At 71.2% G+C, this 56,695-nt stretch carries 49 protein-coding genes and 2 pseudogenes (1 of these 51 cut by a window edge); 34 read left to right on the forward strand and 17 right to left on the reverse strand.

The window, feature by feature from the left end; all coding sequences use genetic code 11:
• Positions 1 to 96: 96 nt before the first annotated feature.
• From ACFZB9_RS33110 to ACFZB9_RS33120, 3 genes are all read right to left on the reverse strand, one after another.
• A complete protein-coding gene (locus tag ACFZB9_RS33110; RefSeq protein WP_391453408.1) occupies positions 97 to 267 on the reverse strand; it encodes an FDLD family class I lanthipeptide in 171 nt (56 codons plus the stop codon).
• 264 nt (positions 268 to 531) lie between these two features.
• Positions 532 to 951 (reverse strand): VOC family protein, encoded by a 420-nt coding sequence (locus ACFZB9_RS33115; protein ID WP_391453410.1) that lies wholly within the window; start codon positions 949 to 951, stop codon positions 532 to 534.
• Between the two features lie 83 nt (positions 952 to 1,034).
• A complete protein-coding gene (locus tag ACFZB9_RS33120; protein ID WP_391453411.1) occupies positions 1,035 to 1,475 on the reverse strand; it encodes a helix-turn-helix transcriptional regulator in 441 nt (146 codons plus the stop codon).
• Between the two features lie 37 nt (positions 1,476 to 1,512).
• Here ACFZB9_RS33120 and ACFZB9_RS33125 point away from each other — a divergent pair, with 37 nt between their 5' ends.
• The 7 genes and pseudogenes from ACFZB9_RS33125 (at position 1,513) to ACFZB9_RS33155 (ending at position 7,164) form a co-directional block, all read left to right on the forward strand.
• On the forward strand, positions 1,513 to 1,845 hold the full coding sequence (locus ACFZB9_RS33125) for a hypothetical protein (protein WP_391453549.1): 333 nt from the start codon (positions 1,513 to 1,515) through the stop codon (positions 1,843 to 1,845).
• 179 nt (positions 1,846 to 2,024) lie between these two features.
• Positions 2,025 to 2,222, forward strand: a pseudogene (locus ACFZB9_RS33130) (GNAT family N-acetyltransferase); the annotation flags it as partial.
• Positions 2,223 to 2,433: 211 nt separating this feature from the next.
• Positions 2,434 to 3,065 (forward strand): annotated as a pseudogene (locus ACFZB9_RS33135) (alanine racemase); the annotation flags it as partial.
• Positions 3,066 to 3,489: 424 nt separating this feature from the next.
• Positions 3,490 to 4,443: an SGNH/GDSL hydrolase family protein gene (locus tag ACFZB9_RS33140; protein ID WP_391453412.1), complete on the forward strand. Its 954-nt coding sequence runs from the start codon at positions 3,490 to 3,492 to the stop codon at positions 4,441 to 4,443.
• Positions 4,444 to 4,579: 136 nt separating this feature from the next.
• Positions 4,580 to 5,380: an aldose 1-epimerase gene (locus ACFZB9_RS33145; protein ID WP_391453414.1), complete on the forward strand. Its 801-nt coding sequence runs from the start codon at positions 4,580 to 4,582 to the stop codon at positions 5,378 to 5,380.
• Positions 5,381 to 5,509: 129 nt separating this feature from the next.
• Complete coding sequence (locus tag ACFZB9_RS33150) at positions 5,510 to 6,136, forward strand: maleylpyruvate isomerase N-terminal domain-containing protein (RefSeq protein WP_391453416.1); 627 nt, start codon at positions 5,510 to 5,512, stop codon at positions 6,134 to 6,136.
• Positions 6,137 to 6,150: 14 nt separating this feature from the next.
• Positions 6,151 to 7,164: a phosphotransferase family protein gene (locus tag ACFZB9_RS33155; RefSeq protein WP_391453418.1), complete on the forward strand. Its 1,014-nt coding sequence runs from the start codon at positions 6,151 to 6,153 to the stop codon at positions 7,162 to 7,164.
• Positions 7,165 to 7,171: 7 nt separating this feature from the next.
• Here the strand turns inward: ACFZB9_RS33155 and ACFZB9_RS33160 are convergent, their stop codons facing one another.
• The gene (locus ACFZB9_RS33160; protein ID WP_391453419.1) at positions 7,172 to 8,095 is read right to left on the reverse strand and encodes a LysR family transcriptional regulator; all 924 of its coding nucleotides are present in this window, start codon (positions 8,093 to 8,095) and stop codon (positions 7,172 to 7,174) included.
• 88 nt (positions 8,096 to 8,183) lie between these two features.
• Here ACFZB9_RS33160 and ACFZB9_RS33165 point away from each other — a divergent pair, with 88 nt between their 5' ends.
• Both ACFZB9_RS33165 and ACFZB9_RS33170 read left to right on the forward strand, forming a co-directional pair.
• Positions 8,184 to 9,104 carry a zinc-binding dehydrogenase gene (locus tag ACFZB9_RS33165; protein WP_391453421.1) on the forward strand — a complete coding sequence of 307 codons (921 nt, stop codon included), beginning with the start codon at positions 8,184 to 8,186 and terminating at the stop codon, positions 9,102 to 9,104.
• Positions 9,101 to 10,117, forward strand: coding sequence for an alpha/beta hydrolase family protein (locus ACFZB9_RS33170; protein ID WP_391453423.1), 1,017 nt, complete (start codon positions 9,101 to 9,103; stop codon positions 10,115 to 10,117). Before ACFZB9_RS33165 ends, ACFZB9_RS33170 begins: the two co-directional genes overlap by 4 nt.
• Before the next feature lie 12 nt (positions 10,118 to 10,129).
• Here the strand turns inward: ACFZB9_RS33170 and ACFZB9_RS33175 are convergent, their stop codons facing one another.
• Entirely contained in the window at positions 10,130 to 11,095 is a 966-nt protein-coding gene (locus ACFZB9_RS33175; protein ID WP_391453425.1) for a helix-turn-helix domain-containing protein, read from the reverse strand.
• A gap of 110 nt (positions 11,096 to 11,205) precedes the next feature.
• Between ACFZB9_RS33175 and ACFZB9_RS33180 the strand changes: the two genes are divergently transcribed.
• Positions 11,206 to 12,258 carry a saccharopine dehydrogenase family protein gene (locus tag ACFZB9_RS33180; RefSeq protein ID WP_391453427.1) on the forward strand — a complete coding sequence of 351 codons (1,053 nt, stop codon included), beginning with the start codon at positions 11,206 to 11,208 and terminating at the stop codon, positions 12,256 to 12,258.
• Positions 12,259 to 12,288: 30 nt separating this feature from the next.
• Here the strand turns inward: ACFZB9_RS33180 and ACFZB9_RS33185 are convergent, their stop codons facing one another.
• Positions 12,289 to 13,992, reverse strand: a complete 1,704-nt coding sequence (locus tag ACFZB9_RS33185; RefSeq protein ID WP_391453428.1) for an FAD-binding oxidoreductase — start codon at positions 13,990 to 13,992, stop codon at positions 12,289 to 12,291.
• A 207-nt stretch (positions 13,993 to 14,199) separates the two neighbouring features.
• Here ACFZB9_RS33185 and ACFZB9_RS33190 point away from each other — a divergent pair, with 207 nt between their 5' ends.
• The 5 genes from ACFZB9_RS33190 to ACFZB9_RS33210 all read left to right on the forward strand — a co-directional run bounded on the left by ACFZB9_RS33190 (position 14,200) and on the right by ACFZB9_RS33210 (position 20,471).
• Positions 14,200 to 15,057, forward strand: coding sequence for a carbon-nitrogen hydrolase family protein (locus ACFZB9_RS33190; protein WP_391453430.1), 858 nt, complete (start codon positions 14,200 to 14,202; stop codon positions 15,055 to 15,057).
• A gap of 347 nt (positions 15,058 to 15,404) precedes the next feature.
• Positions 15,405 to 15,791, forward strand: coding sequence for a DUF485 domain-containing protein (locus ACFZB9_RS33195; protein ID WP_391453432.1), 387 nt, complete (start codon positions 15,405 to 15,407; stop codon positions 15,789 to 15,791).
• On the forward strand, positions 15,788 to 17,518 hold the full coding sequence (locus ACFZB9_RS33200; protein WP_391453434.1) for a cation acetate symporter: 1,731 nt from the start codon (positions 15,788 to 15,790) through the stop codon (positions 17,516 to 17,518). The genes ACFZB9_RS33195 and ACFZB9_RS33200 overlap by 4 nt, the downstream gene beginning before the upstream one ends.
• A gap of 3 nt (positions 17,519 to 17,521) precedes the next feature.
• Positions 17,522 to 18,109: a cysteine dioxygenase gene (locus ACFZB9_RS33205; protein WP_391453435.1), complete on the forward strand. Its 588-nt coding sequence runs from the start codon at positions 17,522 to 17,524 to the stop codon at positions 18,107 to 18,109.
• A gap of 310 nt (positions 18,110 to 18,419) precedes the next feature.
• A complete protein-coding gene (locus ACFZB9_RS33210; RefSeq protein ID WP_391453437.1) occupies positions 18,420 to 20,471 on the forward strand; it encodes a BTAD domain-containing putative transcriptional regulator in 2,052 nt (683 codons plus the stop codon).
• A gap of 104 nt (positions 20,472 to 20,575) precedes the next feature.
• Here ACFZB9_RS33210 and ACFZB9_RS33215 read toward each other — a convergent pair whose 3' ends face one another.
• Positions 20,576 to 21,178, reverse strand: coding sequence for a hypothetical protein (locus ACFZB9_RS33215; protein WP_391453439.1), 603 nt, complete (start codon positions 21,176 to 21,178; stop codon positions 20,576 to 20,578).
• A gap of 278 nt (positions 21,179 to 21,456) precedes the next feature.
• Between ACFZB9_RS33215 and ACFZB9_RS33220 the strand changes: the two genes are divergently transcribed.
• The 4 genes from ACFZB9_RS33220 (at position 21,457) to ACFZB9_RS33235 (ending at position 26,001) form a co-directional block, all read left to right on the forward strand.
• Positions 21,457 to 22,803: a hypothetical protein gene (locus tag ACFZB9_RS33220; protein WP_391453440.1), complete on the forward strand. Its 1,347-nt coding sequence runs from the start codon at positions 21,457 to 21,459 to the stop codon at positions 22,801 to 22,803.
• A gap of 333 nt (positions 22,804 to 23,136) precedes the next feature.
• The gene (locus ACFZB9_RS33225; RefSeq protein ID WP_391453441.1) at positions 23,137 to 23,886 is read left to right on the forward strand and encodes a MerR family transcriptional regulator; all 750 of its coding nucleotides are present in this window, start codon (positions 23,137 to 23,139) and stop codon (positions 23,884 to 23,886) included.
• Between the two features lie 247 nt (positions 23,887 to 24,133).
• Positions 24,134 to 25,576 (forward strand): SagB family peptide dehydrogenase, encoded by a 1,443-nt coding sequence (locus tag ACFZB9_RS33230; RefSeq protein ID WP_391453442.1) that lies wholly within the window; start codon positions 24,134 to 24,136, stop codon positions 25,574 to 25,576.
• 71 nt (positions 25,577 to 25,647) lie between these two features.
• Positions 25,648 to 26,001, forward strand: a complete 354-nt coding sequence (locus tag ACFZB9_RS33235) for a hypothetical protein (protein ID WP_391453443.1) — start codon at positions 25,648 to 25,650, stop codon at positions 25,999 to 26,001.
• A 64-nt stretch (positions 26,002 to 26,065) separates the two neighbouring features.
• Here the strand turns inward: ACFZB9_RS33235 and ACFZB9_RS33240 are convergent, their stop codons facing one another.
• Positions 26,066 to 26,986, reverse strand: a complete 921-nt coding sequence (locus ACFZB9_RS33240) for a JmjC domain-containing protein (protein WP_391453445.1) — start codon at positions 26,984 to 26,986, stop codon at positions 26,066 to 26,068.
• A 562-nt stretch (positions 26,987 to 27,548) separates the two neighbouring features.
• Between ACFZB9_RS33240 and ACFZB9_RS33245 the strand changes: the two genes are divergently transcribed.
• From ACFZB9_RS33245 to ACFZB9_RS33295, 11 genes are all read left to right on the forward strand, one after another.
• Positions 27,549 to 28,499 (forward strand): LLM class flavin-dependent oxidoreductase, encoded by a 951-nt coding sequence (locus ACFZB9_RS33245; protein ID WP_391453446.1) that lies wholly within the window; start codon positions 27,549 to 27,551, stop codon positions 28,497 to 28,499.
• Positions 28,496 to 29,848, forward strand: a complete 1,353-nt coding sequence (locus ACFZB9_RS33250) for an NtaA/DmoA family FMN-dependent monooxygenase (RefSeq protein ID WP_391453447.1) — start codon at positions 28,496 to 28,498, stop codon at positions 29,846 to 29,848. Before ACFZB9_RS33245 ends, ACFZB9_RS33250 begins: the two co-directional genes overlap by 4 nt.
• Positions 29,849 to 29,920: 72 nt before the next feature.
• Positions 29,921 to 30,961, forward strand: coding sequence for an LLM class flavin-dependent oxidoreductase (locus tag ACFZB9_RS33255; RefSeq protein WP_391453448.1), 1,041 nt, complete (start codon positions 29,921 to 29,923; stop codon positions 30,959 to 30,961).
• Between the two features lie 23 nt (positions 30,962 to 30,984).
• The gene (locus ACFZB9_RS33260) at positions 30,985 to 32,292 is read left to right on the forward strand and encodes an LLM class flavin-dependent oxidoreductase (RefSeq protein ID WP_391453449.1); all 1,308 of its coding nucleotides are present in this window, start codon (positions 30,985 to 30,987) and stop codon (positions 32,290 to 32,292) included.
• Between the two features lie 411 nt (positions 32,293 to 32,703).
• A complete protein-coding gene (locus ACFZB9_RS33265; protein WP_391453450.1) occupies positions 32,704 to 34,083 on the forward strand; it encodes a hypothetical protein in 1,380 nt (459 codons plus the stop codon).
• A 13-nt stretch (positions 34,084 to 34,096) separates the two neighbouring features.
• Positions 34,097 to 34,645, forward strand: a complete 549-nt coding sequence (locus ACFZB9_RS33270) for a nucleoside 2-deoxyribosyltransferase domain-containing protein (RefSeq protein ID WP_391453452.1) — start codon at positions 34,097 to 34,099, stop codon at positions 34,643 to 34,645.
• Positions 34,646 to 34,685: 40 nt separating this feature from the next.
• Positions 34,686 to 35,492 (forward strand): HlyD family efflux transporter periplasmic adaptor subunit, encoded by an 807-nt coding sequence (locus ACFZB9_RS33275; RefSeq protein ID WP_391453453.1) that lies wholly within the window; start codon positions 34,686 to 34,688, stop codon positions 35,490 to 35,492.
• Positions 35,493 to 37,700 carry an NHLP family bacteriocin export ABC transporter peptidase/permease/ATPase subunit gene (locus tag ACFZB9_RS33280; RefSeq protein ID WP_391453454.1) on the forward strand — a complete coding sequence of 736 codons (2,208 nt, stop codon included), beginning with the start codon at positions 35,493 to 35,495 and terminating at the stop codon, positions 37,698 to 37,700.
• Between the two features lie 3 nt (positions 37,701 to 37,703).
• Positions 37,704 to 40,646 carry an NHLP bacteriocin export ABC transporter permease/ATPase subunit gene (locus ACFZB9_RS33285; protein WP_391453456.1) on the forward strand — a complete coding sequence of 981 codons (2,943 nt, stop codon included), beginning with the start codon at positions 37,704 to 37,706 and terminating at the stop codon, positions 40,644 to 40,646.
• A gap of 4 nt (positions 40,647 to 40,650) precedes the next feature.
• Positions 40,651 to 41,661 (forward strand): hypothetical protein, encoded by a 1,011-nt coding sequence (locus ACFZB9_RS33290; RefSeq protein WP_391453457.1) that lies wholly within the window; start codon positions 40,651 to 40,653, stop codon positions 41,659 to 41,661.
• A 52-nt stretch (positions 41,662 to 41,713) separates the two neighbouring features.
• On the forward strand, positions 41,714 to 41,860 hold the full coding sequence (locus ACFZB9_RS33295; protein WP_391453459.1) for a hypothetical protein: 147 nt from the start codon (positions 41,714 to 41,716) through the stop codon (positions 41,858 to 41,860).
• Positions 41,861 to 42,282: 422 nt separating this feature from the next.
• Here the strand turns inward: ACFZB9_RS33295 and ACFZB9_RS33300 are convergent, their stop codons facing one another.
• Positions 42,283 to 43,470 (reverse strand): sulfotransferase family protein, encoded by a 1,188-nt coding sequence (locus ACFZB9_RS33300; protein ID WP_391453461.1) that lies wholly within the window; start codon positions 43,468 to 43,470, stop codon positions 42,283 to 42,285.
• 876 nt (positions 43,471 to 44,346) lie between these two features.
• Here ACFZB9_RS33300 and cysC point away from each other — a divergent pair.
• Genes cysC through ACFZB9_RS33315 form a run of 3 tightly spaced genes read left to right on the forward strand, consistent with a single transcriptional unit; the run spans position 44,347 to position 47,242 of the window.
• Positions 44,347 to 44,931: an adenylyl-sulfate kinase gene (cysC, locus tag ACFZB9_RS33305; protein ID WP_391453546.1), complete on the forward strand. Its 585-nt coding sequence runs from the start codon at positions 44,347 to 44,349 to the stop codon at positions 44,929 to 44,931.
• Positions 44,928 to 45,866: a sulfate adenylyltransferase subunit CysD gene (gene cysD, locus ACFZB9_RS33310; RefSeq protein ID WP_391453462.1), complete on the forward strand. Its 939-nt coding sequence runs from the start codon at positions 44,928 to 44,930 to the stop codon at positions 45,864 to 45,866. The genes cysC and cysD overlap by 4 nt, the downstream gene beginning before the upstream one ends.
• Entirely contained in the window at positions 45,866 to 47,242 is a 1,377-nt protein-coding gene (locus tag ACFZB9_RS33315; protein WP_391453463.1) for a sulfate adenylyltransferase subunit 1, read from the forward strand. The genes cysD and ACFZB9_RS33315 overlap by 1 nt, the downstream gene beginning before the upstream one ends.
• A 96-nt stretch (positions 47,243 to 47,338) precedes the next feature.
• Here ACFZB9_RS33315 and ACFZB9_RS33320 read toward each other — a convergent pair whose 3' ends face one another.
• Complete coding sequence (locus tag ACFZB9_RS33320) at positions 47,339 to 50,053, reverse strand: glycoside hydrolase N-terminal domain-containing protein (RefSeq protein ID WP_391453548.1); 2,715 nt, start codon at positions 50,051 to 50,053, stop codon at positions 47,339 to 47,341.
• Between the two features lie 317 nt (positions 50,054 to 50,370).
• Between ACFZB9_RS33320 and ACFZB9_RS33325 the strand changes: the two genes are divergently transcribed.
• Positions 50,371 to 51,045 carry a FadR/GntR family transcriptional regulator gene (locus ACFZB9_RS33325; protein ID WP_391453465.1) on the forward strand — a complete coding sequence of 225 codons (675 nt, stop codon included), beginning with the start codon at positions 50,371 to 50,373 and terminating at the stop codon, positions 51,043 to 51,045.
• Positions 51,046 to 51,108: 63 nt separating this feature from the next.
• On the opposite strand, the gene ACFZB9_RS33330 is transcribed toward ACFZB9_RS33325, so the two are convergent.
• The 7 genes in view from ACFZB9_RS33330 to ACFZB9_RS33360 are tightly spaced (each overlapping or abutting the next) and all read right to left on the reverse strand, a layout consistent with a single transcriptional unit that may run on beyond the window.
• Positions 51,109 to 51,969 carry an amidohydrolase family protein gene (locus tag ACFZB9_RS33330; protein WP_391453466.1) on the reverse strand — a complete coding sequence of 287 codons (861 nt, stop codon included), beginning with the start codon at positions 51,967 to 51,969 and terminating at the stop codon, positions 51,109 to 51,111.
• The gene (locus ACFZB9_RS33335) at positions 51,966 to 52,277 is read right to left on the reverse strand and encodes an L-rhamnose mutarotase (RefSeq protein ID WP_391453468.1); all 312 of its coding nucleotides are present in this window, start codon (positions 52,275 to 52,277) and stop codon (positions 51,966 to 51,968) included. The genes ACFZB9_RS33330 and ACFZB9_RS33335 overlap by 4 nt, the downstream gene beginning before the upstream one ends.
• Positions 52,274 to 52,951: a lactate utilization protein C gene (locus ACFZB9_RS33340; protein ID WP_391453470.1), complete on the reverse strand. Its 678-nt coding sequence runs from the start codon at positions 52,949 to 52,951 to the stop codon at positions 52,274 to 52,276. Before ACFZB9_RS33340 ends, ACFZB9_RS33335 begins: the two co-directional genes overlap by 4 nt.
• The gene (locus tag ACFZB9_RS33345; protein ID WP_391453472.1) at positions 52,948 to 54,396 is read right to left on the reverse strand and encodes a LutB/LldF family L-lactate oxidation iron-sulfur protein; all 1,449 of its coding nucleotides are present in this window, start codon (positions 54,394 to 54,396) and stop codon (positions 52,948 to 52,950) included. The genes ACFZB9_RS33340 and ACFZB9_RS33345 overlap by 4 nt, the downstream gene beginning before the upstream one ends.
• The gene (locus ACFZB9_RS33350; protein WP_391453473.1) at positions 54,393 to 55,133 is read right to left on the reverse strand and encodes a (Fe-S)-binding protein; all 741 of its coding nucleotides are present in this window, start codon (positions 55,131 to 55,133) and stop codon (positions 54,393 to 54,395) included. The genes ACFZB9_RS33345 and ACFZB9_RS33350 overlap by 4 nt, the downstream gene beginning before the upstream one ends.
• Positions 55,134 to 56,117, reverse strand: coding sequence for an aldo/keto reductase (locus tag ACFZB9_RS33355; protein ID WP_391453474.1), 984 nt, complete (start codon positions 56,115 to 56,117; stop codon positions 55,134 to 55,136).
• Positions 56,114 to 56,695, reverse strand: the 3' portion of a protein-coding gene (locus tag ACFZB9_RS33360) for an SDR family NAD(P)-dependent oxidoreductase (RefSeq protein ID WP_391453476.1). Its footprint extends 180 nt past the window's final position; the window shows 582 of its 762 coding nt (coding positions 181-762); its start codon lies off the right edge, out of view; its stop codon occupies positions 56,114 to 56,116. The genes ACFZB9_RS33355 and ACFZB9_RS33360 overlap by 4 nt, the downstream gene beginning before the upstream one ends.

Below are 56,695 nucleotides of genomic sequence, written 5' to 3' on the forward strand. Positions count from 1 at the left end.
CGGTCGGCAGGCGGGGCGTGCTGGGGAACGGGCGAGGGGCCGGCGGCACCGGCCGCCGACCCCTCAGGTCCGGGCCAGGTCAGCCCTGACCGGTCATCAGCAGACGCACTGGCTGATGCCGAGGCACGAGCTACAGGTGATGCTGCAGCCGAAGCTGGTCCAGCCTGCCTCGGCGTCGGTGTCGGTCACCTCGATGCGGACATCCAGGTCGAAGAGGTCGTCCAGCTCGATCTCGGTGCCGCGGGCCGGAAGTGTTGCAGTGGTCATGGGAATCTCCTTACAGGGTGGTATGGATGGAGAAGCCGGGACGTGCGCACGACAGCATAGGGGCGCCGAGCTGAGTGCTGCTCGGGTTTTGCGGAATTCGCATCCACGGATCAGCCGGCGGAGCTCAGCCGCAGGTGGCAAGGGGTGGAACAGGGCGGGCCGACCGCGCACCCGGGGGTGCCGGCCGGCCTTCGGGGTCGCCATAGGTGATGCTGTGGCGGGAAATGCTCATATTTTCGGGCATCGCTGTGGGTGTCGCTGCGGTCACAGTTCCGCGAGCTGGGTGAGCCGGATGTTGTTGCCGGACGGATCGCGGAATCCGCAGTCACGGCCGTACGGGCGGTCGGTCGGCTCCTCGTTGAACTCCACGCCCCGATCGGAGAGTTCCTGGTAGGCGGCGTCGCAGTCGTCGGTGCTGAGGAAGACGGTGCCGGTCGCGCCCTTGGCGGTCAGCTCGCGCACCTGGGACTGGGTCTCGGCGTCCAGCACCGGCGGGCCCGGGATCGCCATCAGCACGATGGCCACGTCCTCCTGCCCGGCCGGACCGACGGTGAGCCAGCGGAAGTTCCCCATCTCGGGGAGGGTGACATCGGCCCGGACCTCCAGGCCCACCTTCTTGGTGTAGAAGGCGAGGGCCTCCTCCTGGTCGTGCACCCAGAGCTGCGCGGTGGCGATTCTGATCATCGGAAGCCTCCTGGTATATCGGCTGGTCATCGGCTCGTACGCACATCCGTGGACGGGGTGACCGCGGTGCGTCGGCGATACCCTCACGCTAGGGCGGGACCCTGCGGGCCGTCTTCTCGAAACGTGCGGTGTTGCGGCCGGCCGTAAGCGCGCTGCACGCAGCCGGGGATGATCGCGTGCGCGGCGGCCGGCGGGAACGCGGCGCGGTAGGCCGCCGGCGTGCGGCCGAACATCCGGGTGAAGCTGGTGGTGAACGACCCCAGACTGTTCAGCCCGACGTCGAGGCAGACGGTGGCGATCGGTCGGTCGGTGGTGCGCAGCAGGGTGGCCGCGCGCTCCAGCCGCCGGGTCAGCAGGTACACGTGCGGTGACTCCCCGAAGGCGCGCCGGAACTCACGGCTGAAGTGCGCGGGGGACAGCCCGGCGGCCGCCGCGAGTCCGGCCACCGTGAGCGGCTCGGCGTAGCGCGCGTCGGCGAGGTCCTTGGCGCGCAGCAGATGGCGGGCGGCGGGGTGGGCGGTCACGGAATTCAGCCTAGTCAGCGAGGGTGACAAGCCCACCGTGCCGACAGCCGTCGCCTCTGACTACGCCTCCGGCGACTACGGGGACGGCGCGTCCGGAGATGACGCGGGCTCCCCGCGCATGGTGAGCTTCCCCGCCTCCGACCAGTGGGCGACCTCCGTCGGTGGCACCACGCTGGAGATCGGCGAGAAGGGCCAGGTGCTCGGCGAACTCGGCTGGGGCCGCAGCGTGGCACAGGTCAACCCGCAGGGCACCGGGTACCTGACCCGGTTCGACCGGGACGGCAGGCTGAAGGCCGCACCCGGCTACGACGACGTCACCGGCGTCGGCTCGGCGACCGCGGACTTCGCGCGCTTCTTCGCCCGTCACTGACGCTGGCCGCGCCGCGGACTCGTCGCGGCTCCACCACGGCTCGCTCGGCCGGCCCGTGCCCGGGATCCGACACCTCGGGCACGGGCGCGACCCACCGTCGCCCCCGCGCTGCTCCGCCTGTCGGCAAGCCCCCCCGCCAGGCTCGGAAGGGCCACCTGACGAGGGGCGATGAAAAATATCTCACCTACTTCCAGCGGATGTGGACGGCGCTGACCGCCGAGGACCCCGACCGGATGCGGCTGTACGTCGCCCGGCACGAGGGCGAGCCGCTGGCCGCCGCCACGATGCTCACCGTCGGGGAGCACGCCTGGTACTCCTGCGGTGCCTCCGCCGATCACCGGCGCGAGGTCAGGCCCTCCAACGCCATCAAGTGGCGCTCGGCCGCTACCTGAAGCGCCGCTGATCCCCAGCTGACAGCCCTCTGCTGACGCCCCTTGCTGAACACATGCGGACCGGCGCCCGCCGCGGCGCCGGCCCGGTGATCCGTCGCGCCCGTACGCCGGTTCGCCCGTACGCCGGTTTGCTCGTACGCCGGTTCGCTCGTTCAGCCGCACAATCCGTACCTACGAATCACCCTGGGAGAGCCCGATGGCCCTTTCGCTCTACATGGACACCGACCGCTGGCGGGCCCATCAGCGCGCGGTGCTGGCCGAGATCCCGGGTCTGGTCCCGGTCGCCAAGGGCAACGGCTACGGCCTGGGAAACCGCCTGCTCGCCGAGGAGGCCGCCCGCCTGGGGGTCCCGCTGCTGGCGGTGGGCACGGTGGCCGAGGCGGTCTGCTGGTTCGACGGCGAGGTGCTGGTGCTCACCCCGTACCGGCTGGGGGAGGAGACGGTGCCGCAGCTGCGGCAGGTGATCCGCACCGCCGGCAGCCTGGAGGTGGTTCGGGCGCTGGCCGGCACGAAGGTGGTGGTCGAGTGCATGACCAGCATGAGCCGCCACGGCATCGCCAGGACCGACCTGGCCCACCTCGCGGGCCTCGCCGCGGTGTCCCTGGAGGGCTTCGCCCTGCACCTGCCGCTGGACCGGCCCGACCGCACGGCATCGGGCTGGAGGCACCCAAGTACCTCCGCGGGCTGATGCCCCGGATCAGGGGCATCGTCCGTGCGGGCCTGGCCACCCTCAACCGCACCCTGTCGCCCTACCACTGGCAGGGCCGCCAACTCTGGTTCGCCGAACCGCCGCACATGCAGGTCAGCATCGTCTTCCTGCCCGCCGGAAAGGCCGCCGGAAAGCCCGATGGCAGGCCCGATGGCAGGCCCGATGGCAGGCCCGCTGGAAGGCCCACCGGCAGGCTCGACGGCACCGCCCCGTTGAACGGCGCCGCCGAGCCCCCGGTGGTCGGCGACGAACTGCCGCTGCGGATCCGGTCCACCACCACGCACTTCGACCGGGTGGCCCAGGTCTGAGCCGGCTTTTCGCTCCAGGGCGGATCGATATTAATTTCACTCCACGGTGGAGCGAAATTCGGAATTTCCCTTTCGCGCAGCCGCGGAAAAATTCGACACGATTCTGTGGACGGCCAGGAAACCTGACGGTAACTTACCTGCCAGTAGAAGCTGCGTCAGGCAGCCCCCCCACGCACATGCCCCGCACGACCCACGCGCCCCCACCCGCCGTCGTTCCGCGCCCCCAGGAGACACCGTGCCGAGCCCTGCCCGAAAGCTTGCCGCCGCCCTCTGCGGTGGCCTCGCCCTGGCCACCTCGCTGGTCGCGGCCACCGCGACCTCGGCCAGTGCCACCACCGCGCCGCGCACCACCGCGAGCTACAACTCCTATGTCGCGCTCGGCGACTCCTATGCGGCCGGAGCCGGAGTCCTCGACCAGTCGGCCGGACTCTGCCTTCGTTCGGACCACAACTACGGTCACCTGGTGGCCGCCGCGCTGAATGTCGGCTCGTATACGGATGTCACCTGTGCGGCCGCCAAGGTGAAGGACATCACCAGCGCCCAGCACGACCTGTTCATCAAGGTCAACGACCCGCAGATCAATGCCGTCTCGGCCCGGACCCAGCTGATCACGCTCGGCATCGGCGGCAACGAGCTCGGCACCTCCGACCTCGGGATCGGCGATGTGATCGCCACCTGCATCGCGGGCGCCGTGGTCAACCCGAGCGGCACGCCCTGCCACGACGTCTACGCCCACGGCCACTGGGCGTTCGACTGGAGCACGCTCGGCTGGAGTTGGCAGTACGGCGACGACACCCTGGTCGACCGGATCAACAGCGCCGCACCCGCGCTCGCCGCGACCCTCCAGCAGATCCACGCCAAGGCTCCCGGCGCCAAGGTGATGCTGGTCGGCTACCCGTCCGTGCTGCCCAAGGACGCCGCCGGCTGCGCCGGCCGCCAGCCCGTCACCGTCGGCGACGTGGCCTACCTGCGTGGGATCCTCGACCAGCTGAACGGCATGCTGGCGAGCACGGCCGCGGCCAACGGCGCCACCTACGTCGACACCGCCACGCCCACCGCGGGCCACGACGTCTGCTCCGACGACCGCTGGATCGAGGGCGCGCTGCCCGGCTCGCCGGCCGTGCCCTTCCACCCCAACGCCACCGGCGAGCAGGTGATGGCCGGCGCGGTCCTCGCGGCGCTGAAGTAGCCGACCGCGACGCCAGTCCCCATGCCCGGCCGTCACGAGATTCCTCGTGGCGGCCGGAGCTGTTTCCCGGTGGCGTCGACCTCGTTCCGATAGCCTCGCGTGCACAAGGCTCGCGTGCACAAAGGGAGGGACACCCATGGCCGACAATGACACCACCGTCCTGCTGAAAGCCCCGAACGCAGAGCTGACCGTCGACCCGCACAACGGCTGCCGGATCACCGGCCTGCGCGTCGGCGGTGTCGAACTGCTGCGCCAGGGCGCCAGGTTCGGCTGCTTCCCGATGGTGCCGTGGTGCGGCCGCACCGAGCTCGGCCAGTTCCGCAACGGCGCGGAGAGCTTCCAACTGCCTGTCAACGCGGCACCGCACGCCATCCACGGCACCGGCCGCGACACCGCCTGGCGCACCGTCCGCAGTGACGAGAGTTCCGCCGCCTTCGTCTACGACCTCGTCGAGCCCTGGCCCTACCGCGGCCGCGTCACCCAGCTGATCGAACTCGCCGAGGACCACGTCACCCTGACGATGGGCATCGAGACCCACGAGGACAGCTTCCCCGCGCAGGTGGGCTGGCACCCCTGGTTCCTGCGGGACCTCGGCACCGGCGGCCCGCTCCACCTGGCCTTCGAGCCCGAGTGGCAGGAGGAGCGCGGCGAGGACCACCTGCCGACCGGCCGGCGGATCGCCCCGCAGCCCGGTCCTTGGGACGACTGCTTCGGCATGCCCGACGGCGTGGACGTCACCCTCACCTGGCCCGGCGCCCTGGAGCTGAAGGTCACCAGCCGCGAGGAGTGGGTGGTCGTCTACGACGAGCAGGACGAGGCCGTCGCCGTCGAGCCGCAGACCGGCCCGCCGAACGGCCTCAACACCCTCCCGCGCCTGGTCACCCTCATCGACCCGCTGGAGGCGTCCACGACCTGGACCTGGCGCACCCTCGACTGAAGCCCGCCAGCCCGCCAGCCCCAGCCCCCAGCTGTCCGGCGTCGTCCGCCCGCAAAACAGGTACCCGGACGCCTCCCTGCCGCCGATAATGTCGGGGAATCGGATCACGGGGGGCTTCAATTGAGCGTCATGGACGGCTACCTGGCCGCCGCGAGCCAGGCAGTGGAGCTGCTGGGGAGCACGGAAGTCGACGCCGCGTGGGAGGAGCCCAGCGCGCTCCCCAGGATGACGGTCGGCGGCCTGGCCGGCCATCTCGCCTACCAGATCTTCAGCGTCGGCACCTCCTTGGCGGAGCCCGAGCCGCAGCAGGAACCCATCCCGCTGCTGGAGCACTACGCACGTGCCGCCTGGATCGACGCGCCACTCGACGGCGAGGTCAACGCCGGAATCCGGGCGAAGGGCGCGAGCATCGCGGCCGAGGGCGCCCGGGCCCTGGCCGAGCGCGCCCGCCGCTCCCTCGCCGAGCAGCGGGCGCTGCTCGCCGGGCGTTGCGGCAAGCAGGCGGTGTTCCTGTCGCCGACCGGATGGGCGCTGCGGCTGGACGACTTCCTCACCACGCGGCTGCTGGAGCTGGCCGTTCACCTGGACGACCTCGCCGTCAGCGTGGGAACCGCCGCCCCCCAGCTCCCCGACGCCGCCTTCGACCCGGTACTGACCCTGCTGGCCCGACTCGCCGCCCGACGCCACGGCCAGGCCGCGCTGCTACGGGCCCTGGCCCGCACCGAGCGCGCGCCCGCGGCGATCAACGCCCTGTGACCGGGGTGACCGGCGTGACCGGCAGGGAGCAGGCGCGCGGCGTGCCGACACCCGAGCAGCTGTCGGGCGTCGCACGCGCAGCCCTGGGCGCCCGGCACCGCCTCGTCGGCGTGGCACGGCTGCGTGGCGGCAGCAAGAAGGGCGTGTACCGGCTGACCTTCGACGACGACTCGACCGCGATCCTCTACAGCTGGCACGACGCCGAGAACTACTGGCCCACCGCGCTCGCCGACGCCGCCCAGGACCATGCGGACCCCTTCTCGCCCGCCTCCGGCCTCGACCTCTTTCTGGCCGCCCACCGGCGCCTTGAGGCCCTGGGCATCCGCACACCCCGCCTCCACCTGGCCGATCGGAGCGGGGCCCACCACCCGGCCGACCTCGCGGTGGTCGAGGACGTGCCCGGCGAGAACCTGGAGACGCTGCTGGACCGCGATCCCCGCCGAGCGGACGCTACGCTGGACCAACTGGCCGCGCTGCTCGATGTGTTGAGGAGCGAGACCGCGCCGCACTTCGGCAAGGTCGCGCTGATCGACGGCGGCGGCGTCTCCCGCGGGGAGTCGTGCGAGGGGATCGTCCTCGGCCGGGCGCTCGACGACCTCGCCGAGGCCGCCTCGCGTGACCCGCGCATCGCGGGTGCCCGTGACCGGCTGGAGGAGAGGCTTCGGACCCTGGCCGCCCGGGTGCGCCCGCGCACGGAGTACGTCCTCGTCCACGGTGAACTCGGCCCGGACCACGTGCTCGTGGACCGGCTCGGGCAGCCGGTCCTGATCGACATCGAGGGTCTGATGTTCTTCGACGCCGAATGGGAGCACGCCTTCCTGCGGATCCGCTTCGGCGCCCACTACCAGCGGCTCGACTCTCGCGGCCTGGACGAACAGCGCCTGGCCTGCTACCTGTTGGCGATGCGCCTGTCCCTGGTCGCCGGTCCGCTGCGCCTGTTGGACGGCGACTTCCCCGACCGCGACTTCATGCGGGGGATCGCGGAGCACAACCTCCGACAGGCGCTGGCGTTCCTGCGCGACGAGTGACTGCCGGTCACTGCGCAGGCGGCTCGGGCAGCCAGTCGCGGGCCGGGTCGTACTCCAGCCACCGGCGTTGCGCCGCCTGGGCGGCGCAGGCGGCGGTGAGGTCGTTCAGCCCCGGGTGTCCGTTGCCGGTGAGCCAGAGCAGCGACCAGGCGTACAGCGGGGTGGGGTCGACCAGCGGGACCGAGCGAAGCCCCGGTACCTCCGGCAGCGGCACGTCGGCGGGCAGCAGCGAGAAGCGGTGCGGGTCCTGCACCACCTCGGTGAGGAAGTGGGTGAGCCCCAGGTTGACGCTCGCGGCCCGCTGCCGGATGCCGAACCGCTCGGCGAACTGGTGGAGGAAGTCGAGCCGGTCCAGCGCGCCCGGCGCCCACAGCACGCAGTCGCGCAACTGGTCCGGCCGCAGGGCCGGTTGTGCCGCGAGCGGATGGTCCGCGCTCAGCACGGCGTCCACCGGTTCGAGGCGGACCAGGCGGTGCGTGAGACCGGTGTGCAGTGGCGGGTGCACCCGGCCGAACGCCGCGTCGATGTCGCCGTGCAGCAGCGCCGTCGTCACCGACGGCAGATCGCGCCCGTGCCCCAGCGTCAACTCGCCGGCGCTTCCGGCGACCTGGGCCAGCGTCCGGATGGGCGCGTACAGGTGCCCCCAGACGTCCACGCGCAGCGGGCGGTCCGGCCCGACCACCGCCGCGACCGCGGCGTCGGCGGCGGCCAGGGTCTGCCGGGCCGGCGGCAGGAACCGCGCTCCGGCCTCGGTGAGGTGTACTCCGGTGGTGCCGCGTTCGAGCAGCCTCGTGCCGAGCAGGGACTCCAGCCGCGCGATCCTCTTGGACAGCGCCTGCTGGGTTATGGCGAGGGCCGCGGCGGCCCGGCCGAAGTGCAGCTCCTCGGCGGTGCGCACGAAGGCACGTACCTGCGCCACGTCGAGATCCATGCCCCCACCTTAGGCGACAACCAGAAGTTGTCGGATTCTCCCGCCTGTTGTTGGCCCTCGGGGCGGCCCAAGCGGTTGCATCCTCGGCATGCAGAGACTCATTCCCACGGGGCAGGCGGCGCGTCCGGTCGTCTTCGCCGAGGTCCCCCAGCCCGTCCCGGAGCCCGGTGAGGCACTGGTCAAGGTCGAGGCGTTCGCGCCGAACCGGGGCGAGACCTTCCTCCTCGAACGCCCCCGGCCGGGGGCGCTGCCGGGCAAGGACATCGCGGGGCTCGTCGTGCAGGCCGCCGCGGACGGCACCGGCCCCGGCATCGGCACCCGCGTGGTGGGGCATCCGGCGCAGGGCGGCTGGGCCGAGTACGCCGCCGTGCCCACGCACTCGCTCGCGGTGCTCCCGGACGGCATCGACAGCGTACGGGCGGCGGCCCTGCCGCTGGCCGGGATCACCGCCCTGCGGCTGCTGCGTACGGCCGGCTCACCGGCCGGTCGGCGGGTGCTGCTGACCGGCGCCTCGGGAGGCGTCGGCCACTACGTCACCGAACTGGCCGTCGGGGCCGGCGCCGAACTGACCGCGGTGACGGCCACACCGGCGCGTGGCGAGCGACTCGCGGAGCTGGGCGCCATGGTGGTGCACGACGTCGCGGCGGCGCGGGGACCGTTCGACATCGTGCTGGAGTCCACCGGCGGGCCGGATCTGCCGGTCGCCCTCTCCAAGGTCCGCCCGGGCGGCCTGCTCGTCTGGTTCGGCCAGGCGAGCCGCACCCCGGCGACCCTCGATTTCTTCCAGCTCCTGGGCGGACCCGAGCGCGTCACGATCCAGCACTTCCACTACGCCGGTGCCCCGTACGACTCCGACCTCAAGGCCCTGGTGAGCCTGGTGGAGAGCGGCCGGCTGCACCCGGAGATCGACCGGATCGCCGACTGGGCGCAGACCGCCGACGCACTGGTCGACCTGCGCGAGCGCCGCATCCGCGGCAAGGCCGTGCTGCTGACGGGAGGAGCACGATGAGCGCCCGGGATCTCGCCGCCGAGCTCGCCGCCGAGTTCGTCGCCGCGCTGTGGACACGCGCCACCGGCACAGGCGTCGACCCGCACGAGTACCGGCGCGTGACCGACGGCCTCGGCTCGGTCGCCGACTGTGGACCGGCCTTCGCGCGCACCGGACACGGCTACCTCCAGCGTGCGCGGGACGCGGGATCGTCCCGCTCGGCAGGGGAGTGCCTGCTGATGGCGGCCCGGTGGTTCCACCTCGCCACCCTGGCGCCGTACCCGGAGGCGAACCGAGCCGCCACCGAGGCGGACCACGCCCTGGGCGGAGCGCTCGCCCTGCTGGAGCCCGGTGCGCGGCGGGTGAGCGGTGAGGGGTTCACCGGCTGGCTGCGCGGCCCGGGCGATGCGCGCGGCACGGTGGTCGTCGTCCCCGGCCTGGACTCGGCCAAGGAGGAGTTCCTCGACCTGGCGTCCGCGCTGCTGGCCAGGGGGCTGGCGGTGTTCGCGATGGACGGCCCCGGGCAGGGCGTGCTCGCGGCCACCACGACCCTGCGGCCGGAGTACGAGCAGGTGGTCGGCCGGGTCGTCGACGCCCTCGGTGTCGATCGCATCGGGCTCGTCGGCCTCAGTCTGGGCGGCTACTTCGCGGCCCGGACCGCGGCGTTGGAGCCGCGCGTGGTGGCCGCCGCGACCGTCAGCGGCCCCTTCCGGCTCGACTGGGACGAACTGCCCGCGCCGGTACGGGAGATCATGGCCACGCGGGCCGGAGGGCCTGACGCGGCCCGGGAGTTCGCCGGCCAGGTGGACCTCGCCGCTCTGGCACCGCGGATCGCGGCCCCGCTGCTGGTCGTGGACGGAGAGCGGGACGTCATTCCCGGCGTGACGAACGGTGAGCCGCTGGCCCGGCTGGCGCCGCACGGCAGTTACCTGTCCGTCCCGCACGGTGACCACCTGCTCGGCAACGCGCGGCCCGACTGGCTGCCTCGTGTGGCGGACCGGATGGCGCAGGCGCTGACGGGAGCCGGCGGCTGAACCACCGCACCGTCACGTCCAGTTCTGCGCGGCGGGTGAGGAGCGCGAGCGGAAGGTGCGGCGGTAGGTGTCCGGCGGCACGCCGACCGTGCGGTTGAAGTTGCGGCGCAGTGTGGTGGCCGTGCCCATGCCGGTGGCTGCCGCGACGGCGTCGATGCTGTCGTCGGTGGCTTCCAGCAACTCCTGGGCGTGGCGGATGCGTTGGACCAGCAGCCACTGCAGCGGGGTGGTTCCGGTCACCGCTCTGAAGTGGCGGCCCAGGTTGCGCGAGCTCATGTTCGCCCGGCGGGCCAGGTCCTGGACGGTGAGTGGCTGGTCCAATCGTTCGACGGCCCAGGGCAGGAGGTCGGCCAGCGGGTGGTTGTCCGGTGCGGGCACGGGGGTGGTCACGAACTGGGCCTGGCCGCCGTCACGGTGCGGGGGCACCACCAGGCGGCGGGCGAGGGTGTTGGCGATCGACGATCCGTGGTCCAGGCGCACCAGGTGCAGGCACAGGTCCATGGCGGCGGCCTTGCCGGCGGAGGTGAGCACGCTGCCGTTGTCCACGTAGAGCACGTCCGGGTCCACCGTCACCCGGGGGTAGCGGGCGGCCAGGGCCCGGGTGTGCGCCCAGTGGGTGGTGGCGCACCGGTCGTCCAGTAGTCCGGCGGCGGCCAGCACGAACGCGCCCGTGCAGAGCGAGGCCACGCGTGCGCCCGCCTGGTGGGCCGCGCGCACCGCGTCGACCAGGTCGGCGGGCGGATCCTCGTCGACGTCGGCCCAGCCCGGGACGATCACGGTGTCCGCGTCCGCGAGCCCGTCGAGTCCGCGGTCGGGCTCCAGCCGGAACCGGCCGACCCGCACGGGGCTCGGCCCGCAGAGGGCGAGGCGGTACCAGGGGTCCGCCAGGCCGATCGGGTTGGCGCCGAAGACTTCGCAGGCCAGGGCCAGCTCGAAGTGCAGCATCCCGTCGGTGACGGCCAGTGCGACAGTTCCCATGTCCGGAATTGTACGGGTGATGGCGTTCCGGACAGTCGTGCCGGGGTGGGCGCCCCTGCCAGGATGTCCGTGACAGAGCGCGGAGATCATTCGAGCACGGGGGAGAACCCATGGGATCAGCACGCACGGTAACGGTGTTCGGCGCGTACGGGCACACCGGACGCTTCGTGGTGGCGGAGCTGCTGGAGCGCGGATTCGTCCCCGTCCTGGCCGGCCGCGATGCCGACCGACTGCACGCACTGGCAAGCGAGTTCGGATCGGCGATCCGGCCGGACGCGGTACGCCCGGCGTCGGTCGACGACCCGGCCTCGCTCGATCGCGCTCTGGCCGGCGCGGCGGCCGTGATCAACTGCGCCGGGCCGTTCGCCACGACGGCCGCCCCCGTGATCGAGGCGGCCCTGCGCGCCCGGATCCCGTACCTGGACGTGGCGGCCGAGATCGAGGCCAACGCCGACACCTTCGCGCACTTCGCCGACCGTGCTCGCGCAGCGGGCGTGGTGGTCGTCCCGGCGATGGCCTTCTACGGCGGCCTCGGTGACCTCCTGGTCACCGCCGCGATGGGTGATTGGACGGCGGCCGACGAGGCCCACGTCGCCTACGGGCTGAGCGGCTGGCACCCCACCGCCGGGACCCGGACGGCGGGCGCGGTCTCCCGGCAGCGACGGGGCGGTGGGCGCGTCGTGTACGCCAACGGGCGCCTGGAGCGCCGCCATGACGACCCGCCGGCCCTGGAGTGGACCTTCCCCGCCCCGATGGGACCGCGGGCCGTCATCGGGGAGTTCACGATGGCCGACGTGGTGACCGTCCCCAGCCACCTGGCCATCCCCGAGGTGCGCACCTATATGACCACCGAGGCGGCCGGCCAGATCGCGGACCCGGACACCCCGGCGCCCACCGCGGTGGACGCGAGCGGGCGATCCGCCCAGACCTTCCTCGTCGACGTCCTCGTGTGCCGTGGCGAGGAGCGACGGCGGGCGGTGGCCACGGGCCAGGACATCTACGCGGTCACTGCTCCCCTGGTGGTGGAGGCCGTCGACCGGGTCCTCACCGGGCGGACGGCGACGACGGGAGTCGCCTCCGCCGGCGAGATCTTCGACGCGCCGGACTTCCTGCGCGCGCTGTCGCCGCACATCACCGTGGAGCTCGGTGTGGCCGCCGCCTGAGGTCGGGCAGGTTTGTGACGTCGGGCGCGGTCAGGCGGAGGGCGCCTCGATCCCGAGGGCGTGCCGGAAGACGCCGCGCGGGTCCCAGCGGGCCTTGACCTGCTGCAGGCGCGGGTAGTTGTCCTTGTAGTAGAGGGTGTGCCAGGGGGTGCCGGAGGTGTTCCAGGCGGGGTCGGCGAGGTCCACGTCGGGGTAGTTGATGTAGGAGCCGTCACTGACCTCGCCGGGGACGGGGACGCCTCCGGTGTCGCGGTAGACGTCGCGGTAGAGGTCGCGGACCCAGGCCAGGTTGGCCGCGTCCTGCGACTCGTCGGCCCAGATGGTGTGGTAGACGGCCTTCATGATCGAGTCGCGCTGGGCGACGGCGGTGGCCTGCGGGGCGACGGTGTTGACCTGGCCGCCGTAGCCGACCAGGAGCATGCCGCTGGTCGTACCGCCGGTGCTGTTCGTCAGGTGGCGGTAGATGGTGGAGAGCTGGGTGTCGGTCAGGCGGCGGCGCAGGTAGCCGGCCTTCTCCTTGTAGCGGCGGGTGATCATGTCGCCGGGTTCGCCGTTGCCGGGCCAGGTCATGGGGTGCAGCCAGGGCAGGGTGCGCCGGCCGTTGAGGAGCTCGGTGACGTCCGTGCCGGCGGTCAGGGCGGTCACGAAGTCGGTGACGAGAGCGTCGGCGCCCGGGATGCCCGCGTCGATCTGCACGACCAGCTGGAAGCTGCCGGCGCTGCAGTGCGCGGGTTCGAGGACGGCGTACAGGCCCGCCGCGGGGGAGCCGGGGGTGCTGTTGTTCTCGTGCCAGGTACCGAAATTGCGCAGGATGGTGGTAAATGCCTGTTCATTCATTTTCGTGTCCCAGGCCCAGACGACCAGGCACTCCAGCAGCTCGCCCGGCGCGGGCGGCAGCAGCTTCGCCGGGTCGGTGGCGCCGGTGCGGGGGGCATCCGGTGAGCGCAGCCAGTAGCGGGTGACGACGCCGAAGTTGCCGCCACCGCCGCCGGTGTGCGCCCACCACAGGTCGTGGTTCGGGTCGTCGGGGTCGCGGGTGGCGACCACCGCGCGGGCGGTCCCGTCCCGGTCGACGACGACCACTTCGACGGCGTGCAGATGGTCCACCACCGAGCCGTACCGGCGCGACAGCGGCCCGTACCCGCCGCCGACCAGGTGCCCGCCGGCGCCCACCTCGGGGCAGCCGCCCGCCGGGATCGTCACGCCCCAGCCCTTGAACAGGGTCCGGTACACGTGCCCGAGCGTCGCCCCCGGCTGCACCGCGAAGGCGCCCATCACGGGGTCGAAGCCGACGGCGTCCATCGCGGACAGGTCCAGCAGCATCCGCACCGCGGGGTCGGCGGTGAAGTTCTCGAAGCAGTGGCCGCCACTGCGCACCGCGATCCGCCGCCCGGAGCGGACGGCGTCCCCGACGGCCCGCACCACCTGCGCGGTGGAGCCGACCGCGCGGATCTCCTCCGGCCGGCCGACGAAGCGCCAGTTGTCGCCGCGCAGCAGACTGTCGTACCGGGGGTCGCCCGGGTGGACGGTCACCGGCCCGAACGGCGTCGCCTCCGGCGCCCCGCCACGATCCGCCTGGCCCGGCTCCGGCTCCGGCTCCCCGGTCCCCGCGCCCCCGCCTGCCGCCCGGGCGGTCCCGCCGGCCAGCCCCGCCACCGCGCCGCCGACCGCCACCGCACCGGCCCGGGTGAGCAGGTGGCGGCGTCCCAGCCGCTCGTTCGTCGATCGCTCCATCACGTTCTCCCGTCCGCTGTGGCCAGGTCGCTATGTCCCGTGCCCGCTCGCGAACGCTACACGCGCTGGTCGTCCGAATCAGCTTGCCGCGCGCGATGATTGATGATCAGTCAGACCCACAGTCACCCTGCCGAGGGGCGCCCCCTCATGGCCCTCCAGTCACCCTGGCCGGATGGGCTCCCGCGCACCGGGCTATCCTGGCCCTCCATGGATGATCTTCACCCCCTGCCCGCCTCCCCCCTCACGATCGCGGCCGGCCAGGCCGCCTGCGCCGCGCTGGACATCCCCGCGAACGTCGCCGCAGCCGCCGACCTGCTGCGTCGCGCGGCTGCCGAGGGGGCGGAGCTGCTGGTCCTGCCGGAACTCTTCCTCACCGGCTACGAGCTCGCGGGCATCGCCGCCGATCCCGACAGCCACACCCTTGACGCGGCCGACCCCCGCCTGGACCCCCTCGCCGCGGCCTGCGCCGACACGCGCACCGCGGTGGTGGCCGGAGCCCCGGCCCGCGACCCCGCCACCGGGCGCCTGCACATCTCCGCCCTGGTCCTCGATCGCGACGGCCGGTTCGCCGTCCAGTACGACAAGCAGCACGCCACACCGACCGAGCGTGCCGCCGGTTTCAGCTCCGGCACCAGCGGCTGCACCCTCACCCTCGACGGCTGGCGCCTGGGCCTGGGCATCTGCTGGGACTCCGGCTTCCCCGAACACGCCCGCGCCGCCGCCCTCGACGGCTGCCACGCCTACCTCGTCGGCGCCATGTTCGGCCAGGGCACCGGCGTCCACCAGCGCGCCGTCGTCTTCCCGGCCCGTGCCCTGGACAACACCAGCTATACCCTGCTCGCCAACCACTGCGCCCCCAGCGGCCCCTTCCACGGCTGCGGCGGCAGCGCCGTCTGGAACCCGGACGGCACCCTCCTCACCGACGCGGGTCCCACCGCCCCCGCCGTAGCCGTCGCCCGTCTCAACCCCCACCACCTCGCCGCCGCCCGCACCGCCGAGCCCGTCCTCCTCGACCCCTCCCTCACCACCCCGCCCCACCCCCGCCTCACGACCCCCCTCGCCTGACACCCACCCCACGACCACGAATGGCGACGTCACACGTGGGGGTTCGGGCCTCCCGAGGCTACTGGGGCCCCAGGCGCCCAGGCTATGGCTCGTATGCGGACCACCCCGCTCGCGCGGGGGTCAGCCGGTCCATTCGTCCCTCCACGTTTTGGTTGATGCTGTCCTCCCGGCGCGAGCGGGGGTCAGCCGCACCGCCCGCTCCGTAGTCATGGCAGGCCGCCGAGTTCGACGTCTGAGAGCCCCTTGAGAGGGCCGTGGCCGGCGCTGACCGCTTGTTGATCGCTCGTAGACCATGGACTTCTACGGTCGGTCCATCGGCAAGTTCCGCACTGCTCAGAAGGACTCACATGATCGACCCGGCCGCGTCGTCGCGCCGTGACACACCCTGGATCGGCGACGATCCGCGATTCACCGAGTTGCGTGCCGCCTACCGCAGGTTCGTATTCCCGGTGACGGCGGCGTTCCTGCTCTGGTTCCTGGCGTACGTACTCTGCTCGGCCTATGCCCGCGGCTTCATGGCGACCAAGGTCGTCGGGAACGTCAACGTCGCCCTGGTCTTCGGACTGTTGCAGTTCGTGTCGACCTTCGGCATCGCCCTCGCCTACGGCCGGTTCGCCGCTCGGCGGCTGGACCCGCTGGCTGATGTCCTGCGGAGCGTGGCGGTGTCCCATCCGATCGCCCCGGCCCCGGCCGGCCGCGGCGGCGACCAGGAACTGACGGAGAACCAGGCATGACACAGTACCTTCCGCTCGCCGCGGCAGCGGCGCAGTCGGCATCAAACAAGGGCCTGACCATCGGCCTGTTCGCCGCCCTGGTGGCGGTGACACTCGGTATCACCCTCTGGGCGCGGCGGAGCACCCGGGGCACCGGAGGCTTCTACACCGGCGGCGGCCAGTTCTCCGCGTTGCAGAACGGGATCGCGATCTCGGGCGACTACCTGTCCGCGGCCTCCTTCCTCGGCATCGCCGGGATCATCGCGCTCTCCGGGTACGACGGCTTCCTCTACTCGATCGGCTTCCTGGTCGCCTGGCTGCTCGCGCTGCTGCTGGTCGCCGAACTGCTGCGCAACACCGGGCGGTTCACCATGGCCGACGTGCTGGCCGCGCGGCTGCGCAGTGGGCCGATGCGGACCGCCGCGGGCGTGTCGACCATCGTGGTCTCGATCTTCTACCTGATCGCGCAGATGGTCGGCGCGGCGACGATCGTGGGGCAGTTGCTCGACGTCAAGGGCGCCTCCGCGCAGATCTGGACCATTGTCGGGGTCGGTGCCCTGATGATCGTCTACGTTGCGGTCGGCGGGATGAAGGGCACCACCTGGGTGCAGATCGTCAAGACTGTGCTGCTGATCGCCGGCGCGGCCACGATGACCCTGTGGGTGCTGGCGAAGTACGGGTTCGACGTCAGCCACCTGCTCGGGGACGCCGCGACCGCGTCCAAAAAGGGCGACGCCTTCCTCCAGCCCGGCCTGAAGTACGGGGCGACCGACGGCTGGTCGAAGCTCGACCTGGTCAGCCTCGGCACCGCCCTGGTGCTGGGCACCGCGGCGCTGCCGCACGTGCTGGTCCGCTTCTACACCGTGCCGACCGGCCGCGACGCACGCAAGTCGGTGAACTGGGCGATCGGCATCATCGGGGTCTTCTACCTGATGACCCTGGTGCTCGGCTTCGGCGCGGCCGCGCTGGTCGGCACGGCGACGATCAAGGAGAAGGATCCGTCCGGCAACACCGCCGCCACCCTGCTGGCCGAGCACCTCGGCGGTGGCGCGGGCACCACCGGCGGCTCCCTGATGCTTGCCTTCATCGCGGCGGTCGCGTTCGCCACCATCCTGGCGGTCGTCGCCGGGCTCACCCTGACCTCCTCGTCGTCGTTCGCCCATGACCTGTACGCCAGCGTCATTCGCAAGGGCAGGGCCACGGAGCGGCAGGAGCTGGTCACGGCGAAGCTCGCCGCCGTGGTCATCGGCGCGGTCGCGGTCGCCCTGTCGATCTTCGCCAGGGACCTCAACGTGGCGTTCCTGGTGGCCCTGGCCTTCGCCATCGCGGCCTCGGCCAACCTGCCGGCGATCCTGCTGACCCTGTTCTGGCGGCGCTTCACCACCTTCGGCGCCAAGTGCGGCATCTACGCGGGCCTGGTCAGCGCGATCGGCCTGGTGCTGCTCTCCCCGATCTGCTGGGGCGGCGCGACCGGCACGGTCCCCGCCGTGAAGCTGACGGCCACGCAGGCGAAGGACTGCGGGGTGGCGGCGTCCAGCAAGCAGGTCGGCAACGCCACGGCGCTGATCTCCTGCACCACCAGCGCACCGATCCCGCTGCAGAATCCGGGCGTCATCTCGATCCCGATCGGGTTCGCGGCCGCGGTCCTCGGTTCCCTGGTCGGCAGCCGCCGCCGTCGCGACGAGGAGTCGGACCGGCACGGCTTCGAGGAGTTCGAGGTCCGCGCGCTCACCGGGGTGGGGCAGTAGACCGTGAAACCTGGCTCCAACCTCGACGAGTTCCTCGCCGACCTCGCGCGCTACGCTGCCGCGGACGTTCTGACCGCCCAGCTCACCGCGGACACCCTGCGCAAGTACCTGCGGGCCGGGCTGATCGTTCCCGATGACCTGTGCGCCGGTGACACCGACGGATACGCGCAGCGTCTGCTGCACGCCGGACGGACGCACTCCGTGGTGGCCCTGACCTGGCTGCCCGGGCAGTCCACCCCGATACACGACCACGTCTCCTGGTGTGTGTCAGGTGTGCTGGAGGGCATCGAGGTGGACGAGGCGTACCGGCTGTGGCGGCTCCCCCGCTCCGGTCGCAGGGTGCTGGTGCCGGCCGGCCGGACCACCTGCTCCACCGGCCGGGTGCAGCTCCTCGTACCGCCCGACGAGGACATCCACCGGGTGTCGAACGGCGGCATCGGTCGCGCGGTCTCCCTGCACGTCTACGGCGCCGACATCTCGCTGACCGGGGGAAGCTCGATCAACCGGGTCTTCGGGCAGAACATCGTGGACTCCCCGCCGGACGGAGCCCGCCTGATGAGCTGGCGGCACCCGGAGGACCTGGCCCCGTGACCGGCACGGGGCAAACTGACGGGCCGTCCGCTCCGGACGGCCCGTCGGCCGTGTCCCGGCCCGGCGCACCGGCCGCCCCCACGTTGGCGGCACACCGTTCCTGGACCACCCACCGGTTCCGCGGCAGGTCGCCGGCCTGAGGCACGACCGGTGAGCTGCCCACCGCCGGCGGCGCGGCCGAGTGCCTGCGTGCGGGTTTCCCGTTCCGTCAATGGTCTGTCGATCGGGTCCTGACAGCATCCGTCCGGACCAAGGACCGGCCGGTGCGATGCGTATCGGGCGGTCGAGCGGAGAGGGAAGGTGGGGCGGGATGTCGCCGGCGACGAGCACGGGATTTGCCTGGCGGGCGGGGGAGGTCAGCGCGTTTCCCCGGGAGGGGGAGCGGCCGAGCGCGTCGGCCCGGGGCTCGGCCGTGGCCGGGCTCCGGTGGTGCTTCGCGCTGCTCGGTGTGCCGGAGGTGATGACGGATCAGGAGCGCCTGCCGGCGATGTCGCCGACCCAGACCGCGCTGCTCGCCGCGCTGGCGTTGCAGGCGGGGCGGTCGGTCGGGGTGGACGAGCTCATCGACGGCCTGTACGGGGACAGCCCGACGCGCAGCGCGGGATCCATGATCACCACCTATGTGCTGCGGCTGCGGAAGGTCCTCGGTCCGGAGCTGATCGTGCGGGTCGGCGGGGGGTACGCCCTGAATGTGCCCCGGACTGCCGTGGATGCGCTGGAGTTCGAGCGGCTCGCCGGTGCGCCGCTGCTCGGCGACGCCTCGGTTGACGCGGCGCGTCTGCAGGCGGCGCTGGGCCTGTGGCACGGCGCCACCGCGCTGGTCGGCGCGATCGGCCCGCTCTGCGAGCGCCAGCGCGAGGTGCTGGCGCAGCGCCGTGAGCGGGCGCGGCTCCAGTGGTTCGAGTGCCAACTGGTGCTCGGTCGCCACGCGGAGATCCTGGCGGATCTGGCGGCGGCCTGTGAGCTCACCCCGTTCGCCGAGCGCCTCCAGGCGCTGCGGATGATGGCGCTGTTCCGGTGTGGCCGGCAGGCCGAGGCGCTGGAGGTGTTCCATCGGGTGCGCGGGCTTCTGGCGACGGAGCTGGGGATCGATCCCAGTGCCGACCTCGCCGCGGTCCAGCAGGCCATTCTGCGCGGGTGCGATCCGCAACCGCGCAGCGCACCGGTCGGCATCGAGGTGTTCGGCGGGGCTGAGGCCTCCGTGCCTCCACCACGCCAACTTCCCTCCCTGTCAGGCGAACGGTCCTGCCCGCCACGCCAACTGCCCTCCCACTCAGGCCAACTGCCCTGCCCGTCACACCAACTGCCCTCCCTGCCGGACCAACTGCCCTCGCCCCGCCAACTGCCCTCGCCACCGGCGGACCTGGTCGGGCGGGAGGAGGAGATCGCGCGGCTGACCTCCGCGGTGCGGGCCGGCGGCCATGCCGTGGGGCTGGTCACGGGGATGGGCGGGGTCGGCAAGAGCACCGTGCTCGTCTCGGTCGCGCACGCGATCGCCGCCGACTTCCCCGACGGGCAGTTGTGGGCCTGCCTGCGCGGCTCCACCGAGGCGCCGGTGGGTGCGGGTGAGGTTCTGGCGGGGTTCCTGACGGCGCTCGGGGTGCCCGCGGACCGGGTCCCCGGGGGTGTCGCCGAGCGCGCGGCCCTGTACCGGTCCGCCCTGGCCGGCCGGTCCGTCCTGGTGGTGCTGGACGATGTGGGCGATGCTACGGACTTCAGCCGGCTGCTGCCGGGTACGGCGGGCTGTGCGGTGCTGATCAGTGCGCGCTCGCGTCCGGCGATCGGAGTGAGCGCGGCCGTTCGGCTGGAGGGCCTTGCGCCGGCCGAGTCCGCCCGGCTGGTCTGCGCGATCCTCGGCGCCGAGCGGGCGGGCGCGGAGCCGGCGGCCGTCGCCGCGCTCACCGCCGCGTGTGGCGAACTGCCGCTCGCCGTGCGGGCTCTGGCCACCCGGCTGGCGAGACGGCCCGCCTGGACGGTGGCCTCGCTTGCGGCCCGGTTGTCGGACGAAGCGTTCCTGCTGGGTGAGTTGGAGGCGGGCGGCGCGGGGTTGGTGGAGGCGTTCGACCGGCTTTTCGGTCGGCTCACCGGTTCGCAGGCCCGGGCGCTGCACGCGCTGGCGATGACGGCGTCGCGGGACTGGAGCCTCTCGGCTGCCGCGGCGGTGCTGGGTCTGCCCGAGGCGCAGGCCGAGCGGATCCTGGAGGCGCTGGTCGATGCCGCATTGCTGACCTCGCCTGGACCCTGCCACTACTCCTGCCACCACCTGGTGATCGCCTACGCGCGCGCCTGGGCCCGCAGAGAGCGGCGGACCGGATGGGAGCCCGCCCGCGCCGCCTCCGAGGGCACGCCGAGTGTCCGGTAGATGTCCACGGCCTCGTCCAGGCGACACCGCTTGGCGAAGATCGGAGCAGTTGACGGAAACGCAGGGCAGCGCATATGCGGGACTACAGGGACCCGGCACGGGTGCTACTGAAGAGCGATTCCGTCAGGCAGTTGGTGGCGCGGATCGGACTGGCCCCTGCCCAGCAGCTTCTGGAACAGAGTGCCGGGTCGGGCCCACAGGACGGCGGTGACGTGCGGGTTCACCATGAGCGTCGGGCATTCCACCCGCTGCCAGGTGTTTCCCTTCCTGACGGCGTCGCCGAAAATGATCCGCACCTCACCCTGCGCGGCTTCGGAAAATCCCAGCGAAGCGTTTCGCCAGAAGGCTGCGGCCTTTCCGGAGTAGTCCGAGTAGTACGGGGTGCACAGGTCGAGGTCTTCGATCAGCATCATCATCGTCCGCCCGCCGTACTTCTTGGCAGTGGCCTTCGCTGCCGCCTCGACCGACTTCCCCTGGTAGGTACCGCTGTAGTACCACACTGCGCTGGGATCGCCGCATCGCACGGCGCTCCGCATCTGCGCTCTCGTCACCCACTGGGAACTGTCGTTCGTCTGCCCGGGAAGAACAACGCCGCCGCCGTTGGTCGGCCCCTCGTTCGCGAAGGGAACCGAATCACCGATCAACTCGGCCCTGATGGCCGGAAGAGGACTCCACGGCAGAATCGGTGACGTCGGACGGATATGCATGGCAGCAGGTTCAGATCTCAACGATTCCCTCCTTGCGGGTGTCCGACGGGATCCCGGTCGGCGCACATGCAGCCGCGAACCACGCAAGGAGGCTACAGCCTCAGATCCTGTGACCGCTGTGGAATGACTGCGGCACGAATCAGTGAAAGGGTCCGGCCCCAGCCGTACACGCTCCCGAGCAAGCATCGGAAAATCCTTGTGGCTCTTCTGCCGGGAGCTCTAGGTTCGCATCGTCTCATCGGAATTCACCACCCGGAGACCGGACCGAGAAGGGCTGTGTGTTGAACCTGCCGAGCGATCTGGCACACGACTTCCGGCGGCTGCGCGAGCGGATCACGCGCAAGGCGTCGTCCGCATGGTTCCGGGAGAAGCGCCAGGAGATCGAGAGCCTGGCTCCCTACGATCCCGGCCGGGGGCGCGAGCGCCTCGACCGTCTGCTGGCCACCGCTTCGACACAGGTCCCGTACTACCGCGCCTTTCGCGACCGCGAGCACCTGAGCCTGGGTGACTTCCCCCTGACCCGTAAGAACGACCTGCGCGAGCACTTCGTCGACTTCATCAGCCGCGATGAGACCGGCCGGATGGCACCTGGCGCGTTCTTCCTCGCTCAGACCAGTGGCAGCACGGGAGAGCCTGTCACCCTGCTGTCCACCGCCGAGACCGGCGGACTGTCGAACAGTGTGCTCCGTGAGCGGTTGAGCACCTTCCTCGGCCTGCCGGACAGTGGCACTGTCCTCAACCTGGGACTGCTCTGCCCCGGCACTCCGCTTCTCCAGCCGGTGATGCTGCCCCATCCGTACGTCAAGTGCAACCTGCGTGGATACGACCCCCATGCACCCGACATCGTCGCGGATTACGAGGCCGTGGTCGGACGCTTCCCGGTCGACCAGATCGCCGGTTCCTCCAGCCGCGTCATCGCCTTGGCCCGGTACTGCCTGGACCGCGGCATCGTCCTGCGTCCGCACGGTGTCGTGGCCAGCCACGAGCACATGCCCGACAGTGGCCGCCGTCTGGTCGAGGAAGCGTTCGGTTGCCCGGTCACCATGGTGTACGCGACGTCGGAGACCGGCTATGCGGCCTTCGAGTGCGACCGGCAGCGGATGCACTTCCAGGACGACTTCGTGCTGCCCGAGATCGGTCCGGCCGGTGTCGACGGGGCCGGCCCCATCGTCCTGACCGCTCTGCTGTCCACCCCCATGCCGGTCATCCGCTATGTGACGGGCGACCTCGCGCCCCAGCCGATCGACTGCGGGTGCGGCCTGCCCGGCACCGTGACGGACGGTCTGCTGGGCCGGGCCCGCACCAGCCTGGTCGGTCTCGACGGATCGGCCTACTCACCCTACGCGCTGCTGGCTGCGCTGGCGTCGGCCGGCCTGCCGGACTTCCAGGTCGTCCAGTACGAACCAGGCACGCTCGACCTGGTGACCGCCGGCCCGGCGGAAGCCGCAGCAGCCCGCGTACGGGACATCAACACCAGCCTCGACGCGCACTTCGGTGCCCAGCAGGGCTTTCGCCTGCGCCACCGCCCGCACCACGACTTCCAGTTCACCGCGAGCGGCAAGCGCAACCCCGTGGTTCAGCACCTGGAGCTGCCGGACACCACCCAACGCTCGGCCTACCTGTAGTGGCGTATGACAACGACCGTGCGGCTGCGCGTGGTCGGGGACGCGGCGGTGCTCGGGTGGGGGCTGGGCAGGGGCACGGCCGGCAGCGGCGTTCTTCGACCTGACCGGACCCGCGGCGAGCGTGGTCCGGATGCGGGCGCAGGTCAGCGGGTGCAGGAAGCGGTCCGGGGCTGGTGAACCCGGGGGCGTTCCGGTCCGTGAGACACATTACCGAGTGGTGTTCTTGGTGGTTTCCGGCACGGCGCGCAGTCGGACATCGTGCGCCTCCAGTGCCGACGTCACGCCACAGCACGCTCGCCCCACTGCACCCATCGCACTACCGAGGAGCGACAGATGGAGTCAACTCCGCCGCAGGCCGTATCCCACTCCGATCGGCCGGATGCCTCCTACACGGTCGAGGAGGTCTCCAGACTGGTGGGGATGTCGCCCCGCAACATCCGTGCTCACCAGTCCCGCAAGCTGCTCCGTCCGCCCGCCCGCAGGGGGCGGATCGGCTACTACGACGAGACCCATGTCCGCCGCCTGCAGCACATCGTGTCCCTGCAGCGCCAAGGGTTCAACCTGGTGTCCATTGCGGCGTTCCTCGGCGCCGGGGACCGTGATGCCGAGGAAGCCCAGCTCGCCACCGCGGTCAACCGCGCGGTGCGTGACCAACCCTCGGTGTTCTACTCCCTGAACCGGCACGGCATGCTCGGCTGGGAGGCCGACGGCTCGATGACTGTCGCGCGGCCGGCGGTGCAGCGGGCGACGATGGAACTCGTCCGGACAGGAGTCGCGCCTGCGGCCGCGCTGCGGTGTCTGGCACGGTCGCTGGACCGGATCTCCAGCGCCGCCGAAGAGCTGGTCGCCTCGTCGAGTGCCGAACTCGTCGCCGCCGCACCGGTGTTCGCGCCGGGACCGGCCGCCCGTCCGGCCGGTGGACCCCGGACCGCACGGCTCACCGAGGCGTTGGTGGAGCTGCTGGTGAGCACGTTCCGCGCCGCTGCGGAGGACCGGGGTCGTGAGCTTGTCACTGAACTGCTCACGGAGAACGGCGGTTCCGACACCTGGGTCGAGGAGCACCTGGTGGTCGAGAACGGGTGAGCGCGGCCTCTCTGCCCGCGACAGCCTGTCGACAGCATGATTCCGTGCAACTGTGCGTTGCCGCAGGGCACGGTCTCGTTCCTTCCACGCATCGGCCGGATTGCCGGCACTACGGTCAAGGTGCGTCGGCATCAGCAGAGTTGCTGTGTGGCAGCCCGCGACTTCCCGATGTCCACTGTCCCTGCCGACGTGCCGCGTGGCCGTCCCAGTACCGGAAGCATGAAACCCAGTGAACCGCACCCATTCCGTGCCAGGCACAGTCACCGTCAAGGCCGAGAGCTACCGGCTGCGCGTCGACGCCCGGTTGACCGAGGAACCGGGCGGCTGCCTTGTCCTCGAGCAGTCCCGCTACCGGCTGCGCCTGTCCGGACTGGAGGCAGGACGCCGCGCCGTGCTGTTGCGGATGGTGGAGAACTGGCTGAGTGACCTGCAGATCGCCCAGCTCGTCACCGGATTGGAGGGCGACTCGCGGCTCCTGCCGGCCCAGTTACTGGTGCGTCGACTGCTGCTGCACTCCTGGCTGGAGCGCCGGGTCTCCATCGGAGGCCGTGCCGTGCTGGACGTCGTGCCGCGTCGTATCGGCGCCCAGAGCGTTCCGCCGCAGCGCCGGCACAGCCCCGGGGCGGTCTACCGGCTGTCCAGGTTCGCGGCGCTGCGTGCTGAGCAGGGCCGGATGGTGGCGTACTCGCCGCTCAGCACCGTCGGGATCAGTTGCCCGCAGTTCCGGCTGACCACCGTCCTGGCCCGCGCCTGCGCGGAGGACATCGGCCTCGGCGAAGTGGCCGAGGAACTGGGATCCGACGGGTCGGCAGCGGGACTGCTGCTGGACGAGTTACTCTCCGCCCGCCTCCTGCTGACCTCGGAGGAGGCCGAGGCCGAGACCCGTGCGGCACCGATGGCCCTCTGGTCGGCGGAGGAACTCTGGCTGCACGACCGCTCCCGCCCGGAGCGCCATGCGGCGCCGATCGGCGCAACCGACCGCTTCCGCGGTCTGCTGGAGACGGACCTCGTGCGCAGGACCGCCGTCGACGGCCGCCCCTCGGTCGCGCTGCCCACGCCCCCTTGCGTCGCCCAGGCGTCCGGCTCCCTGTCGTCGGTGATGTCGCGGCGGCGCAGTGTGCGACGGCACGACGACAGCCGGCCGGTGACCGTGGGCCAGCTCGGCGAGTTCCTCCATCGGGTGCAGCGCCTCGAACTGCGCGACTGCGAGGGCCGGCTGACCGATGTTCGGCCCTATCCGGGCGCGGGCGGTCTCGGCGAGCTGGAGATCTATCCCCTGGTCTCACGGTGCGCAGGCCTGCCGGGCGGCCTCTACCACTACGACTCCGTGCACCACCGTCTGGCGACGGTTGCCGCGCCCGGGCCCGAGACCGAACGGATGCTGTCGTTCGCCCGTGCGACGGCCACCATGCCGGGCCCGCCGCAGGTCCTGTTCGTGATCACCGCCCGGGTCGAACCGTTGATGCGCAAGTACGAGGGGATCCCGTACGCGCTGGCGCTCAAGGACGCCGGGATCCTGACCGCCTGGATGTATCTGGTCGCCACGGACATGGGCCTGGCTCCCTGCGCCCTTGGCGCGGGTGACGCCGCCTCCTTCTCCGCGCTGGCCGGTCTGGACACGCTGGCCGAGCCGGCCATCGCCGAGTTCGCCCTCGGCTCCTGCCCGCCCGACGCTCAGGAGCCGACATGAGATTGCGAAGAGTGGCCGCTCGGGGCCCGGAATCACCCGAGCAACTGGACCAGAGAGCAGAGGACCGAGCCATGCACTCCACCGAACGCACCGCTTTCGCCTCCGGCTACAGCGCGGTGCTGGCCGCCGTGTGGTCCGATCCGGGCCAGGAACGGCTTCTGACCCGGGACCCGCGTCTCCTGCTCGCCGAGCACGGCATTCACGTGCCGGCCGGAACGGCCGTGGTCGTCGTCCGTGACCGGCCCGCGGTGTCGGAGGTGATGGCTGCCCAGATCCGGTCGTGGGAGGAGGCAGCCGTCAGTGGCCGGCTCACGCTGTTCGTACCCCACCCCGATCGGCTCGAGGCGCGGGATCTCGCGGAGGAGGAACTGGATGCGCTGGTGGCCGGCGCAGGAATTCCGGAGATTCCGGGAATGTCCTCCTGATACGCCGCCGACCGGATATCCCGGACGGCCGGACGGTGGCACTCTTTGCTGCCACCGTCCGGTCTCAGTTCCCGAGGACGGCAGCCAGGCTCGTCAGTGTGCGGGCAGGGTCGGGTGATGCAGTACCGGTCCCCGGCCGCCGGGCGGTTTCCACGGCGGCGCACAGGTCTTCCGGGGTGAGTGCGGCCAGTTGCTCCCGGTAGTGGTCGAGCAGCTCGGCCGCGGTGCGGCGCAGCTCTGCCCGGTCCACCGGGAGGCGAGGCAGCTCGAGCCCGTCGTCGAGGCGGCGGGCGAGGGCGGTGCGCAGGTCGGCGGTGCCGGGCTGGCGGACGGTCAGCGACAGGTGGAAGGACAGGCCGGCGGTGTGGCCGACGGCCGAGTGCGGTGCACCGCGGGGGATGTAGAGCACCTCGCCGGCCTGCGCCGTGGTCTCCAGCCGCACGGGGCCCGGGTCCGGCTCCGGGGCGGCCTCCCAGTGCCCGTCCTCGGGCGCCGCGTGAACCTGCCACCGCTTGCTGCCGTGCAGTTGCAGCACGAAGACGTCCGCGTCGTCCCGGTGCGGGGCCAGCCCCTGCCGGCCGGGCGGGGTGACGAAGAGGAAGGCTTCGACGCGTCGGTCCAGTTCGGCGCCGAGGCGGTCGGTGAGTGCGGCCGCCCCGGGGTGCCAGTGCTCAATGTTGCGCATCAGCAAGGTGGCGCCGGCATCGAGCTGTCGCAGCACCTTGGCGGTGTCGGCGTAGCCGCCGAAGTCGTGGCCCATGACGCTGCGGGCGCTGGTGTAGTCGCCCTGGTCCAGCGGCTTTCCGCTGGAGACGAGTTCGAGGTAGGGGCGGCGCAGCAGGCCCGAGGCCAGGGCGGCGTCGACGTCTGCCAGGGTGACCGGTGGGGCGGGTGGTGTCGGCGGGCGCAGCAGACGGGCATGGCGACGCCACACCGTCTCCAGGAACGGCGCGGGGTCGCCCACCAGGGACCGGAGTGTTTCCATCGGGGAGTGGCCTTCTGTAGCGGGGCCGAGGCTGACGGGTGCCGGGAGGCGCTTTCCGCCACGGGTGCGGACGGACGAACGGTCGGATGCCTGCGACAAGGGCCGGCACCCGACCGGGGGAGCGGACGTCAGATGACGTACTCGCCACCCGAGATGGCCTCCAGGTCCTCGTCGCCGACCTCGGTGCTGAACTCGGTGCTGAACTCGTCCGACGCGTTCTCCGGGGTGATGTTCTGGATGTCGCTCATGACTACTCCCAAGGGTGCCAGGGTGTTCCGACGGAAAGGGCTCGGGGGAATTCCCGGCAGCCCCTCTCTCGGTGAGACGATGCGAACCTAGGACGCACAGAACAAGGGGCACAAGAAATCTCCGACACTTGCTCGGCTGTCTGCACAGCTGAAGCCGAACCGTTCCACCGATTTGTGCCGCAGTGGCCGGGAGCCGTGCCATTCGGCTGTGGGGGCGAACCACCGGTGGTCTCCCGGCCTAGGCTGCGGGCCTGAGGGCGACCCCGGCGCGGGGCCGCCCGGTCCCCTGTGCACAACGTTCGTAAGGAGCCCGGATGTTGCTCGGTGCGGCCATCGGCGGTGTCGGGTGGCGACACCTGCCCCAACGTGCCGTCGTGGCCGAGCGGGCAGGGCTGGACTTCGTCACGCTCGACGACTCACCGGCCCTGACCCCGGTGCCGGACGGCCGGCCGGACGCGGTCACCGCGCTGGCCGCCGTCGCACCGGCGACCCGCACGATCGGCTTGGTGGCGACCCTGACGACCACGTACGCCGAGCCCTTCCACGTGGCCCGGGCGCTGGCCACGCTCGATCACCTCAGCCACGGCCGGGCGGGATGGCGCCCGCGGGTGGCGGCCTCGGCAGCCGAAGCCGCGCACTTCGGCCCCGAGCCCCTGGCAGGGATCGGTCACCTGCTCTCGGAGGCCGACGAGTTCACGGAGGTGGTCACCGCACTGTGGGACAGCTGGCAGGCCGACGCGGTCATCCGCGACACCGCGAGCGGCCGCTTCCTGGACCGTGCCAGAATCCGTCATATCGACCACGTGGGGCAGCACTTCCGTATCAAGGGCCCGGCCGTCGTGCCGCGGCCACCGCAGGGCCATCCCGTGCTCGCGACCGGTTTCGACCCGCGCTCCTCGTCGGCTGCCGCCACCGGCGCCGACCTGGTGTTCACCGAGGTGCACCAGGCGCAGCAGGTACGAACACGCGTGGGAGCGGGTGTCCGGATCCTCGGTGAGGTCGAGATGCTCCTCGACGCGAGCGCCGCCGAACTCGCCGCTCGGCTCGATGCCGTGTACGCGTGCGGGGTCGTCGACGGATTCCACGTGCGAACCGCCGCGCTCCCGGGTGCCGTCGAGCGCTTCGTCGATGAGGTCGTCCCACTCCTGCGCCGGCGTCACCCCGCCCGGTCCGGCGCACCGGGCGGTTCGCTGCGCGAGCGGCTCGGCCTGCCCGCCCGGGCGCCCGGTGTGTTCCCGCTCCGAAAGGCATCCGTCTCACCATGAGCAGTACCGGCAAGGCGATGCACCTGGCGGCCCTGTTCCCCGCCAATCAGTCGGCCGGTTGGCGTGACCCGCGATCCGGTGACCACAGCGACTTCGCCACCTTCAGCGGCCTGGCTCACACGGCGGAGCGCGGTCTCTTCGACTTCTTCCTCCTCGCCGACTACCCCCGGCTGGCCGAACACCGCGGTGCCATCTCCGAAGTGGGCACCGCCGGAGAATTCGATCAGGTCACCGTACTGTCAGCCCTGAGCACCGTCACCGAGCGAATCGGGCTGGTCCCGACCGTCAACGCGACCTTCAACGAACCCTTCGACGTCGCCCGAAGACTGGCCTCGCTGGATCACTTCTCCGACGGCCGGTGCGGGTGGAACGTCGTCACCACGTCCAACGCCTGGACCGGCGAGAACTTCCGCCGTGGCGGCTACCTTCCGCATGCCGACCGCTACCAGCGGGCGGCCGAGTTCGTCCGCGCCGCCCGGACCATGTGGCGCAGCTGGGACGCGGACGGTCCCACCCGGTACCGGCACGACGGTCCCCAGTTCCGCATCGGCGGGCAGTTCACCGTCCCGGCCGGACCCCAGGGGTGCCCACCCACCATTCAGGCCGGCGACTCCGAGCAGGGCCGGGAGTTCGCCGCCGCGTACGCGGATGTGGTCTACAGCCGGCACCTCGGCACAGCAGGTCACGCCTTCGCCGCCGACATCCGCAGTCGTACGGCCCGGCAAGGTCGCGACCCCCGGCAGGTGAAGATCATGCCCGGGGTCACGTTCGCTCTCGGCGACACCGACGAGGAGGCTCGGGACAACGCACGCGCTGCTCAGGAGCTGGCCATCAGCCCGCAGTTGGCGATCTGCTACCTGGAGCGCACCTGGGGGCGTGCGCTGTCGTCCTACGATCCCGAGGGGCCGCTGCCCGAGACCGCCCCGGAGCGCGCACCGGACCCCTCCGAGTGGTCCGGTATCGCGGGGGCCGAGGTCAGGTCGACGCGGGCACGGAAATGGCGGGCCTACGCCGCCGCACACGGCCTCGGCATCCGGGAGCTGGTGATGAAACTGACCGGCGGAATGCCCTTCGTCGGCACCCCGTCCGGGGTGGCACAACAGATGACCGACTACGTCCGTTCGGGCGGCGCGGACGGATTCGTCCTGGTACCCGCGTACGCCCCCGGGGGCCTGGACGAATTCGTCGACCGAGTGGTCCCCGAGTTGCAGGAACGCGGCAGTTTCCGCACCGACTACACCGGCGAAACCCTGCGCGACCACCTCGAACTGCCGTCACCCCGGCATCAATCGGTGTCATCCTGCGGGGAGATGTCCATGAATCCGTGCCAGCGGCCTGATTCCTTGTGACCGTCGGACAGCCGCACTAGGGTTGCGCAAAAAGACGGACGGTCCGAAAACCTGTGAGTGTGGAGTTGCCCCGTGTTCCTGGGCGTGGAGATCGGCGAACCAGAATCCGCACGGCCCGCCTCCCGGCCGGTGCCCTCCGCGTCCGACTGCGCGCGGGCCGCGAAACTGGCCGAGCGGGGATCGCTGGTTTTCGTCACGCTGGGCGAAGCCCTCACCTCCCGGGCGGACTCCGCGCCGGACCGGCAGCGGGTCTGCCAGAGCAGGTTGAACCCGGTGGCCACGCTGGCCTACGTCGCGCCGCAGACCACCTCGATCGGGCTCGTCGCGACGGCGACCGTGACCTATGCCGAGCCCTTCCACGTGTCGAAGGCCCTGGCCACGCTGGACCACGTCAGCTCAGGACGTGCGGGATGGTGCGTGCAGGTGTCCGCGGGCGCCGAGGAAGCACAGCTCTTCGGGCACCGCTCTCCCCGCGACCGCTGCGGCTTGTACGAGGAGGCTGTCGAGTTCGTCGAGGTGGTCTCCCTGCTCTGGGACAGCTGGGAGGACGGTGCCGAAATCCGCGACGCCGCTACCGGACGCTTCCTGGACAGCGCCAAGATCCGCCCCGTGGACCATCAGGGCAGGTACTTCCGGGTGAAGGGCCCGGGGATCGTCCCGCGGCCGCCGCAGGGACATCCGGTGACGGCGGTGCGGATCGGCTCGGGCGACGACCTTCCGCTGGCCGCCCGCGCGGACATGGTCTTCGGCCGCCTGGAGCGGGTGGCGGGCGCCCGTCCGAGGCTCCGGGGCGGAACCAGGATCATCGCGGACCTGTTCGTGGACTGCCGCGGGCTGCCGGCCGGCCAGTGGGCGTGGGGGGCGAGCGGCGCCGCGGACATCGGGGGCGTCCGCGAGTTCGCCGATTTCCTCGAAGCGCGAGTGCGGACGGGCCTGGTGGACGGGTTCCGTCTGGTGTTCGCCGATGTGACCACGGAACTGACCCGCTTCGTCGACGAAGCCGTTCCCGAACTGCGCACGCGCCGCCTTGTCTCCCCCTGGGGCGAGGGCTGCCGCAGTTTCCGTGAGCGCCTGGGGCTGCCGCACAAGGCGCCCAACAGCATGGTTCCGTAGCCCCTCAGTAAAGGAAGCCCACAGTGAAGGTTGGACCGCGCCGAGTCCATCTGGGCGTTCTCTTCCCGGTCAATCCCACCACGACGGTATGGAAGGGCGGCCGGCCGGGCAGCCAGATCGACTTCGCCGCGATCGCCGGCCTGGCCCGGACCGCCCAACTCGGCCGGTTCGACTACCTGCTGCTCGCCGACGATCTCCGGCTGCCCGAGCGGGCCGGCGAGGTGACCGAGATCGGCGTGGCCGGTCGGCACGATCTGCTGACGATCATCTCCGCCGTCGCGGCCGTCACGGACAAGCTGGGCCTGGTGGCCACCGTCAACACCACGTTCAACGAGCCCTACGACATCGCGCGCCAGCTCGCCACCGTCAACCATCTCTCGGACGGGCGGGTGGGCTGGAACGCCGTGACGACCTCGGATGCCTGGACCGGGCAGAACTTCCGTCGCGGCGGCTTCCTCCCTCATGCCCAACGCTACGAGCGCGCCGCGGAGTTCGTCCAGCTGTGCCGCTCGATGTGGAGTGCCGGCGGAACAGGGGGCAGCCTGCCGTTGGCCCACGAGGGACGCCACTTCCACGCCGAGGGGCCCGCTGCCACCGCGTGCGACGGCATCGAGCCGGTCCTGATGCAGGCCGGGGACTCGGAGCAGGGAAGGGAGTTCGCCGCCGCCCACGCGGACGTCATCTACAGCAGGAAGAAGGGCCGCGCCGGCCGCGAGTTCTACGCCGACGTCAAGGGCAGGCTCGCGCGCCACGGCCGTGACCCGGGGCAGCTGAAGATCATGCCGGCGATCACCTACGTGGTCGGGCAGTCACGGGCGGACGCCGAGGAACTGGCGCGGATGAGACGTCTGGACATCGTGACGCCGGAAATGGCGATCTACTACCTGGAGCAACTCTGGGGGTGTGATCTTTCCGGCTACGACCCCGAGGGCCCGTTGCCCGACATCGACCCGGACCCGGACGGCGCGGGATTCATCGCCGGACGACCGACCGGCGCGGACGCACAGCGGCGAGCCGCTCGCGCGGCGTTCCTTCGACAGGTCGCAGAGTCGAGGAAACTGTCGATCCGACAGCTCGTCGCGCTGGTCACGGATACGAAGGCGTTGGCGGGGACCCCGGCCGACATCGCGACCGCGATGATCGAGCAGGTGGAGGCAGCGGCCTGCGACGGTTACATCATCGTCCCCGACCAGGCCCCCGGCGGGCTGGACAGCTTCGTGCAGCACGTGGTGCCCGAGCTCCAGTCGCGCGGAGTTCTCCCCGCGGAGTACGAGTCCGACACACTCCGGGGCAATCTCGGCCTGCCGGAAAGCACGAACCGGGCTCGATGACACGGATCGCTGCAAACGTGCGGCGATGCCCTGCGCACCTTGGTGGCAATTCACCGTGGAGGTTGCCGGACTCCGTCGCCCGGAAATATCGTCAACGACATCACCGAGCGGAGTCGAGAGTGCTCTCCGGCATCATTTATCGGTGTTTCGCGACGAGCAGGAGGATTTTCGATGGGCGAGAAGGAAAACCTGAACCCGACGGCCGACGTGGTCGAGGACGACGAGTTCCGGGACGAGGACCTGGAGGGGATCGCCGGCGGCGAGAAGCCCGGCGTGATCTGACACTGCCGTTTCCGGCCGCGTTCCGGGCCCCGGGCCCGGAACGCGGCCGCACGGCAGGCGAGATCGTCCGGCACCGGCCAGGAGGGGTAGCCCGTGATGCAGAACAATGTGTCCGACACAAAGCGTGAAGTGGCGGAAATCGGCGAGAAGCTGAACCGCTTCCTGAAGTCGTCCCGTTATGCGCAGAAGCGGGCGGAGATCGAGGAGCTCGTCGAGTTCGACAGCGCGACGGCCGCCGAACGACTTGACCGGATCCTGGCCCACGCCCGCGCGACGGTGCCCCGCTACCGGCCGTTGCAGGACCACGCCGAGCCGGCGCTCAGGGATTTCCCGCTGACCCACAAGGCGGATCTGCACGATCGATTCATCGACTCGATCAGCAGGGACGAGACCGGTCGAATGGAAGCGGGCCGCTACTTCATTCACGAGACCAGTGGGAGCACCGGCCAGCCGGTGCGGCTGCTCTCGACCACGGAGACCGGCGGACGCTCCACCCTGGTGATCGCCGAGCGGCTCAATCGCTACCTCGGGCTGCCCGACACCGGCACCGAACTGAACCTGGGGCTCCACTTCGAGGGAACCCCGCTGGTCGAGGCCGGCTACCTGCCCCGTCCGTACGTCCGGTGCAACCTGCGGGGCTTCGATCCGTCCTCCCCCGTCATCGTGGAGACCTACGCGGCGGTCGTCGGGGCCTTCCCCGTCGACCGGATCGTCGGTACCTCGAGTCGGCTGGTGAGCCTGGCGCGGTACTGCCTGGACCGGGGGGTCCACCTGCGACCGGGAGCCGTGGTCGCCTCGTACGAGCATCTGGCCGACGAGGGGCGCCGGATGATCGAGGAGGCTTTCCAGTGCCCCGTCACGATGGTCTACGTGACCTCCGAGACCGGGACCGCGGCCTGGGAGTGCCGACAGGGGAACCTGCACTTCCAGGACGACTTCGTCACCCCCGAACTGTTGCCCTACCCCGATGACGCGGCGCTGAGGAGCATCGTCCTCACCGGACTCCTCACCCGGGTGATGCCGGTGATCCGCTACGTCACGGGCGATCTGTGCGCCCCGGCGACGGTCTGCGGCTGCGGTCTGCCCGGGACCGCGGTCGACTCGCTGGTCGGCCGCTCGAAGGCCACCCTGGTGGGAATCGACGGCCGCGTCTACTCGCCCTACGCACTGCTGGCCGCACTGTCCAACGCGGGGCTGGCGGACTTCCAGGTCCTCCAGGACCGCCCGGGCGTCCTGCACCTCATCGTGCCGCAGGCGACCGACGAAGCCCACAGGTGCGTCGAGTCCATCAACCGTGACCTCGCCTCGTACTTCGGCGACGGCCGGGGTTTTCACCTTCGGCTATCCGCGACGGGCACGTTCGTCCTCAGCGGCCAGGGAAAACGCAACCCCGTCGTTCAACGGCTCGACGTCGCGCCCGGCGCGATGGAGGGCACCGGGTACCTGAGGTCCGGAGTCCGAAGCCGTGCGTACAGCGGCGCGGTGACACAGAGCCCTTCCGTCGCGTAGAGGAGATTGTGCTGTGAACGGATCGCCTCTCCAGGTCGTCGGATCTCTGGAGCAAGTCCCCTCCGCACCGGACGCGCTGACGGTGTTCCTGGCCGGTGGCATGCGCAACTGCCCCGACTGGCGGCAGCCGGCGATCGAGGCGCTCGCCGACCAGTGGAGCCGGGCGGGGACCGATCGCCCCGTCACCGTGTTCAGCCCCAGCCGGGTCGTCTCCGCATGCGCGTTCAGCCACGAGCTGGTGCGCTGGGAGCACGATGCTCTGCAAGCGTCCGACGTGGTCCTCTTCTGGTTTCCCCGGGGCAACGAGCAGGCGCCCGAGCAGCCGATCGCGCTCTACGAACTCGGTGTCGCCGCCGCGACCTACAAGCCGATCGCCGTGGGCACCGAGCCCGGCTACGTGCGTCGCGACGACGTGGGGGCCCAGTTGCGGCTGATCCGTCCGGACCTCCCCGTGCGCCGCGACCTGAGCAGCACCGTCGGTGACGTGGTCCGGGCGCTTCGCCACACGGAGAAGGCGCTGGTCGAGGCGTATTCGACAGCCGGCACCCTCCAGTCCGTCTGACCGGCGAGCAGCGCCTATTACCCAGGAAGGAAGGCCAACTGTGCAGTTCCGTGAGCAGGCTCTCGCCAAGCTCCAGTCCACCAGCGACCTCGGGACAGCGGCCACGCTGGCCAGGCCGCGCAGCCTGGTCGCGCTGCTCATGGTCACCGTGCTCGTCGCCCTCGGCACACTGTGGGCGTTCACCGGGTCCATACCGCGTCAGGTCACCGTTCCCGGCATCCTCACCTACGGTGAAGGCAGTTACACCCTGGACAGCCCGGTTTCCGGGCAGATCACCGGGGTCTTCGCCCAGCAGGGCACGACCTTCCCGGCGCAGGCTCCGCTGTTCACCGTCCAGGTCGACTCGACTCTGCAGACCGTTCGCGCCTTCAGCGGCGGCCGTACCACGGCGATCCTGGCGCAGGTCGGCCAGGTGGTCACCGCGGGCACGAAGCTCGCCGTGGTCGAGCGCACCAGCGGTCCGAGCGATCCTCTGGTCGCGGTGCTGTACGTACCGACGAGCAGTGCCGGGCTCATCACCCAGGGCAGCAGCGTGGACCTCGATCTGCGGTCCGCTCCGGCCCAGCAGTACGGGGTGCTGCGCGGTGTCGTCCAGTCCCTCAGCCAGTTCTCCCAGACCGAGGGGCAGATATCGAGCTTCCTCGGCGACGATCAGCTGGCCAGACAGTTCTCCGGCCAGGGCCAACCGATGCAGGTGGTCGTGCAGTTGCTGACTACACCGGGGACGACGAGCGGGTTCCGCTGGTCCACCCGCGCCGGCCCGCCCTATCTGATTGATTCCCGCACGCTGGTGAGCGCTTCGGTGCACTTGCCATCCGTCAGACCGATGAGCTGGGTGTTGTCGTAGATGTCCGTACTTACCACCGCCGACCGTACGTCGAAGCTGCGGGCACTGCTCGGGCGTCGTCCGGCACGCCGCGTCAAGCCACCGGTGATCTTCCAGATGGAGGCACTGGAATGCGGGGCTGCCAGCCTCGCCATGGTCCTCGCCCACCACAAGCGCTACGTGCCGCTGGAGGAGCTGCGGGTGGCCTGCGGGGTCTCGCGGGACGGCTCGAAGGCCTCGAACGTCCTCAAGGCGGCGCGCAGTTACGGCATGGTGGCGGTCGGACGCCGGATGGACACCGAGGCGCTGTCGAAGCTGGCGCCCCCGGCGATCCTCTTCTGGGAGTTCAACCACTTCGTCGTCCTCAACGGGTTCGGACGGCGCCTGGGCAAGGACGTCGTCCACCTCAACGACCCCGGCAGTGGGCCGCGGGTCGTCAACCTCGCGGACTTCAACGAGAGTTTCACCGGCGTGGTCCTCACCATGTCGCCGGGCAAGGGGTTCCGCACCGGCGGCCGGCGCCCCGGCGTCCTCGCCGGCATGCCGACCCGGCTGCGCGGGGGTGGGGGCCTGCTCGCCCTGAGTACCTACGTCAGCGTGCTGCTCGCGGTCGTCGGCGTGGCGTATCCGGCCCTCACCCGGGCGTTCGTCAACTCCATCCTGCTGGGCGGCGACAGCTCGTTCCTCATGCCGTTCTTCGGCCTGATGGTCGCGACCGTCATGGTGACGGGGGTGCTCACCTTCCTGCGTCAGTCGTTCCTGCTGCGCCTGCGCATCTCGAACGCGACGATCAACAGCAGCCGCTTCCTGCGCCACGTCTTCAGACTGCCCATCAACTTCTTCGTCCAGCGCAGTCCGGCGGACATCAGCAGTCGCATGCAGTCCAACGACCAGGTTGCCGTGACCTTGTCCAACGACCTGTCGAGCATGCTGGTCAACGCGCTGGTCGTGGTCGGGTACGCATGCCTGCTGTGGGCCTACGACCCCTGGCTGACGGTGCTGAGCGTGACGCTGTCCCTGCTCAACATCGTGGCGCTGCGCACGGTGGCCCGCATCAGGGCCGGCGGAGTCAGCCGGCTGGCCACCGACGAGGCGCAGCTGCTGGTCACCTCGTACAGCGGCCTGCAACTCATCGAGACCATGAAGGCCACCGGCGGGGAGAACGCCTTCTTCCGGCGCTGGGCCAAGGAACAGTCCGTCGTCGTCACCGGGCAGCAGAAGATCGGCGTGCCGAGTGCCGTCATGGCCGTCGTCGCTCCCGCTCTGGCGTCCGTCACCACCTCCCTGCTGCTGCTGGTCGGCGGCCTCCAGGCGGTGCAGGGAAATCTGACAGTGGGTCTGCTGGTTGCCTTCCAGGCCCTGGTCTCGGCCTTCGTCAGCCCGATCGCCCAGCTGATCGCCGTGGCGCAGCGTGTCCAGGACTTCGCCGTGCAGGTGACCCGGCTGCGCGACGTGGAGAACTACCAGCCGGAAGCCCGCCCGGCCGCCTCCGGAGCCCCGGCCGGGCGACTTACCGGCAACCTGACGTTCGACGCGGTCACTTTCGGCTACAACCCGCTGGACACGCCGCTGGTCAGCGAGTTCTCCTTCTCGGTGGGCCCCGGCAGGCAGATCGCGCTGGTCGGAGGCTCGGGGAGCGGCAAGTCCACCGCAGTGCGCCTGATCTCGGGCCTGTACCGGCCCTGGGAGGGCTCGGTGCACATCGACGGTCTGCCGCGCGACGGCATCGCGCCGGAGGTGCTCAGCGCCTCGGTGGGCTTCGTCGACCAGGACGTCTTCCTGTTCGAGGGGACAGTGCGGGACAACATCACACTGTGGGACACCTCCATCTCCGACGACCAGGTGATCGCCGCACTGCGGGACGCCGCGGTGTACGACGTGGTGTCCTCGCGTCCGGGCGGTATCTACGCCCGGGTGGAGGAGGACGGCCGCAACTTCTCGGGCGGACAGCGCCAGCGCCTGGAGATCGCCAGAGCGCTGGTCCGCAAGCCGCGCCTGCTCGTCCTGGACGAGGCGACCAGTGCCCTGGACGCCGAGACCGAACTCCTGATCATGAACAACATCCGCCGCCACGGCTGCGCCACGGTCGTCGTGGCACACCGGCTGAGCACCATTCGCGACAGTGACGAAATCGTCGTACTGAGCCGGGGCGACGTGGTCGAGCGCGGGACGCACGACGACCTGTCCGCAGCCGGTGGCGCCTACGCCCAGCTCATCAGGGAGCACTGACGCATGAGCACGACATCCTCGAGGACCGAGCGGCTGCCGGCGGTCGCAGCGGCCTGGCGACCGCCCGCCGGGATCGGCACCGAGATCGACTTCAGTGCGGGACATGTGCGGCTGGCCGGCGAGGACGCCCTGTGGCTGGTGACCGACGGAGCCGTCGACATGTTCGCCATCGAGGCTGCCGAGGGCGGCCCCTGGCACTTCGTCAGCCGGTTCGCCCCGGGCGCCGTCATCGCCGCGCCACCGTCCTGCCCCTCCGGCGTCCCGGTCCTGCGAGCCGTCCACGGCTCTCGCGTCCTGCGACTCGATGCCGCGGACCTGGCAGGGCTCCTGCCCGGCGACGTCCACTGCGGGGCGGCGAGTGAGGCCTTTGCCCGCGGCATCGACGCCGGTCTCGAAGGCCTTCTGGGCTTCGTCGCCGAGCAACCGGCGGCCCGGGAACACGTGCTCCTGACCGTCGGCGGCCGGGGTGAGCTGGCGGACGAGGAATGCGGGCGTTCACCTGCGGGACTGGTCTGGATCGAGGTCCTGGGCGGTCGGCTGTGGGTGGGAACGCCGAGCAGCGGTGAGTGGCTCTCCCGCGGCGACACGTTCGTGGTCGGTGAAGGCAGCTCCGTCCGCGGCGGGTCCTCGGCCTCGTTCCGGACCTGTTCGAGCGGTGAGCTGCTGGCCGACGGCCGGTTGTGGGTCCGCCTGGCCGAAGTGAACGAGCGCATGCTGCGGATGGCCGACCGGGTCATCGCCGCCGAGGCGGAGCAGGCCGAGTCCCGGGTCCGAGCCGTGCGCGCGCTGGAGGAGGCGGTCACCGACAAGGCCAATCGGGTCCTGCGGGCGGTGCTCCAGCCGGCCGAGCACGTCTCGCGCAGCGGACCCGTCCACACCGAGGACTCCACCGAAGCAGCCTGCCGCATCGTGGCCGACGAACTGGGCATCCCCATCCTGCCGGCGTGCGGCCCCCCGACCGGGGGCAGGACGGGTCCGATCGAGGCGATCGCCGTGCGCTCGCGCTTTCGCATCCGCGCGGTGAGCCTGGACGAGCACTGGTGGCGCACGAACATCGGACCGTTCGTCGGACGCCACGGCGACTCCCTGGAGCCGGTGGCGTTCGTCTGGCGGCGCGGACGGTACGTGGCCTGGGATCCCGTCACCGGTGAGAAGAGCCCGGTGAGCGAGCGGACGGCGGGGAACTTCGACGACACGGGGGTGCTGTTCTACCCGCCCCTGCCCGAACGGCCGATCAGCACCGGGCGGCTGATCCTGTTCGGCCTGAAGGGCAGCGCGCGCGACATCCGCAACCTGATCACGTTCGCGCTGGTCGCGGTCGCGGTCGGCACCACGGTGCCCATCAGCACCGGGCTGATCCTGGGCACGTTCGTCCCGAACGCCCAGACGAACCTCATCGTGCAGGTGTGCGTCCTGACGCTGATAGCCGCCCTCGCATCGGCGGTCTTCGCGGTGTTGGAGAACCTCGCACTGCTGCGCGTCGGGGGCCGCTTCGAGGCCAACCTGCAGGCGGCCGTCTGGGACCGGCTGCTACGTCTGCCGGCGCCCTTCTTCCGCCGGTACTCCACCGGCGAACTGGCCAGTGCGGCGCTGGGGGTGAAGAACATCCGCACGGTGCTGATGAACGTCAGCTATGTGGTGCTCTACTCCAGCGTGGTCGCCGTGGTGAACTTCGCCGTCATGTTCTGGTTCAGTGTGCCGCTGGCCCTGCTGACAGGGTTGTACGTGCTGGTCGCCGTGGTGTTCTTCGTCGTGCTGGGAGCGCGGCAGATGAAGTGGCAGACGCTGTCCCTGGAGTTGGAGCACAAGCTCGCGAACCGCGTGTACCAGAGACTTCGAGGGCTTCCCAAGCTGCGGGTGGCAAGCGCCGAGAACCGCGCTTTCGCGGCCTGGGCGAACGAGTTCGCGCAGCAGAAGGAGCTGCAGAAGCGCATCGGCAGGTACCAGAACGCGGCAGCCACGTTCAACGGCGTCTATCCGCTCATCTGCGTGCTGCTCACCTTCGTGGTCATCAGCGGGCCGGCCCGCGGGACCCTGTCGATGACCCGGTTCCTGTCCTTCAACGCAGCCTTGGGCATCGTCCTGGCGGCCGTCATCCAGGTCACCAACTCCCTCGCCTCGGCCTTCGCGGTGATCCCCATGTTCAACCGTATGAAGCCGTTGCTGGCCGAGTTGCCGGAGGCCTCGGACGCCCACACGGTGCCGGGTGAACTGTCGGGGGACATCGAGGTGAACCGGGTGACGTTCCGCTATGACGAAAGCAGTCCACCGGTACTCGACAACGTGTCCCTGAGCATGCGGCCGGGCGAGTTCGTGGCGATCGTCGGCCCCAGCGGTTGCGGCAAGTCCACCCTGCTGCGGCTGCTGTTGGGCTTCGAGCAACCCTCCAGCGGCAACGTCCTGTACGACGGCCAGGACCTGGCCACCCTGGACAGCGTCGCGGTGCGGCGGCAGTGCGGCGTCGTTCTGCAGCAGACGAAGCCGTTCGCGGGCACCGTCTTCCAGGCCATCACCGGCGCCCTCAACTACAGCCACGACGATGCGTGGGCCGCCGCCGAACTGGCGGGCATCGCCGCGGACATCCGCGCCATGCCGATGGGGATGCACACGCTGGTCAGTGACAGCGGGACCTTCTCCGGCGGCCAGCGTCAGCGCCTGGCCATCGCGCACGCCTTGATCCGCCGCCCCAGGATCCTGTTCTTCGACGAGGCCACCAGCGCGTTGGACAACGAGACCCAGCGGATCGTCACGGAGAGCACACAGCGCCTGAACGCGACCCGTGTCGTCATCGCGCACCGGCTCTCGACCATCCTCGACGCCGACAAGGTCGTCGTACTCGCCGAAGGCCGGGTTGCCGAATGCGGACCTCCGTCCGAGCTGCTCCGCGACTCGACGAGCCTCTTTCACCAGTTGGTGCGCAGGCAGATGCACGAATCAGAAAGGTGATGATGTGAACCGCAAGAAGAGAAGGCTCCGTCTGCCGGCCGCTGCGGCAACCGTCATCCTGGGTCTCGGCTTCACGGCCGGCTGCGGCACGGTCCACAGCGGCGACACCGGCGCGCACGCGTCCCTGCCGGGGGCGGTCATCTCCCAGGACGAGGCGTCCGCCGTGGTCAGCCGCTACGACGCCGCGAACAACCAGGTGAACACCGCCTTCGACAGTACGGGTCTGACCGGCATCGAAACCGCGCCACTGCTCACGGCGGACGTCGCATGGATGCGCATCAGCAAGCAACTGGGCCAGTCGGTCGCGCCCATCGACGACAAGGGCATCACCATCTACGCCACCTCGGGCGCGGACTTCCCGCACTGGTTCCTGGCCGTGTCCAGCCGGGCGCAGGGTGGGGTGCCCTATCCGGGCCCCTCGTACCGTGTCTTTGTGCAGGAGGCGCCCGGAGCGTCCTACTTGGCTGCGTACTCGCTCACGGTCACCGGGCCGGTGCCGAAGATCGACGTCAACAGTGCTGGTGCCGCCGGCGCCGTGTCGAGCCCGGACGGCCTCCTGGCGGCTCCGGATTCCCTGGCAGCCGATATTCTCGCCCACTACCAGCAGAACCTCGTCGGCAAGGACAAGTTCTCCTACAGCGCCCCGCTGGACGACAACCTTTCCAACGGTTACACCCTCGGCCAGAAGTCTCTGGGCGGTCAGGGCACGACCCTTTCCAGGACGCTGAGTCCGACACCCCCCCACACCTACGCCCTGCGGACCGCGGACGGTGGCGTGCTCGCGTTCACCACCGACGTCGTCACCGACACGCTGACGCCGGTCAAGGCCGGAGGCACCGTCTCCCTGGCCGCGAAGGGCACCGACGCCGCACAGTTGGGAAAACCGGCCGGCGCGACGGCGAGCCAGTTCACCATCGGCCGGCTGGAGACGTTCCTGACGTACGTTCCGACCAGCGCCTCGGGGTCGAAGGTGCAAGTCATCGGCTACAACGAGGTTCCCATAACGGTCAGTTGACCACCGCCAGGCACATCGCATCCGAGCAGAACCAGCAGAGGAGCCCATCACCATGAAGGACGACAACGTGCAGAACCCCGACGCCGACGACACCGCAGTGGGAGTGAATGCGGAGGTCGACGAGGAGATCTGCGACGGAGATCTGGATGCCATCGGCGGCGGCGACGGGGGGCAGCCGACCTACCCGCCGTACGTGTGAGCCTCCGTGCCCGCGGCCTCGCCGCCGAGGTCGCGGGCACGAGAACGCCCGCAGGGTCTCACATGGGTACGCCCCAACCGTGCCGACCGCGCGATTCACGTGCCTCGAACGCGGCTTGCGCCAAACCGGCGACCACCACGTCGAGTTCCTCGTCCTGCAGTTCCACGTCCGTCTCCCCCGTGCGGTCCACCACCTCCAGGAGAGGACCGTCGGGCGAAGCGGCCGTGTTCTCAGTGCCATGAGTCATCGAGGCTCCCGTTGTCCGTCAGGTGAGCCATGACGTCCGTTCGCGTCAGTGACCTATCCATGACCACGTCGCCGGCGTCGAGCGGGGTTCAGACCCGAGCGTCCCGTCAACGGCCCTGGAGAGACTGGACGTTCCGGAGAGGTGAGCCCGGAAGGCGGATCGGATGGCCCGGGCGTCAGCTCTGATCGACCTCGGCGCGCACGGTGTTGTAGTCGGCAAACGCTGCCTCGACGTCGGCGCGGGTCAGGCCGTAACGCGCCAGGTCGTAGCTGTGCGGGCGGGTGCCCTTCGGACGGGCGGTGATCTCGGGAAGCCGGGCTGCGGTGGCGGTCGTCCAGCGGGCGCCGATGGATTCGTAGAGTTTGGGGGCGCCGGTGGCAGGGTGGGACCCGAGCCAGGAGTAGGGGACGTCCACCAGCGCCTCGGAGGGGATCGAGCCACGGGCCGCCAGGCCCCGCTTCATGGCGCGGCTCAGCACATCGAGCCAGGTGGCCCCGATTCCGTGCAGGTCGAGGGGGCGGACGGTGATGGCCATGCCGTGCTCGACCAGGCTGCAGAAGGACGCCACGACGGCGACCGGGTCGCGGTGTGTCCACACGATGGTGGCATCCGGGAAGACGGTGCGCAGTGCGTCGAGGTTCTCCAGGTGCATGGGTGACTTCAGCACCCAGCGTCGGCGCGGGCGACCGTACTGGAGTACCTGGAAAACCTGCTTGAGGTAGCGGTAGTCGGGGATGAAGTCCCGTTCGTAGTGCCGGGCTGTGTAGTTGGGGATGCGGGCCTGGGACAGTGGCATGACGGTGTGCGGGAGGGCGAAGGTGCACTCGTCGGGGCCCTCGGCGTCGAGAGGGTGGATGTCGCGGAACCGCGGGGCGAAGAGGTCGATCGCGCCGACCATCCGACGCGCGGCGGTGATCGCTCTCCTGCGCTGATCAGGCGTCGGCTCCACGTCGGGGGTGAGCAGTTCCCACAGCAGGGGGCAGCGGTGCTCGGCCGAGAGCGACAGGATGCTGTGGGTCAGTGTGGTGGCTGTGCGCGGCAGGCCCACCACGAACACCGGCCGCTCGATGGGTTCGCGCTCGATCGCGGGGTGTTGGGAGATCAGTCGGCGGATCCGGGCCCGGTTGCCGAGCTGCCTGCGGACGTGGGCCTGCGCGGATGCCCAGCCGACCGGGGTGAGGCTGTCGTCCCTCGACCAGGTGCGCAGCAGCAGCCGGAAGTCGTCGGTGAACGGTTGGTCTCCGTCCGCCTGCGCGATGGTGGCGATGAGCCGGTCGAAGACCTGGTCGGGGTTGCGACGAGCGCCGAAGCCCGGCCGGAGCAGCAGATTGGCCAGGGTGAGGGCGAGCGGGGCGGCAGGCAAGGGGTGTGTTCCTTCGGCAGCAGGGTGAGAGGGGAACGCGGGCTGCGTCGGATCGTGCCGGAGCCGGTTGGGGCGCGTTCCCGGAGCCGGGCGGGTTCCTCGCGCGCTCGACGATCACCGGCTCCCGGATCCAGCACGCTCACTGCGCCTGCGTGGCACCCGGCTTCGACGAGTGCGGCGTCCGGTAAGCGGAACGCGGCGATCCCGGTGATGAGGTCGGTCAGCGAACAGCAGGGTCTCATGGACTCTCCGGTGTGCATCGTGGTGCAGCTGGGGCATGAGTCAGGGCAGTAGGGCGCGACACGCACTTTGCTGCTCGGGGGCGCCATGGCGCCATCCCGCGATCCGGTCCGACCCGAAGACTACTTAGCAGTAACGCCCGTCAGGTTAAGCCCATGTTGCGCGCACATGTCAATGGATCCGCGAGGTAAATCACTCGGAGTCCCACTGCGCCGGAAGCCGGCCGGCAGCTCCTCCGGAGGCCGCTCCGGCCGCGCGCCCACCCCCTTGGCCCCGATCGTGCGATCAGGTAGCGTGCGCTCCTGGCAAACGAGGAGAGCCGGTCGCCACCGATCCACTCGCAGGAGTGAACTAGCAGTGACGCGGCGATGGTTCACCTCGACTCGGTGTCGTAACCTCGCTTGGCCGCCCCCACCACGAACTCTGATCCCTGGCGTCCGAACCTCACCGTGCACGGCCGAAGACGTAGCGGGGGAGCCGGTGGAAGCGGCTCGCCGCACCCGGTTGCGTCCCTGTCGTGCCCGCGCGCCCCGGGTGGTGCTGCCGAGCCCACTGCCATCGGCTGGTCGCAGCCGGCTCACCCATGGACCCCAAGGAAGCTTTCCCCCTTTGGAGTTGATCGTGATCACAGTCGACATCCCGGTCGCCGCGGCCCCTGCGGAGGCGGCCCCCGCGGCCGCCCCCTGTGAGCGCGGCGCCACGGTGTGGCTGACCGGGCTGCCCAGCGCCGGTAAGACCACGCTGGCCTTCGCGCTGGCCGAGCGGCTGCGGGCCGAGGGGCACCGGGTGGAGGTGCTGGACGGGGACGAGATCCGCGAGTTCCTCTCCAAGGGCCTGGGCTTCTCCCGCGAGGACCGGCACACCAACGTCACCCGGATCGGCTTCGTCGCCCAGAAGCTGGCCGCCAACGGCGTCAAGGTGCTCGCCCCGGTGATCGCCCCCTACGCCGACTCGCGGGCCGCGGTGCGTGAGCGGCACGCCGCCGAGGGCACCGCTTTCCTGGAGGTGCACGTGGCGACCCCGGTGGAGCTCTGCTCGGAGCGGGACGTCAAGGGCCTGTACGCCCAGCAGGCGGCCGGCGAGCTGACCGGCCTGACCGGGGTCGACGACCCGTACGAGGTGCCGGCCGCACCGGAGTTGCGCCTGCAGACCCAGGACCGCTCGGTGGCCGAGTCCGCCGCCGAGCTGTACGTCTTCCTGACCGAGAGAGGCCTGGCATGACGACCGCGACCCGGAGTCCGCTCGACACCGCGAAGGACCCCTTCGCGCTCTCCCACCTGGATGTGCTGGAAGCGGAGTCGGTGCACATCTTCCGCGAGGTGGCAGGTGAGTTCGAGCGGCCGGTGATCCTGTTCTCCGGCGGCAAGGACTCGATCGTGATGCTGCACCTGGCGCGCAAGGCGTTCTGGCCCGCGCCGGTGCCGTTCCCGCTGCTGCACGTGGACACCGGCCACAACTTCCCTGAGGTCATCGCCTACCGCGACCGGGTGGTGGCGCAGCACTCCATGCGCCTGCACGTCGCCTCCGTGCAGGACTTCATCGACGACGGCCGGCTGCGCGAACGCCCGGACGGCACCCGCAACCCGCTGCAGACGGTGCCGCTGCTGGACGCGATCGAGTCCCACACGTTCGACGCGGTCTTCGGCGGCGGCCGTCGCGACGAGGAGAAGGCCCGGGCCAAGGAGCGCGTCTTCTCGCTGCGCGACGAGTTCGGCGCCTGGGACCCGCGTCGTCAGCGCCCCGAACTCTGGTCGCTGTACAACGGCCGGCACGCGCCGGGCGAGCACGTGCGCGTCTTCCCGCTCTCCAACTGGACCGAGCTGGACGTGTGGCAGTACATCGAACGCGAGTCCATCGAGCTGCCGCAGATCTACTTCGCGCACGAGCGCGACCTCTTCGCCCGTGACGGCATGTGGCTGACCGCCGGCGCGTGGGGCGGCCCCAAGGACGGCGAGAGCCTCCAGCGCCGGCTGATCCGCTACCGCACGGTGGGCGACATGTCCTGCACCGGAGCGGTCGACTCCGACGCCGCGACCGTCGCCGACGTGATCGCCGAGATCGCCGCCAGCCGGCTGACCGAACGCGGGGCCACCAGGGCCGACGACAAGCTCTCCGAGGCCGCCATGGAAGACCGCAAGCGCGAGGGGTACTTCTAATGAGCACCACCACCGACACCCAGTCCCACGACGCCCAGGTCCTCGGCGCCACCACCTTGCTGCGCTTCGCCACCGCCGGTTCGGTGGACGACGGCAAGTCCACCCTGGTCGGCCGCCTGCTGCACGACTCCAAGTCCGTGCCGGCCGACCAGTTGGAGGCTGTCGAGCACGCCTCGCGCAAGCGCGGCCGGCAGGCGCCGGACCTGGCGCTGCTCACCGACGGCCTGCGCGCCGAGCGCGAGCAGGGCATCACCATCGACGTGGCCTACCGCTACTTCGCCACCGCGCGGCGGCGGTTCATCCTGGCCGACACCCCCGGGCACGTGCAGTACACCCGCAACATGGTCACCGGCGCCTCCACCGCCGAACTCGCCGTGGTGCTGGTCGACGCGCGCAACGGCGTGGTCGAGCAGACCCGCCGGCACGCGGCCGTCGCCGCCCTGCTGCGGGTGCCGCACGTGGTGTTGGCCGTCAACAAGATGGATCTGGTCGACTACGCCGAGCCGGTCTTCGCCGCGATCGCCACCGAGTTCACCGCCTACGCGGCCTCGTTGGGCCTGGGCGACATCGTCGCGGTGCCGATCTCGGCGCTGGCCGGCGACAACGTCGTCGAGCCCTCGGCGCACACGGACTGGTACGGCGGCCCGACCCTGCTGGAGCACCTGGAGACGGTGCCGGTCGGCAGCGACCCGAGCGAGGAGCCGGCCCGCTTCCCGGTCCAGTACGTGATCCGCCCACAGAGCGGCGAGCACCTGGACTACCGCGGCTACGCGGGCCAGTTGGCCTCCGGCGTGCTGCGCAAGGGCGACCCGGTGACGGTGCTGCCCTCCGGCCGCACCACCACCATCGCGGGCATCGACGCACTCGGCACCGAGACCGACACCGCTTGGGCACCGCAGTCGATCACCGTTCGCCTCACCGAGGACATCGACGTCTCCCGCGGCGACCTGATCGCCACCGGCCCGATCCCGGTGCCGACCAAGGACGTCGAGGCGACCGTCTGCCACCTGCACGAGCACCCGCTGAGGGCCGGCGACAAGGTGCTGCTCAAGCACACCACCCGCACCGTGCGCGCGCTGGTCAAGGAGATCTCCTACCGGATCGACAGCACTGCGCCGATCGGCCGAGGGGGCCTCGAACAGTGCTCCGGCGCCGAGGGGTTGAACGTCAACGAGATCGGCCACGTGGTGCTGCGCACCGCCGAGCCGCTGGCCCTCGACGACTACAGCGCCAACCGCCGCACCGGATCGTTCCTGCTGATCGATCCGGCCGACGGTACCACCCTCACCGCCGGCATGGCCGGTGGCTCGTTCGGCAACGCCGCACCCGCGGCCGAACCCGTGACCGTAACGCCGCACCCGCGGCCGAACCCGTGACCGTAACGCCGCACCCGCGGCCGAACCCGTGACCGTTCCAGTCGAGGACACCCCCGATGGCTCCCACCCAGGCCGGTGGCCATGACGAGTTCCGTGTCAGACGGCCTGCAGGAGCCACTGCTGGCTCGCGCTGCCGGTGGCGGTCTGCTGCTGGATCGCCGCCAGGTCGGCCGTGGAGTCGCCGGCCACCCCGAGCACCAGGCCGCTGCGCACGCAGGTGACGGTGGCGTAGCCACCGCCCGCGTCGGTCAGCGTCCACTGCTGGTTGGCGGCGGTGCCCGGGGTCCACTGGATGATCGGGGTGCCGGGCGCGGTCGAGCCGCCGTCCACGTCCATGGCCAGCGCCGAGTGCACGTTCACGAACTGCCAACCGGTGCCGGACCGCAGCACGTTCCAGTGCTGGTTATCGCTGCCCTGTGAGGCGTACTGGATCAGTGCGGTGCCGGTGCCGGTGGCCGAGCCGGGCACGTCGATCACCTTGCCGCTGGCCCGGTTGACCAACTGGCAGCGGCTCGGCACTCCGGGAGCGGGGGCGAAGGTGTAGGAGCCGCCGGCCGGGATGGTGACGGCGGTGCTGCTGGTGCCGGCCTGCACGGTGGTCGTGGTGCCCGGTGCGCCGTGCAGGGTGACGGTGGTGACCTGGCCGTTGGTCCAGGCGAAGTCGACGGTGAGCCCGCCGCGCGCGCCGAGGCCGGTGACCGAGCCGGCGGCGGCCCAGGCCGAGGGCACGGCCGGAAGCAGCTCCAGTCGGCCGGGGCGCGAGTACAGCAGCATTTCGAGCATCGCGCTGGGGGTGCCGAAGTTGGCGTCGATCTGGAACACGGTGCTGGAGCCGAGGCTGTACATGTCCAGCATGTTGGCGGCGGCGCCGTTGCTGTTGTTCACCGAGGGCGTCATCACGGTGGTGACCAACTGGTAGGCCTTGTCGGCGTTGTGCAGCCGGGCCCAGCACAGTGCGCGCCAGGCGCAGGCCCAGCCGAAGCTCTGCATCCCGCGCGCGGTGAGCAGGTTGGTGGCGCCGGTGAGCAGCGCGGCCGGGCTGGTGTCGGGGGAGATCCGATCGCCGGGGAAGAGGCCGATCAGCGGCGAGAGGTGGCGGTGGGTGGTCTCGCCGAGGTTGGCGTCGGTCATCCACTCCTCCAGCCAGCCGGTGGTGGCGCTGACCTGCGGCAGGTAGAGGCGGTTCTGCAGATCGGTCACGGTGGCGGCGAAAGCGCTGTCCAGACCGAGGGTGGCGGCCGCGCTGCGGTAGTTCTGGAAGAGCTGCCAGACCAGTTCCTGGGCGAAGGTGATGCCGATCGCGTCGGTGGGGCCCTGCTCGGGGGACCAGTCGTGGTCGTCCACCAGGACCTGGGCGCCGTTGGCGGTGGTGGTGATCAGGCGGGCCTGCCAGAACTCGCAGGCGCCCTTGAGCAGCGGGTAGATCCGGGACAGGTAGGCCCGGTCCTGGGTGTACTCGTAGTGCTCGTAGAGCGAGTTGGAGAGCCAGGCGCTGCCGGCCGGCTGCCACCACCAGCCGGAGCCGCCCCAGGGGTTGGTGGAGATGCCCACCGTCCAGCCGGCGATCTTCCCCGAGGTGTTGCGGAAGCCGTTGCGCGCGTCGTTGAAGAGCGCCTGGGTGGTGGCCTGCCAGGACGGGTACTGGCTGACGCAGTAGTCGGCGAAGGCGGTGAAGCACTCGGACAGGCCGGCCCGGTCGGGCAGCCAGTAGTTCATCTGGACGTTGATGTCGGTGTGGTAATCGCTCATCCAGGAAGGGGAGTTGGTGTCGATCCACAGGCCCTGGAGATTGAGCGGGAGGCCGGTCCGGGAGCCGGTGATCATCAGGTAGCGGCCGAACTGGAGGTAGCAGGCGTCGAGTTCGGGGTCGGGCGCGGCGCCGCTGGCGGCCCGGGCGGCCAGCCGGGTGGGGGTGTCCATGGCGCGCTGGTCGGCGGTGGAGGTGCCCAGGTTGACGGTCACCGACTGCTGCAGGCGCTGGTAGTCGGCGACGTGGGTGGCGAGCAGGGACGCGCCGGGGACGCCGGCCGCGCTGGTGGCGGTGGCCGTCGCGGTGGCCAGCGGGTCGGCGGCGGTGTCGATGAAGGTGGGCGCGGCCGGCGAGTAGGTGGTGCCGCCGCTGATCAGCAGGACCACCTCCTGGCAGTTGCTGAAGCCGACGGTGCTCCCGTTGGTGCTGACGGTTCCGGTGGTGGCCGCGGCCTTGAGGGTGGCGGCGTACTTCAGGCCGTTGGCCAGGGTGGCACTGAACGAGCCGGCGGTGACGCTCTCGCCGCGGGTGCCGTTGAGGGTGAGGCTGCCGGTGTAGGAGCCGCCGCCGCTCTGGCTGAGCCGGATCACCACCAGGTCGTCCGGGTGGCTGACGAAGACCTCGCGCCGGTAGGTCACCCCGCCGAGCCGGTAGGTGGTGACGGCCAGCCCGTTGCTGAGGTCGAGACGGCGCTGGTAGTCGGTGATCGCGGAGGTGGTGTGCGCCGGCAGGCTGAGGTGGACCTGGGCGAGCTGGCCGAAGGTGCCGAAGTCGTCGGTGCCGTAGGGGAACTGGCCGTCGGAGCCGAGGGTGGCGTTGAGGCCGCCGGTCCACAGGGTGGCGTCGGAGAGGTAGAACGCGTCGTACGAGGGGTCGCCGGTGGTCATGGCGCCGATCCGTCCGTTGCCGACCGGCAGGCCCTGCTGCATGATCGCCGACTCGGCGCCGGGGGCGTCGTACCGGAGCACGGTGGCCTGCGCGTCGGGCACCAGGGTGGCGGTGGCCGGGCGCGGGACGGCCGCCCGGGCCTGGAAGACGGGCAGCGACGAGACGGTGAGCATGGCGCCCAGGGTGAGCGCACCACGGAGCACGGAACGGCGGGAGAGTGCCTCGGGCTTGGTCTGGTGGGAGTTGTGGTTCACCGAGAGTCCTAGTCGTCGCAGGGATCCGGTGCAAGAGGGGGGTGCACGGGGAGGCGGCACTGCACTGGCTTGACGCGAGTATCCATACATCGGATGTGTCGGACAAGAGTCCCGGCGAATCTGCGGGGGAATCTGGCGGCTGTCCGTCCCGAAGGCGGCTAACATAGGACCTCTTGCGAGGTGGTCTAGTCTGCGGGAAGCAGAAGGGATCACATGACGTTTGGGGAGTGAGGCCAGTGCCGGTCACTGACGAGGCGATCGAGAAGATCAAGGCGATGATCGTCAGCGGTGAGCTGCACCCCGGGGCCCGCCTGCCGAAGGAGGCCGACCTCGCCGAGCGGCTGGGCCTGTCCCGCAACTCGCTGCGCGAGGCGGTCAAGGCGCTCTCGCTGATCCGGGTGCTCGACGTGCGCCAGGGCGACGGCACCTACGTCACCAGTCTGGAACCCCACCTGCTGCTGGACGCGCTCGCCTTCGTGGTCGACTTCCACCAGGACGACACGGTGCTGGAGTTCCTGGAGGTGCGCCGCATCCTGGAACCGGCCGCCGCCGCGATGGCCGCCACGGTGATGTCCGATGAGGCCGTCGCCGAGCTGGGCCAGGTCCTGGAGCGCCTGCCCGCCGAGCCCTCGCTGGAGGAGCTGATCGCCAACGACCTGGAGTTCCACCGCCGGATCGCGGCCGGCACCGGGAACACCGTGCTCTGCTCGCTGATCGACGGCATCTCCGGTCCCACCGCCCGGGCCCGCGTCTGGCGCGGCATCACCGAGGAGGGCGCGGTCACCCGTACCGCCGAGGAGCACCGCGCGATCTACACCGCGATCGCCGCCCGCCAGCCCGAGGTCGCCCGCTCCTGGGCGACGGTGCACGTGGCGGGAGTGGAGCAGTGGCTGCGGAACACCCTGGAGTAGGAGGGGCCGCCGGCAGGGGGCCGGCGCACAGGCCCTGAGCGGCAGCGCTGCCCCACTCCCCGGTCAGTGCCCGGCGAGCCCGTAGACCCGGATCGCGTTGCCCGCGAAGAGGGCCTGCCGCTCTCCGGGGGTGAGGCCGGCGGTGAGCTCCTCGGTGACGGCCAGCACCCGGCTGTAGGGCGCCTCCAGGGTGGAGACCGGCCAGTCGGAGCCGAACAGCAGGCGCTGCGGGCCGAAGGCGTCGATGGCGGTGTCGACGGCGGGCCGCAGGTCGTCGAGGGTCCAGCCGCCGGGGGTGGCCTCGGTGAGTAGACCGGAGAGCTTGGCGACCGTGTTGGGCAGGGCGGCGAAGCGGCGCAGCCCGGTGGCCCAGGCTCCCAGGGCTCCGCTTGCGATCGGCGGTTTGCCCAGATGGTCGAGGACGAAGGTGAGCCCGGTCAGGCGGGCCGCGGCGGCGGTGGCGGCCGGCAGTTGCTCCGGCGTGACGACCAGGTCGTAGGCGAGCCCGGCGGCGGCGACGGCGAGCAGACCGCGCCGGACCTCGGGGCGCAGCAGCCAGTTCGGGTCCGGCTCCTCCTGGACCTGGTGACGGATGCCCACCAGTCGCTGCCCGCCGGGCAGTTCGCGCAGCTCGGCGAGCCTGTCCGCGATGTCGGGGGCGGTCAGCTCCGTCCAGCCCACCACGCCCGCCACCAGCGCGTCGCCGGCGGCCAGCCCGAGCAGCTCGGGTGTCTCCTCGGGCACGCAGACGGTCTGCACGACCACGGCGGCACTCACCCCGGCCGCGTGGGCCTCGGGCGCCAGGTCGGCGAGGGAGAAGGAGCGGGCCAACGGGGCCAGCGCCGGGCCCGAGATCCACGGCTGCGGACGGACCGCCAGGTCCCAGACGTGGTGGTGCGAGTCGACGATGATGTGGTCCGTCACAGGTTCCACACCACCGGGAGTCCGGCCGAGGCGCCCTCGGCGGAGTAGTCGTGCACCACGTCCAGCAGGTCGCCCATCCGGGCCTGCCACGCGATGTTGACCGGCAGCTGCTCCAACTCCGCCAGCAGTCGGCCGTAGTCCTCGCAGTCCAGCAGGTGGAACAGCTCGGTGCCGCTGCGCCAGATGGTCCACGAGGAGACCCCGGCGGCCCGGATGGCGATGGCGAGTTCGGCGGGGACGGCGCGGTGGGCGGCCTCGTACTCCTCGATCCGGTCGGGGCGGACGCGGGTGTGCAGGGCGATTCTCATGACGGCTCCACTGGCTGCTCCACTGGCTGCTGCACCGGCTGCTCCACGATGACGACGTCCAGGGTGCGCGGGCCGTGCACACCCTCGACGCGGTCGAGTTCGATGTCGCTGGTGGCGGACGGTCCGGAGATGAAGGTGAGGGGTCGGGCGGGGTCGAGCCGGGCGAGCGCGTCGGGCAGGTCGTCGGCGATCTGCCCGACGCGGATCACGCACAGGTGGTAGTCGGGCACCAGGCTCAGCGCCCGTCGGCCCTGGCCGGGGCCCGCGTCCAGCACGATGGTGCCGGTCACCGCGATCCCGACGGCCGCCAGGGTCACCGCGCCGTCCAGCGCGTCCAGTTCCGGCACCGTCAGGGGTTCCGACTGCCACTGCCACGGCCGGCTCCCGCTCGGCAGCAGCTCGGTGGGAAACCCGGACGGCAGGGCGAGCCGGCCGGCGCCGCGCTCGGTCAGCGCCCGGGCGATCACCGCGGGCACGTCCTCTGGGGTGGCCCGGTGAACGGTGGCCCGGTAGTCGGCGACCCGCTCGGCGAAGAGCTCCACCGGGTCCTGCCCCGGCTCCAGATGGCTGCGCCGGTACGCACGTTCCACTGCGACGTCCTCGGGTCCCTCCTCGGCGGGGACGTCGGCCAGCGCGTCCCGGATCCGGGCCAGGACGGTCTCGCGGCTGCTCAAGGCGTTCCCTCTCGGTTCTTGCGCCACCAGGTCCGGAACGACTCGGCCGGGGGCGCGGGGCTGTCGCGGGTGTCGGACCAGCCGTGCAGCGGTCCGGGCAGCCGGCCGATCCGGCCCTCGCGGGCCAGCACCCGCCCGCCGAGCGAGGCCGCCTTCTGCGCGGCGGAGAGCAGCCGGGGTGAGTCCAGCACGGTGGCGGCGGCCTTCATCGCGAGGGCTTCGGGGCTCAGCGGGTGGCGCGTGGCCTCGACCACCTCGGCCCTCAGGTGGGCCAGGACCTCCGGGATGTTGATCTTCACGGGGCAGGCGTCGTAGCAGGCCCCGCAGAGGGTGGAGGCGAACGGCAGCGAGGCGGCCTGCTCGACTCCCACCAGCTGCGGGGTGAGCACCGCGCCGATCGGCCCCGGGTAGACCGAGCCGTAGGCGTGGCCGCCGGTGCGCTCGAAGACCGGGCAGACGTTCAGGCAGGCGGAGCAGCGGATGCAGCCCAGCACCTGCCGTCCGACGGTGTCGGCCAGGGTGTCGGTGCGCCCGTTGTCCAGCAGCACCAGGTGGAACTGTGACGGACCGTCGCCTTCGGTCACCCCGGTCCAGGTCGAGGTGTACGGGTTCATCCGCTCGCCGGTGGAGGAGCGCGGCAGCAGCTGCAGGAACACCTCCAGGTCCGACCAGGTGGGGACGACCTTCTCGATGCCCATCACGGTGATCAGCGTCTCGGGCAGGGTCAGGCACATCCGCCCGTTGCCCTCCGACTCCACCACCGTGACCGTGCCGGTGTCGGCCACCGCGAAGTTGGCGCCCGAGACGGCGACCTTGGCGGTCAGGAACTTCTTGCGCAGGTGGCGCCGGGCCGCCTCGGCGAGTTCGCGGGGATCGTCGCCCAGGCCCTCGGGGGCCGGCTCGCCCCAGTGCGCCATCTCGGCGGCGAACAGGTCGCGGATCTCGGTGCGGTTCTTGTGGATCGCCGGGACCAGGATGTGCGAGGGGCGGTCCTCGCCCAACTGCACGATCAGTTCGGCCAGATCGGTCTCGTAGGCGGTGATCCCTTCGCGGGCGAGCGCCTCGTTGAGGCCGATCTCCTGGGTGGCCATCGACTTGACCTTGACCACCTCGCGTTCTCCGGTGGCCTGGACGAGAGAGGTGACGATCCGGTTGGCCTCGGCGGCGTCGCTCGCCCAGTGCACGGTTGCGCCGGCGGCGGTGACCGCCTCCTCCAGCTGCAGCAGGTACCGGTCGAGGTGACGGGCCGTGCGGCGCTTGATCGCCTCGGCCGCGGTGCGCAGCTCCTCCCAGTCGTCGAGTTCCGCGGCGACGGCCAGGCGCTTGTCGCGGATGGTGGTGGTGGCGCGCCGCAGGTTGGTGCGCAGTTGCTGGTCGGCGAGCGCGGTGCGGGCCGCCTCGGGGAAGGACGGCGAGCCGAGCCAGACCACACCGCGATCGCTCATCGCTTCTCTCCTTCGGTGCCGGCCAGGATCTCGGCCAGATGCATGGTCCGCACGCCGCTGCCCTGGCGGGAGAGGCCGCCGCCGATGTGCATCAGGCAGGAGTTGTCGGCGGCGCAGAGCACCTCGGCACCGCTCGCCAGCACCCCGGCCGCCTTGTCGGCGAGCATCGCGCTGGAGGTGTCGGCGTTCTTCACCGCGAAGGTGCCGCCGAAGCCGCAGCAGGAGTCGGCCCCGGGCAGTTCCACCAGGTCGAGGTCCTTGACCGCGCGCAGCAGTCGCAGCGGCCGGTCGCCCAGGCGCAGGCCGCGCAGCGAGTGGCAGGTGGGGTGGTAGGCGACCTTGTGCGGGAACCGGGCGCCGACCTCGGTGACCTTGAGGACGTCGGTCAGGAACTCGGTGAACTCGTAGACCCTTGGGACGAGTTCGGCGACCTGTTGGCGCAGTGCGGCCGGCCCGTACTGCTCGGCGAGCACCGGGTGGTTCTCCCGCACCATGCCGGCGCAGGAGGCCGAGGGGGTGACCACCGCGTCGTAGTCGGCGAAGGCGCGGGCGAACCGGGCGACCAGCGGGACGGCCTGCGGCCGGTAGCCGGTGTTGAAGTGCATCTGACCGCAGCAGGTCTGCTCCTGCGGGAAGTCCACGGTGTGGCCCAGGCGTTCCAGCACGGTCAGCACCGCCCGGCCGGTACCGGGGTAGAGGGTGTCGTTGAAGCAGGTGATGAACAGGGCGATGCGCACTCAGCTCGCCTCCTCGGGGATCGGCACGCCAGGGGCGAGCAGGCCGTGCGCCTTCAGGTCGTGCCAGAGCGCGGCCGGCAGGGCGAGCCGCAGCATGGCGGCGGCGTCGCTCACCTCTGCCGCACTGCGACCGCCGACCAGCACGCCGGCGACCGCCGGGTGCCCGAAGGGGAAGCGTAGCGCGGCGGCGCGTAGCGGCACGCCGTGCCGCTCGCAGACGGCTTTGAAGCCCAGCGCCCGGGCCAGGACCTCTGGCGGAGCGGCGGTGTAGTCGAAGGTGGCGCCGGGCCTGGGGTCCGCGAGCAGGCCGGAGTTGAAGACCCCGCCGACCACCACCCTCACCCGGCGCTCGGCGGCCAGCGGCAGCAGTTCGGCCAGTCCGCTCTGGTCCAGCAGGGTGTAGCGGCCGGCCAGCAGGACGGCGTCGATGTCGGTCTCGCGGACGAACCGCGCAGGGACGGCGGCCTGGTTCATGCCGACACCGATCGCGCCGATGACGCCTTCGGCACGTAGCCGCTCCAGCTCGGGGTAGGCCTCGGTCAGGGCCTGCTCGACGTGGTCGTCCGGGTCGTGCAGGTAGACGAGGTCGATCCGGTCCAGGCCCAGGCGCCGCAGGCTGGCCTCGATCGAGCGGCGCACCCCGTCGGCGCTGAAGTCCCAGACCCGCCGGTGGGTCGCCGGCACGGCGAAGCCGTCGGCCAGATCGTCCCCGGCCGGGGCGGGCAGCGGTTCCAGCAGTCGGCCGACCTTGGTGGAGACGGTGAACTCCGAGCGCGGCCGCCCGCGCAGCGCCGCTCCCAGCCGGCGCTCCGACAGGCCCAGCCCGTAGTGCGGCGCGGTGTCGAAGTACCGCACGCCCGCCTCCCAGGCGGCCTGGAGCGCCTGTTCCGCCTGGGCGTCGGTGACCGGCGTGAAGAGGTTGCCGATCGCGGCGGCGCCGAAGGCGAACGGGCCGGCCCCGACCCGGCTGGCTCCGAGCTTCATCGCGGCGGCTCCGGTCGCAGCCGCAGGCCGGCCATCCCGCCGTCCACCGCGAGCGCCGTTCCGGTGACGCTGCCGGCGGCTGGGGAGGCCAGGTAGGCGATCGCGGCGGCCACCTCCGGTGCGCCGACCAGCCGACCGGTGGGCTGACGGCCGTTCAGCGCGGCCCGCTCGGCCGCCGGGTCGGGCGCCGCGTCCAGCAGCCGGGCGACCCAAGGCGTGTCCACCGTACCGGGGTTGACGCAGTTCACCCGGATGCCCTCGCGCACGTGGTCGGCCGCCATCGCCAGGGTCAGCGAGAGGACGGCGCCCTTGCTCGCCGAGTACAGCGCGCGCTGCGGCAGACCGGCGGTGGCGGCGATCGAACAGGTGTTGACGATCGCCGCGTTGGCGGAGCGGCGCAGGTGCGGGAGGGCGGCGCGGGTGGTGCGGACCAGGCCGACCACGTTGATGTCCAGCACCTGGTGCCACTGCTCGTCCGGGTTGTCCGCCACGGTGCCGGCCGCGCCGATCCCCGCGTTGTTGACCAGGATGTCCAGGCCGCCCAGCTCGCCGACTGCGGCCGCGACGGCCGCGCGCAC

The sequence above is a fragment of the Kitasatospora sp. NPDC008050 genome (assembly GCF_042957465.1).
Taxonomy (GTDB): Bacteria; Actinomycetota; Actinomycetes; order Streptomycetales; family Streptomycetaceae; genus Kitasatospora.

What these genes read in the sequence shown, in the direction of transcription:
- ACFZB9_RS33110 (WP_391453408.1), bottom strand. Translation starts at nt 267, where the DNA reads ATGACCACTGCAACACTTCCGGCCCGCGGCACCGAGATCGAGCTGGAC.
- ACFZB9_RS33115 (WP_391453410.1), bottom strand. Translation starts at nt 951, where the DNA reads ATGATCAGAATCGCCACCGCGCAGCTCTGGGTGCACGACCAGGAGGAG.
- ACFZB9_RS33145 (WP_391453414.1), top strand. Translation starts at nt 4,580, where the DNA reads ATGGCCGACAATGACACCACCGTCCTGCTGAAAGCCCCGAACGCAGAG.
- ACFZB9_RS33150 (WP_391453416.1), top strand. Translation starts at nt 5,510, where the DNA reads ATGGACGGCTACCTGGCCGCCGCGAGCCAGGCAGTGGAGCTGCTGGGG.
- ACFZB9_RS33160 (WP_391453419.1), bottom strand. Translation starts at nt 8,095, where the DNA reads ATGGATCTCGACGTGGCGCAGGTACGTGCCTTCGTGCGCACCGCCGAG.
- ACFZB9_RS33165 (WP_391453421.1), top strand. Translation starts at nt 8,184, where the DNA reads ATGCAGAGACTCATTCCCACGGGGCAGGCGGCGCGTCCGGTCGTCTTC.
- ACFZB9_RS33170 (WP_391453423.1), top strand. Translation starts at nt 9,101, where the DNA reads ATGAGCGCCCGGGATCTCGCCGCCGAGCTCGCCGCCGAGTTCGTCGCC.
- ACFZB9_RS33175 (WP_391453425.1), bottom strand. Translation starts at nt 11,095, where the DNA reads ATGGGAACTGTCGCACTGGCCGTCACCGACGGGATGCTGCACTTCGAG.
- ACFZB9_RS33180 (WP_391453427.1), top strand. Translation starts at nt 11,206, where the DNA reads ATGGGATCAGCACGCACGGTAACGGTGTTCGGCGCGTACGGGCACACC.
- ACFZB9_RS33185 (WP_391453428.1), bottom strand. Translation starts at nt 13,992, where the DNA reads ATGGAGCGATCGACGAACGAGCGGCTGGGACGCCGCCACCTGCTCACC.
- ACFZB9_RS33190 (WP_391453430.1), top strand. Translation starts at nt 14,200, where the DNA reads ATGGATGATCTTCACCCCCTGCCCGCCTCCCCCCTCACGATCGCGGCC.
- ACFZB9_RS33195 (WP_391453432.1), top strand. Translation starts at nt 15,405, where the DNA reads ATGATCGACCCGGCCGCGTCGTCGCGCCGTGACACACCCTGGATCGGC.
- ACFZB9_RS33200 (WP_391453434.1), top strand. Translation starts at nt 15,788, where the DNA reads ATGACACAGTACCTTCCGCTCGCCGCGGCAGCGGCGCAGTCGGCATCA.
- ACFZB9_RS33210 (WP_391453437.1), top strand. Translation starts at nt 18,420, where the DNA reads ATGTCGCCGGCGACGAGCACGGGATTTGCCTGGCGGGCGGGGGAGGTC.
- ACFZB9_RS33215 (WP_391453439.1), bottom strand. Translation starts at nt 21,178, where the DNA reads ATGCATATCCGTCCGACGTCACCGATTCTGCCGTGGAGTCCTCTTCCG.
- ACFZB9_RS33225 (WP_391453441.1), top strand. Translation starts at nt 23,137, where the DNA reads ATGGAGTCAACTCCGCCGCAGGCCGTATCCCACTCCGATCGGCCGGAT.
- ACFZB9_RS33235 (WP_391453443.1), top strand. Translation starts at nt 25,648, where the DNA reads ATGCACTCCACCGAACGCACCGCTTTCGCCTCCGGCTACAGCGCGGTG.
- ACFZB9_RS33240 (WP_391453445.1), bottom strand. Translation starts at nt 26,986, where the DNA reads ATGGAAACACTCCGGTCCCTGGTGGGCGACCCCGCGCCGTTCCTGGAG.
- ACFZB9_RS33245 (WP_391453446.1), top strand. Translation starts at nt 27,549, where the DNA reads ATGTTGCTCGGTGCGGCCATCGGCGGTGTCGGGTGGCGACACCTGCCC.
- ACFZB9_RS33250 (WP_391453447.1), top strand. Translation starts at nt 28,496, where the DNA reads ATGAGCAGTACCGGCAAGGCGATGCACCTGGCGGCCCTGTTCCCCGCC.
- ACFZB9_RS33280 (WP_391453454.1), top strand. Translation starts at nt 35,493, where the DNA reads ATGTCCGTACTTACCACCGCCGACCGTACGTCGAAGCTGCGGGCACTG.
- ACFZB9_RS33285 (WP_391453456.1), top strand. Translation starts at nt 37,704, where the DNA reads ATGAGCACGACATCCTCGAGGACCGAGCGGCTGCCGGCGGTCGCAGCG.
- ACFZB9_RS33295 (WP_391453459.1), top strand. Translation starts at nt 41,714, where the DNA reads ATGAAGGACGACAACGTGCAGAACCCCGACGCCGACGACACCGCAGTG.
- cysD (WP_391453462.1), top strand. Translation starts at nt 44,928, where the DNA reads ATGACGACCGCGACCCGGAGTCCGCTCGACACCGCGAAGGACCCCTTC.
- ACFZB9_RS33315 (WP_391453463.1), top strand. Translation starts at nt 45,866, where the DNA reads ATGAGCACCACCACCGACACCCAGTCCCACGACGCCCAGGTCCTCGGC.
- ACFZB9_RS33320 (WP_391453548.1), bottom strand. Translation starts at nt 50,053, where the DNA reads ATGCTCACCGTCTCGTCGCTGCCCGTCTTCCAGGCCCGGGCGGCCGTC.
- ACFZB9_RS33335 (WP_391453468.1), bottom strand. Translation starts at nt 52,277, where the DNA reads ATGAGAATCGCCCTGCACACCCGCGTCCGCCCCGACCGGATCGAGGAG.
- ACFZB9_RS33345 (WP_391453472.1), bottom strand. Translation starts at nt 54,396, where the DNA reads ATGAGCGATCGCGGTGTGGTCTGGCTCGGCTCGCCGTCCTTCCCCGAG.
- ACFZB9_RS33355 (WP_391453474.1), bottom strand. Translation starts at nt 56,117, where the DNA reads ATGAAGCTCGGAGCCAGCCGGGTCGGGGCCGGCCCGTTCGCCTTCGGC.